Below are 56,979 nucleotides of genomic sequence, written 5' to 3' on the forward strand. Positions count from 1 at the left end.
CGCGCCCTCCGTCTGCGGCCGCGCGAGTTCGGCTTCGACGAAATCGGCAGCATTGGCACGGATCAGCTGCGGCGGTTCTTCGGTCGCGGCGGCGATCGCCGCTTCCATGCGTGCAAAGCGGATATGATGCTCGGGCCAGATATAGGCCTTTAGCCGCAGCGCCTGCGCCGGGTCGGTCAGGTCGACGGGCGCGACGTCGCATCCTTTCAATCCGTCAAAGGCAATATCGTGGATCGGCGGATGGTTGCCGCGCCAATCGGGCGCAAAGGCCATCGCGCCGGGCCGCGGGCCGACCTGCACGCCGCCGAGGTCATAATGATAGCGGTCGATCATCAGGTTGATCCCGGCGCTCGACCCGATTTCGAGGCAGTCGAACAGCGGCGGTAATCCCTGATCCGCGAGCCAGAGCATCGCCGCGATGAAGTTCGACGACCGACCCGCCTCGTTGGTCTGCGGCGGGCCGTCGAGCCAGGGGAGCAGCGCCGCCTCGTGCCGGTGGACGGCGCCCGCGATGATCGCGGCGTCGTTGATATCCTCGGCGTCGGCATAGATCGGCGCGAGTTCGTCGGCGATTCCCGACAGGTGCAGCGCATGGAGACCGCCGGCAGCGCGCAGCGGCAGCGCGTCGGCGAGCGGGGCGCCCTCCCAGCCGGCGATGCGCCGCGCGAATTCGCTTGCCGGATCGTCGAGCAAGGTCGCCAGCGCGGCGACCACGCGGGCGGTGACGCGCGCATCGTTGGCGCGGCAATAGGCAACCTGATTGGCGAAAGCGGTACGCACGGCCCCGGGGCCGGTTTCGGCCATGTCGATCGGCTTGTAACGCTCGCTCATTGCCCTTTTTCCTCTCGCCGCTTATGGGCGCGCAAGCTTATGCCCGAACCGATCATCTTTGCCATCCCGAAAGGGCGCATCCTCGACGAGGCGTTGCCGCTGCTCGCGGCCGTCGGTATCGAGCCCGCGGCGGATTTCTTCGACAAGAAGAGCCGCGCGCTGGTGTTCGGGACCAACCAGCCGCATATCTCGCTGATCCGCGTGCGCGCGTTCGACGTCGCGACCTTCGTGGCGCATGGCGCAGCGCAGCTCGGCATCGTCGGGTCGGACGTCGTCGACGAGTTCGACTACAGCGAACTCTACGCCCCCGTCGACCTCGGCATCGGCCATTGCCGCCTGTCGCTCGCCGGGCCGGAGGGCAGCGCGCCGCCGGGACTTGGTGAAAGCCACATTCGCGTCGCGACCAAATATCCCGGGACGACGCGCCGCTGGTTCGAGGCGCAGGGCATCCAGGCCGAGTGCATCAAGCTCAATGGCGCGATGGAGATTGCGCCGAAGCTCGGACTCGCCTCGCACATCGTCGACCTTGTCTCGACCGGGCGGACGCTCGTCGAGAATGCGCTCGCCGAACAGACCATTATCAGCGAAGTGTCGGCGCGGCTGATCGTCAATCGCGCTGCGTTCAAGCTGCGCTCGGCCGAGGTGCCGGCGCTCGTCGAGAAATTCCGGCAGGCGGTGGGCGATGCGGCGGCTTGACGCCTCCGCGCCCGGCTTTGCGGCCGAGTTCGACGCGCTGGTCAATGATCGGCGCGAGAGCGCGTCTGACGTATCGGTCGACGTCGCGGCGATCATCGCACGGGTGAAGGCCGAGGGCGACGCCGCGCTAGCCGACTATACCACGAAATTTGACCGTTTCGACCTCGACGCCAGCGGCTGGAGCATCTCGAAGGACGCATGCGCTGCGGCTTATGCGGCGCTGGCGCCCGAGCTGCGCGACGCCCTCAACCTCGCCGCGGACCGAATCCGCGCCTATCATGCCGCACAGCTTCCCGAGGACCGCGACTATCGCGACGCAACGGGCGCCCGGCTCGGCGCGCGCTGGCGCGGGGTCGATGCGGCGGGGGTCTATGTCCCGGGCGGGAGGGCGGCCTATCCCTCTTCGGTGCTCATGAACATCATTCCCGCGAAGGTCGCGGGGGTCGAACGCATCGTGATGATGACCCCCACGCCGGGCGGCGAAACCAACCCAGTGGTGATGGCTGCCGCGCATATCGGCGGGGTCGATGAAATCTGGCGCGTCGGCGGCGCGCAGGCGGTCGCTGCGCTCGCCTATGGCACGAGCCGCATCGCGCCGGTCGACGTCGTCACCGGCCCCGGAAATGCGTGGGTCGCCGAGGCGAAGCGCCAGCTTTACGGTGTCGTCGGAATCGACATGGTTGCGGGTCCGAGCGAGATCGTCGTCGTCGCCGATGCGCAGAACGAACCGCATGTCATCGCCGCCGATCTCCTGAGTCAGGCCGAGCACGACCCGACCAGCCAGTCGATCCTCTTCACCGACGACGGCGATTTCGCCGATGCGGTCGCCGCCGCGGTCGCGCATGTCATCCCGACGCTGAGCACCGCACCGACGATGCAGGCGAGCTGGGCCGACAATGGCGCGGTGATCGTCGTACCGGCGCTGGCCGACGCGATCCCCTTGTGCGACCGGCTTGCGCCCGAACATCTCGAACTCGCCGTCGATCCCGCGGAAGCAGATGCGCTGTTCGCCAAGGTGCGCCACGCGGGCTCGGTCTTCCTCGGCCGCCAGACCCCCGAAGCGATTGGCGATTATGTCGCCGGCCCCAACCATGTCCTCCCGACCGGGCGCCGCGCGCGCTTTTCGAGCGGGCTGTCGGTCACCGACTTCATGAAGCGCACGAGCTTCCTCGCGCTCGATGACACGAGCCTTGCCGCCATCGGTCCGGCGGCGGTCGCGCTTGCCGGTGCCGAGGGGCTTCCCGCGCACGCGCTCAGCGTCCAGAACCGCCTAAAGTAGAAAAGCCATGAACAAACGCTCCCAGTCCCGCTCCGCCGCCCGTCTCGCCGCCGTCCAGGCGCTCTATCAGCACGAGATGGAGGCGACGCCCGTCGCCAAGCTGATCCACGAATTCCACCAGCATCGCATCGGCGCGACGATCGAGGATGCGGAATATGCCGACGCCGACACCGCCTTCTTCGACGACATCGTCAAGGGCACGCTCGCGCGGGCGGACGAAATCGATGCGGCGATCGTCGCGCGGCTCGCGAGCGGCTGGTCGATGGACCGGCTCGACCGCACGATGAAGGCGATCCTGCGCGCGGGTTCGTACGAGCTGATGGCGCGCAGCGACGTGCCCGTCGGTGCGGTGGTCAGCGAATATGTCGATGTCGCCAAGGCGTTTTTCGATGCGCGTGAGGCCGGGTTCGCGAATGGCCTGCTCGACGCGATCGGCAAGGATGTACGGAAGTAAGTCCAACCGTTGCGCAAATGCGCTCTGGCCCCCCACCTTCATAGGGGCGCATGGTTCGGTATCTTTTATACCGTAGCGGTATTCGCTACGATTTGCGTATGAGCGAAGCCGATTTCATCGCGCGTCTGCGCAGCATTGCGACCGACCCTGCCGCGCGCGGGCTTGCCGACGACGCGGCGGAGTGGGAGGGGCTGGTCCTCACCCACGACATGATCGTGGAGGGCATTCATTTCCTTCCCGATGACACGCCGCAGGATGTCGCGTGGAAGCTCGTCGCGGTGAATCTGTCCGACCTCGCGGCGAAAGGCGCGGCGCCCGTCGGCGTACTTGTCGGCTACAGCCTCGGCGACGAACAATGGGACGCCGCCTTTGCCGAGGGGCTCGACCTTGTGCTGCGCAGGTTCGGCGTCATCCTGCTTGGCGGCGATACGGTGCGTGCGCCTGCGGGGGCGCCACGCAGCTTCGGGCTGACCGCGATCGGCCGCGCGCCGCCGGGCGGCGCGCCGACGCGCAGCGGCGCGCGGCCGGGCGACCAGCTATGGGTCACGGGCACGATCGGCAATGCCGGCCTCGGCCTCGCGATGCGGCTGGGGCAGGTCGATCCGAACGAGACCTGTCTTTCCGCCTACAAGCGGCCGCAGCCGCAGCTGACCTTTGGCCAGGCCGTTGCACCGCACGTTCACGCGATGATGGACGTGTCCGACGGCCTGTTGATCGACGCGCAGCGCATGGCCGAGGCGAGCGGGTGCGAGCTGGGCATCATGCTGGAGGCGATCCCGCTGTCGGCGGCCCTGCTCGCGGTGCGCCCCGACGTGGTCGACACGCGGCTCGCCGCGGCGACGGCGGGCGACGATTACCAGCTTCTGTTTGCCGCGGATCCGGGCGAAGCCGGGGCGATCCGCGAGATCGCGACGGGGCTGAATGTCGCCGTCACCCCGCTCGGCCATGCCGGGGTCGGCGAGGGAATCATGCTGACCCACCGCGCCCAGCGCATCGCGTTGCCCGACCGCCTCGGTTTCATGCATTAAGGCCAAAGCCGCGAAAACCCGCCAGAATTACCGGGGTTGCCCTTGGCTTTCTTTCTTCCCATAACTCGGCGTCCAAATTTGGGGCGGTCGCATCAGGGGAGAGAGCGAACCGGCATCAATAAGTCGGACGTGCTCGACTGCTATCTTCTGCGTCGCCCTTCTCATGGGGAAGGAAGCAACACGCATGAATCCGGTTTTGATCGCGATAGCGTGCGGCCTGGTGGCCGTACTCTATGGATTTATTACCTCGCGGCAGGTGCTCAGCGCATCGGCGGGTAACGAAAAGATGCAGGAAATTGCCGCCGCCATCCAGGAAGGCGCCAAGGCCTATCTCGGCCGCCAATATCGCACCATCGCCATCGTGGGCGTCGTCGTCGCCATCCTTGTCGGCCTGTTCCTCGGCCCGATCTCGGCGACGGGCTTCGTCATCGGTGCCGTCCTGTCGGGCGTCGCCGGCTTCGTCGGTATGAACATTTCGGTGAAAGCCAACGTTCGCACCGCGGCCGCGGCGCAGACCGGATTGCAGGCGGGCCTGACCATGGCGTTTCGCGCCGGCGCGATCACCGGCATGCTGGTGGCCGGCCTCGCTTTGCTCGCGATCTCGGTCTTCTTCTGGTACCTGGTCGGCCCCGGCGGATTCACCGTCGGCGGTGAGGATCGTACCGTCGTCGATGCGCTTGTCGCGCTCGCCTTCGGTGCCTCGCTGATCTCGATCTTCGCGCGCCTTGGCGGCGGTATCTTCACCAAGGCCGCCGACGTCGGCGCCGATCTTGTCGGCAAGGTCGAGGCCGGAATCCCCGAGGACGATCCGCGCAACCCCGCGGTTATCGCCGATAACGTCGGTGATAATGTTGGCGACTGTGCCGGCATGGCCGCCGACCTGTTCGAGACCTATGTCGTCACCGTCGGTGCGACGATGGTCTTGATCGCACTGCTGCTCAAGGGTGCGGGCGACCAGCTCCTGCCGCTGATGACGCTGCCGCTGTTGATGGGCGGCGTCTGCATCATCACCTCGATCATCGGCACCTATTTCGTGCGTCTCGGTTCGTCGAAGAATGTCATGGGCGCGATGTACAAGGGTTTCCTCGTCACCGCGGTCCTGTCGATCCCGGCGATCTGGTTCTCGACCCAATATGCGCTCGGCGACATGAGCACGAACATCACCGGCACCGAATTCAACGGCGAAGACCTGTTCTTCTGCTCGCTGCTCGGCCTCGTCATCACCGGGCTGATCATCTGGATCACCGAATATTACACCGGTACGAATTATCGCCCGGTGCGCAGCATCGCCAAGGCGTCGGAAACGGGCCATGGCACCAACGTGATCCAGGGTCTCGCCATCAGCCTTGAATCGACCGCGCTGCCGACGCTCGTCATCTGCGTCGGTATCATCGTCGCTTACCAGACTGCGGGTATCATCGGCATCGCCTTCGGCGCTACCGCGATGCTCGCGCTCGCGGGCATGGTCGTCGCGCTCGACGCTTATGGTCCCGTCACCGACAACGCCGGCGGTATCGCCGAAATGGCGGGCCTCGACGATTCGGTTCGGGAAAAGACCGACCTGCTCGACGCGGTAGGCAATACGACCAAGGCCGTGACCAAAGGCTATGCCATCGGTTCGGCGGGTCTCGCGGCGCTGGTGCTGTTCGGTACCTATACTGCCGACATCGCCGAATATTCCGCGAAGCTCGGTATCGACGCGCCGCTGACCTTCTCGCTGTCGTCGCCCTACGTCATCGTCGGGCTGCTGCTCGGCGCGCTCTTGCCGTACCTCTTCGGTGCGATGGGCATGACCGCGGTGGGCCGCGCGGCGGGCGAGGTCGTCAAGGATGTTCGCGACCAGTTCAAGAACAACCCGGGCATCATGACCTATGAATCGAAGCCCGACTATGCGCGCACGGTCGACCTCGTCACCAAGGCGGCGATCAAGGAAATGATCATTCCGTCGCTACTCCCTGTGCTCGCGCCGATCGTCGTCTTCTTCGTGATCCGTGCGGTCGCGGGCCCGGCGGCCGCATTGGAGGCGCTCGGCGCGCTCCTGCTCGGCGTGATCGTCGGCGGGCTGTTCGTCGCCATCTCGATGACCTCGGGCGGCGGTGCGTGGGATAACGCCAAGAAGTACATCGAGGACGGCAACCATGGTGGCAAGGGCAGCGAGGCCCACAAGGCCGCGGTGACCGGCGACACCGTTGGCGATCCGTACAAGGATACCGCGGGTCCAGCGGTCAACCCGATGATCAAGATCACCAATATCGTGGCGATCCTGCTCCTCGCGGCGCTGGCGCACGGCGCGGCGTAAGCTTTGTCGCCCTTGCGGGCAAAGAAAGGCCCCGCCGGAGCGATCCGGCGGGGCTTTTTCTTCTTCTGTTCTCTCGTCGTGAGAGACAAAGGCGACTAAGCTTAGTTTTCCTGACCCGTCTTCATCTGCTGTGCGTAGCCCGCCTGGATCATCGCGTTCATCCGGTCGAACAAGGCGTCGGGGTCACTGCGGCGTAGCCTTGCGATCATCGCTTCGGCGCCCTCGGCAACCACCAGTTCGCGCGTCCCCGTATCGACCGCCGCAAGCATCTGCGCTGCTGCGTCGTCGGGCGACAGCCCATTGTCGATCGCGGCATCGCTTTCACCGCGCACGCTGCCGTCGGCGTTGAGCGCATTGCGGCTGACATTGGTGCGCACCGATCCGGGCGCGACGACGAGCACTTTCAGCCCGAGATGCTCGTTTTCGGCGCGCACCGCGTCATGATAGCCGATGATGCCGTGCTTCGCCGCCGAATAGGCGCTGCGTAGCGGTACCCCGGCAATGCCCGCAACGCTCGATATGGCGATGATCTGGCCGCCGCCCGCGCCGACCATGCGGGGTAGCAAGGCTTGCGTCAGCGCGATCGGGGCGAGCAGGTCGACCGCGATAATCTGCTGATAGACTGCGAAACCGGTTTCGATCGCGAGGCTGCGCTGCGAGATGCCGGCGTTGTTGACGAGCCCGTCGATACGGCCGTTCCATCCCCATGCCCGATCGGCAATCGCGGGGAGGGCATCATAATCGGTCGCCTCGAACGGCAGGATCAAGGTCTCGGTGGCGCAATCGGCGGCGACGGCTTCGAGCGCCGCGACGTTGCGGCCCGAGAGGATCAGCTTTGCCCCGCGTGCGCCCAGCGCCCGCGCCAATGCCGCGCCGATTCCCGACGAAGCCCCAGTAATCCACCAGACTTGATCCTTCATATCGTCATCCCCATCTGTGCTTTTGTCCCAGCGTGAAACGTCGTTTGAAACGCGTCAAGGCGCCTAGCCGCGGATTTCCGCGCAGGGGTGGCAATTTTGTTGCGAATCTGTTATAATAAATATCAACGCGCCGACACTCTGCCTCTTCCCGTCACTGGGCTGGGGCGCTTTCCGGCGTTCCGATGGAGCCATATCCCTTGTCACTCTGACTGGCTAGCGCCGCCCGAATGCAAATCCCCCTCCACGAGAGGGCGGGATGCGCCGGTGTTGTCGCACTTTCAGATCGGGGTCAAGGCACAAGAAAAGGAATTTGCATGTCCGTGAACACGCTCTTGTTCGAAGTCGGTGATTATGTCGTTTATCCCAAACATGGCGTGGGGCGCGTCATCGAGTTGCAGCGGTCGGAGATCGCCGGGATGCAGCTCGAACTTTATGTGCTGCGCTTCGAAAAGGAAAAAATGACGCTTCGCGTGCCGACGAACAAGGCTGAAGGCGTGGGCATGCGCAAGCTGTCGTCGGACAAGACGCTGAAGGAAGCGCTTCAGGTCCTGACCACCAAGCCCAAGGTGAAGCGCACCATGTGGTCGCGCCGCGCGCAGGAATATGAAGCGAAGATCAATTCGGGCGACCTCGTGTCGATCGCCGAAGTGACGCGCGACCTGTTCCGCGCCGACGACCAGCCCGAACAGAGCTATTCGGAGCGCCAGATCTTCGAAGCGGCGTCGAGCCGCCTCGCGCGCGAACTCGGCGCGATGGAAGAAAGCGACGAAAAGACCGCGCAGGCTAAGATCCTCCAGATCCTCAACGAGCATGCGCCGCTGTACTACGCCGAAAAGGTGTAATCGCGTCCACTGCGATGAAGGAAAGGGCGGTCTGGTAGGGCTGCCCTTTTCGATTCAGGGATAGGTCGCGCTCACGAAATAGAGCCCGTCGGGCGGCGCATTCAGCCCCAAGGCGTTCCGATCCGCGGCATCGAGCGCCGCTTTCAGATCGCGCGCCGACCATTTGCCATAGCCGACCAGCGCGAGACAGCCGACCATCGAGCGAACCTGATGGTGCAGGAAGCTGCGCGCTGCGGCCTCGACGATCAGCTCCTCACCGTGGCGACTGACCGACAATTTATCGAGCGTCTTGACCGGGCTTTGCGACTGGCAATGCGCCGAGCGGAAGGTCGTGAAATCGTGGAGGCCGATCAACTGCTGCGCCGCGGCGTGCATCGCATCGGCATCGAGCGGGCGGGCTACCTGCCAGGACAGTCCCTTGTCCCACGTCAACGGCGCACGGCGATTGACGATGCGATATTCGTACGACCGGCCGATGCAGGCAAAGCGCGCGTGCCAGTCGTCGGGGACGATCTCGCACGCCACTACCGCTACCGGGGAGGGACGTAGCTGCGCATTGAGCGCCTCGGTCAGCTTGAACGGGGTCAGCGGCTTTTCGATATCGACATGCGCGCGCATCGCGATGGCATGCACCCCGGCGTCGGTGCGTCCCGCGCTGAACACTTGCACCTCTTCGGCGGTGAAGCGGTGGATCGCTTCCTCGATCGCCTGCTGCACGCTCGGGCCATGCGCCTGCCGCTGCCAGCCCATGAACGGACGGCCGTCATATTCGATGGTGAGCGCGAAGCGGGTCATGCGAGCCGCGTGCCCGCCGGGATCGCGCGCCCGCGCAGCAGCTCGGCAGCGTCCATCGGCGGCTTCCCGGCCCGCTGGACGCGCGTTGCGCGGATCGCACCAGGGTTGCAGGCGATGGTCAGGCACTCGTCGAGGGCCATGCCCGGTGCTGCGCCCGCGACCGTGTCCGACGGATGGACGACGTCGGCGGCGAGGATCTTGTAACGCTCGCCTTCGAGTTCGAAGAAGGCGCCCGGTACCGGGTTGAAGGCGCGGATTTGCCGTTCGACCTGCACCGCGCTGGTCAGGAAATCGAGCCGGGCCTCGCTCTTGTCGATCTTCGCGGCATAGGTGACGCCTTCATCGGGCTGCGGCGTCGGGGGAAAGGCGTGGAGGTCGCTCAGCACGCGCCGCATCATCAGCGCGCCCATTTCGGCGAGTTCGTGGGTTAGCACGCCGGCGCTCTTCCGCCCTGTCGGCGTCGCTTCGATCAGCCGCATCGCACCGGTGTCGAGGCCGATATCCATTTGCATGATCGTCACGCCCGTTTCGGCATCGCCGGAAAGGATCGCGCGCTGCACCGGCGCTGCGCCGCGCCAGCGCGGCAGGATCGAGCCATGGACGTTGAGGCAGCCTTCGCGCGGGGCGTCGAGCACCGCCTGCGGCAGGATCAGGCCATAGGCCGCGACCACCGCGATATCGAGGTCGAGCGCGGCGAATTCGGCCTGCGCCTCCTCATTCTTCAGCCTCTTCGGCGTGCGAACGGGCAGGCCATGTTCTTCGGCCCACACCTGCACCGGGCTCTTCTGCAATTTCTTGCCGCGCTGCGCCGGGCGCGGTGGCTGCGTATAGACGGCCACGATTTCGTGCCCCGCCGCGTGGAGCGCGGCGAGCGTCGGCACCGCAAAGGGCGGCGTTCCCATAAAGGCGATGCGCATTGTCATTTCTCGCGCGCCGCTTAAGACCATCCGTCATGGCATCGCAAGAGATTGAAGCGCTCGTCCAGCAACTCGCCCGCCTGCCGGGCCTCGGCCCGCGCTCGGCGCGGCGCGCCGTGCTGCACCTGATGAAGAAGCGCGAGAGCGCGTTCGCCCCGCTGCTCGCGGCGCTCCAGATGGTGTCCGAACGGCTCGTAACCTGCACCATTTGCGGCAATGTCGACACGCAGGACCCGTGTGCGATCTGCGCCGACCCGCGCCGCGATGCGCGCAGCCTCTGCGTCGTCGAGGAAGTCTCCGACCTGTGGGCGCTCGACAAGTCTCGGCTCTTTCCGGGCAAATATCACGTCCTCGGCGGGCGGTTATCGGCGCTCGAAGGCGTGCGCCCGCAGGATCTCAGCATCGATGCATTGGTGGCGCGCGTCGCCGCGGGCGGTATTGACGAGGTCGTGCTGGCGATGAACGCGACGCTTGAGGGGCAGACGACCGCGCATTATCTCGCCGAGCGGCTGGAAGGTTATCCGGTGCGGCTGACCCAGCTCGCGCACGGTCTGCCGGTGGGCGGCGAACTCGATTATCTCGACGAGGGGACGCTCGCGCAGGCGCTCAGGGCGCGGCGTCCGGTGGGTTGACGTCGGGCATTCGAGTTCATACCTGCACGCCATGGCCTTACTCCCTATCATAGAGACCCCGGATCCCCGGCTGCGTGTCATTTCGAAGCCCGTCGAAAAGTTCGACGCCGAGCTCAAGACGCTGGTCGCCGACATGTTCGAGACGATGTACGACGCCCCCGGCATCGGGCTGGCGGCGATCCAGGTCGGGGTGCCGAAGCGCATCCTCGTCATCGACCTGCAGGAACCCGATCCCGACGACGAAGAGGGCAAGAAGGTGATCCGCGAGCCGCGCGTCTTCATCAATCCCGTCTTTTCGGACGAGAGCGAGGAGCATAGCGTCTATCAGGAGGGCTGCCTGTCGGTCCCTGAACAATATGCCGATGTCACGCGCCCCGCCGAGGTGACCGTCGACTGGCAGGACGAGGACGGCAAGCATCATCAGGAACGCATGACCGGGCTGATGGCGACGTGCATCCAGCACGAGCACGACCATCTCGAAGGCATCCTCTTCATCGACCATCTGTCGCGGCTGAAGCGCGAGATGGTGCTGAAGAAGCTCGCAAAGCTCCGCAAGGCGGCCTGACCGCCGGACAAGCGACAAAAAGAAACCCCGGCTTTCACCGGGGTTTCTTTTTGTCTGCGATATCGCTTCGGCGGTTACCCCGCCTTCGCCACACCCACCATCGCGGGGCGCAGCAGCCGGTCCTTGAGCATATAACCCGCCTGCATTTCCTGCACGATCGTGCCCGGCGTCTTGTCGCTCGGGATTTCGAGCATCGCCTGATGCTGGTTCGGGTCGAGCGGCAGGCCGATCGCCGCGATGCGCGTGATGCCGTTGCGTTCGAACACGCTGAGTAATTCGCGCTCGGTCGCCTCGAGGCCGGTGATCAGCGGCTTGATGCCTTCGTCGGCGCGCTGTTCGTCGCTCAATGCGGCGAGCGCGCGGCCGAGATTGTCGGCAACCGACAATATGTCGCGCGCGAACTTGGTCGCGGCATAGGCGTGCGCGTCGGCGATTTCCTTGTCCTTGCGGCGCGTGACATTCTGCGTCTCGGCACGCGCGTAGAGCAGGTCCTGCTGAAGCGCGGCGACCTGTTCGGCGAGCTGCGCCAGCTCTTCATTCTCGCCCTGCGCGGGATTCGTCGCTTCGGCGGTTTCAGCTTCGGGGCCATCAGTCTCGGGAGCTTGGCCGTCGTTGACCGGCGTGTCGTTTTCAATGTTCGTCATAAACCTATCGTATCAGTCTGGAGAGCGATTGTGCGGTGAAATCCACCATGGGAACGATGCGGGCATAGTTCAAGCGTGTGGGGCCGATAACCCCGACCACGCCAACGACGCGCCCGTCCGATCCGCGATAGGGCGCCGCTATCACGGACGAGCCCGAAAGCGAGAATAATTTATTCTCCGACCCGATGAAAATCCGTGTCGCGGCGCCCTCGCGCGCGCTGTCGAGCAATCCGGCAATTTCCTGCTTGGTTTCGAGCTCGTCGAGCAATTGCCGTACGCGGTCGAGGTCGCCGACCGCGCTCTCGTCGAGCAGGTTCGCCTGCCCGCGCACGATCAGGACCGGACGGTCGGCGCCGTCGGACGACCAGACGGCGAGGCCGCGCGACACCAGATCCTGCGCGGCGCGGTCGATCGCGATCCGCTCGGCCTCGATCTCGCGGCGCACGCGGGCCATCGCTTCGGTCAGCGTCAGGCCGCTGAGCGTCGCGCTGATATAATTGCCCGCCTCGACGAGCGCCGAGGGGTTGAGTCCCGGGGGCAAGTCGATGACGCGATTCTCGACCGCGCCGTCGCCCGCGACGAGCACGACGAGCGACTGGTTCGACGACAGCGGCACGAAGGCGAGCTGTTTGAGCACGCGTTCATGCTTGGGGACGAGGACGAGGCCCGCGCACGCCGACAGCCCCGACAGCGCCGAGGTTGCCTGCGCGAGCGCGCTTTCAATCGGCCCGGCGTCGGCCAGGCTCGCCTCGATCTGCGCACGGTCCTCGGCCGAAGGTTCGGCAACCTGCATCATGCCGTCGACGAAGAGGCGGAGGCCCTGTTCGGTCGGCAGCCGCCCCGCGCTGGTGTGCGGGCTGGCGAGCAGGCCATATTCCTCAAGGTCCTGCATCACGTTGCGGATCGACGCGGGCGACAGGTTGAGCGCCGCGAGCTTCGACAGCGTGCGCGAACCGACGGGCTGTCCGGTCTCGAGATAGGCATCGACGACCAGCCGGAACACGTCGCGCGCGCGCGTGGTGAGTTCGGTGATCGGCGCGGTGGTCATACAGGGGATTTAGGGACGGGGAGGGGACGGGGCAAGTCTGGGAGGTCGGCTGGTGCGGCAGCTAGCCGGCCTGCTTCGCCAGTTTGCCCAATCCCTTCGACAATTGCAGCGCCCCGTTGAGGCGCGCGCCGGTGCTCATCCAGTCGCCGCTGATCGACAGCTTATTGTCCGGGCGAATGCGCGCGCGGCCTTTCAGCCGTTCGACATAGGCAATCAGCCCGGGGACGTTCGCGAACGCGTCGCCGTGGAAGCTCACGAGCGCGCCCTTGGTGCCGACGTCGAGCTTCGCAATGCCCGCGAGCTTGGCATTTGCCTTGATCTCCATCAGCTGGACGAGGTTCGCAGTTTCGGGCGGCAGCGGCCCAAAACGGTCGATCATCTCGGCCGCGAAGGCGTCGAGCGCCGGGCGGTCCTGTGCGTCGTTGAGGCGGCGGTAGAGCGCCATACGCAGCGGCAGATCGGGGACATAATCCTCGGGGATCAGGATCGGCGCGTCGACGGTGATCACCGGCGACAGCGCTTCGCGTGGCGGCAGTTTTCCGGCGCCCTCGGCTTTGGCGACCAAAATCGCCTCTTCGAGCATCGACTGATAAAGTTCGAAACCGACCTCGCGGATATGCCCCGACTGCTCATCGCCGACGAGATTGCCCGCGCCGCGAATATCGAGATCGTGGCTCGCAAGCTGGAACCCCGCGCCGAGTGTATCGAGATCGCCGAGCAGCTTGAGCCGCTTTTCGGCGGTGTCGGTGATCGCACCTCCTTCGAGCGTCGTGAGGTACGCATAAGCACGCGTCTTCGAGCGCCCGACGCGCCCGCGGAGCTGGTAGAGCTGGGCAAGGCCGAAGCGGTCGGCGCGGTGGACGATCAGCGTGTTCGCGCTCGGAATGTCGAGCCCGCTTTCGACGATGGTGGTCGACACGAGCACATCATATTTGCGGTCGTAGAAGGCGCTCATCCGCTCCTCGACCTCGCCCGGCGCCATCTGGCCGTGCGCGACGACATATTTGATCTCGGGCACGCGCGTGCGCAGGAATTCCTCGATGTCGGGAAGGTCCTTGATCCGCGGGGTGACGAAGAAGCTCTGCCCGCCGCGGTCGTGCTCGCGCAGCAGCGCTTCGCGGATCACGACGGGATCCCAAGGCGCGACGTAAGTCCGCACCGCGAGACGGTCGACCGGCGGGGTCTGGATGACGCTGAGTTCGCGGAGGCCCGACATCGCCATCTGCAAGGTGCGCGGGATCGGGGTGGCAGTCAGGGTCAGCACATGGACGTCGGTCTTGAGCTGTTTCAGCCGTTCCTTGTGGACGACGCCGAAACGCTGTTCCTCGTCGACGATGACAAGACCGAGGTTCTTGAATTCGACCGATTTCGCGATGACGGCGTGCGTGCCGACGACGATGTCGATCGTCCCGGCGGACAAGCCATCGCGCGTCTTTTGCGCTTCGCTCGCCGGAACGAGCCGCGAGAGGCGGCCGATATTGATCGGGAAGCCTTTGAAGCGCTCGACAAAATTCGTGTAGTGCTGGCGTGCGAGCAAAGTCGTCGGCACGACCACCGCGACCTGCACGCCCGCCATCGCCGCGACGAAGGCGGCACGCAGAGCGACCTCGGTCTTGCCGAAACCGACGTCGCCGCAGACAAGGCGGTCCATCGGGCGACCCGACGCCATATCGGCAAGGACGTCGCCGATCGCGCGGTCCTGATCGTCGGTTTCCTGATAGGGGAAGCGGTCGGCAAAAGCGGGATAGGCGGCGTCCTGCGCGAGCAATTCGCCCGAGCGCAGCGCGCGCTGCGCCGCGGTTGCGAGCAGCTCGCCCGCGATTTCGCGGATGCGCTCCTTCATCCGCGCCTTGCGGCGCTGCCAGGCTTCGCCGCCGAGCTTGTCGAGGCCGACGCCCTCGCTCTCGCCGCCGTAACGCGAAAGGACGTCGAGATTCTCGACCGGAACGTAGAGCTTGTCGCCGCCCGAATATGTCAGCGCGACGCAATCGTGCGGGCTGCTTCCGACGGGGATCTGGGTCAGCCCCTCGTAGCGGCCGATGCCATGGTCGAGATGGACGACGAGATCGCCGACGCTGAGCGTCGCGAGTTCGGCGAGGAATGCGTCGGCGCTCTTGCGGCGTTTCTGGCGGCGCACGAGGCGCTCGCCGAGGATGTCCTGTTCGGTGAGCAGGCTGATCGCGTCGGAGGCAAAGCCATGATCGAGCGGGAGGACGACCATCGCGGTCGCGCCGCCGCTTTCCGCCGAGGCGGTGCCGAGCGCATCCTGCCAGCTATCGGCGGGGGCGAGCGAGGTAACGCCATGGTCGCGAAGCAGCCCCGACAGGCGGTCGCGCGCGCCGCCCGAATAGCTGGCGATGATCGTGCGCCGTCCCTTGCGCCGCTCATCGCTGAGGTGGTCGGCGACTTTGTCGTAGACGTTGAGGTCGGCAGTGCGTTCGGGGGTGAAATCGCGGGCGGCGAAGGTTTCGAGGTCGACGACGGTCGCAGCCGGGGGAACGTCGAACGGCGTGATGATATGGATCGGGCGATCAGACGAGGCTCCGGCCCATTCGGTCTCGGTCAGATAGAGCGTCTCGGGCGCGAGCGGGCGATAGCTTCCTGGCGACTCGCGTTCAGCCGCGACGCGGTTCGCATGGTAATCGGCAATCGCGGCAAAGCGCGTTTCGGCGGTCGCCTCGGTGCGATGGCCGCGGAGCACCGGGGTTGCGGGATCGATATGGTCGAACAGCGTCGCGAGGCGTTCCTCGAACAACGGCAGCCAATGGTCCATGCCCGCCTGCCGCCGTCCGTCGCTCACCGCCTGATAGAGCGGGTCGCCGGTCGACTGGCCGCCGAACAGGTCGCGATAGGCCGAGCGGAAGCGCTTGATCGTCGCCTCGTCGAGCAAGGTTTCGGACGCCGGGAGCAGCTGCAGCGCCTTGGCTGGGCCAAGGCTGCGCTGGTCGGCGGGGTCGAAACGGCGGATGCTTTCGATCTCGTCGCCGAAAAAATCGACGCGCAGGCCGGTTTCTTCGCCCGCAGGGAACAGGTCGAGGATGCCGCCACGTACCGCGAACTCGCCCTGATCGGCGACGGTGTCGACGCGGCTGAAGCCGTTCGCGACGAGCAGTTCGGCGAGCGCGTCGCGATCGATCCGCTGCCCCGCGGCGAGCGTCGTCGCGAGCTGGCGGATACGGAACGGTGTCAGCGTGCGCTGCGTGATCGCGGCGACGGTGGTCAGAATCAGTTCGCTGCGCTTGGCGGGAAGTTGGAGCGCCGACAGCGTCGCGAGCCGGTCGGCGCTGACGCGCATCGACGGCCCGGCGCGGTCGTAGGAAAGGCAATCCCACGCCGGAAAGCGATGGACGATCAGATCGGGCGCGAAGAAGGGCGCGGCGTCGGCGATCGCCTGCATCGCCGTATCGTCGGTCGCGACATAGAGGACGCGTTTATCACTGGCACGCGCAAGGTCGGCGAGCAGCAGCGGCAGGAAGCCGTCGGCGGCGCGCGCCAGCGTCAGCGGCGCCGACGCCGATCCGATCGCGGCAAAAATGTCGGCGGCGCTTCGGGTCATGGCAGCGGGATATAGTCCAGCCGGCGCATCGCCGCGATCATGTCGGGGCGATCGAGATGCGCGGGCGGCTCGCCGGTGCCGAGTGCCCACGCCATGATATCGACGTCATCCTCTTCGACTACGATCTCGTACCAGGCGATCTCTTCCTCGCTCCAGCCCGCCGAGTAACGGTCGAAAAAGCCGCCGATCATATAGTCGGCCTCGCGCGTGCCGCGGTGCCAGGCACGGAATTTCAGGCGTTTCAGGCGGTCAGTGTGCGGCACGGGAAGAATCCTGATGGCCCATGCGGCTGGGTGTGGCGCACGGGGAACAATCTCTATAGTCAGCCCAGATAGTCATGCGACCCGAGATACTCAATCCGCTCTTTGCTGCGCTCACCGACCTGAAGGGTGTCGGGCCGCAGCTTGCCAAGCCGCTGACGCGGCTGGGGCTGGAGCGCGTGGTCGATGTGCTGTTCCATTTGCCGACGGGCCTCATTTCGCGCTTTCCGGTCGAACGGCTCGATCAGGCGCAGGCCGGGCAAACGATCATCGTCGAGCTGACCGCGCAGGATTATCGGCCGGGCCGCAGTCCTCGCGCGCCCTTCGGGGTCGAGGCGTTCGACGATGCGGGTGATCATGTCCGGCTCGTCTATTTCGGCCGCACATCGGGGCTCGCGCGCAAGCTGTTTCCCCTGGGCGAGAAGCGCCGCGTGTCGGGTCGGCTCGATCTTTATGGCGACATGCGGCAGATCGTGCATCCCGACCATGTTGCCGAGCCGGGCGACGAGAGCGGGATTGCCGAACATGAACCCGTCTATCCGCTCACCGAAGGACTTACCAACGCGCGGCTGTCGCAGTTGGGGCAGGTTGCGCTCGAACGGCGTCCCGAGCTTGCAGAGTGGATCGACGCGCCGCTGCTCGCGAACCGGAATTGGCCCGCCTGGAACGAGGCGATGGCGCGTGCGCACGCGAGCCCGCGCGACGAGCCGGCGCGCGACCGGCTCGCCTATGACGAGATTTTCGCAAGCCAGGTCGCGCTGATGCTCATCCGGCAGGGCCTCAGGACGCGCAAGGGCAGGGCGATCGTCGGCGACAGCCGGTTGACCGACGCGCTGAAGCTGCCCTTCGGACTCACCGGGGCGCAGGAACGTGTCGGCCGCGAGATTGCCGGCGATATGGCGCAGGACACGCCGATGCTGCGGATGCTGCAGGGCGATGTCGGGTCGGGCAAGACGCTCGTCGCGCTGCGCGCGATGCTCGCGGCGGTCGAGGCGGGAACGCAGGCGGCGCTGCTCGCGCCGACCGAGATTCTGGCGCGCCAGCATTATGCGACACTGCAACGCATGCTCGGCGGCTTGCCTGTCAACCTCGCGATCCTCACCGGACGCGACAAGGGTAAGGCCCGCGAATCGACACTGATGGGGCTCGCCGACGGCAGCATCGATATCCTTGTCGGCACCCACGCGATTTTCCAGCAGGCGGTGAAATATAAGGACCTCGTGCTCGTCGTCGTCGACGAGCAGCATCGCTTCGGCGTTGCGCAGCGCTTGATGCTCACTCAAAAGGCGGCGCGTCCGCCGCATTTGCTCGTGATGACCGCGACGCCGATCCCGCGCACCCTGCAACTCGCCAATCACGGCGAGATGGACGTGTCGCAGATCGACGAGATGCCGCCGGGGCGCACCCCGGTCGATACGCGGGTCATCTCGCTCGACCGGCTCGACGATGTCGTGGACTCGCTCGACCGGCACCTTGCGACGGGCGCGCAGGCCTATTGGGTGTGCCCGCTCGTCGCGGAAAGCGAAGGGAGCGAACTCGCCGCCGCCGAAGATCGCGCGGCCTTGCTCCGCGCGCGGCTCGGCGAAAACCGTGTCGGGTTGGTGCACGGGCGGATGAAGGGGCCCGAAAAGGATGGCGTCATGGCGCGCTTCCAGGCGGGCGAGATCGGCGTGCTCGTCGCGACCACGGTGATCGAGGTCGGGGTCGATGTTCCCGCCGCCAGCCTCATGGTCATCGAGCATGCCGAGAATTTCGGGCTTGCCCAGCTTCACCAGCTGCGCGGCCGCGTCGGTCGCGGTGCGGCGAAGTCGGTCTGCCTGCTGCTCCGTTCGCAGAATCTTTCCGAAACCGCGCGCGAGCGGCTCGCGCTGATGCGCGACACGAACGACGGTTTCGTGATCGCCGAGAAGGATCTCGAACTGCGCGGCGGTGGGGAGTTGCTCGGGCTCAAACAGTCGGGTGACGCCGATTACCGGCTCGCGACACCCGAACAGCTCGTGCGCCTGCTTCCGGTGGCGCATGACGACGCGCGGCTGTTCATCGAACGCGATGGCGGGATGGACGGCGCGCGCGCCGAGGCGGTGCGGCTCTGCCTCTACCTGTTCGAACGCGACGCGGCGGTGCCGCTGCTCAGAAGCGGTTAGTTGACGTCGCCGCGCGCACCCATGGCGCGAATCATCGGCAGATAATCTTCGACCGAGATCGATTTTTCGAACTGCAAACCGGTCTTGCCGCCGAGCGACCAGATGACCTTCGCCGAGGTACGGCCGATGATCGGCATGCGGAGGACGACAAGGTCGCCGATTTCCAGTCCGCGCTCGAAGCGCATCAGCATGCCGTCGGCGCTGATGTTGACGCAGGTGCACATTTCCTGCCCCCCGTCGGGCATGACGAAGGGCAGGCGGCAATAGACGTCGCTACGCGGGGCGATCCGCTGGTCGAGGCCGACGTAGTGGGCCTTGCTGGTGTCGATCTTGCGCATTTTCGTGGACCTTGTTGATTTGGCCATGACGATCCACCCGATTGCTGAAGAAGTCGTAAACGCTGGTCTGCGCCCTAGCGGGTCACAAGGCCATGCTTTTTTGACCCGAGGCTCAGCGGAACAGGGTTTTCGCCGGGCTGGATCAGGTGCTGCGGATCGCGAACGACGACGCCGTCGACCTTCACCGCGCCCTCGTCGAGCTTGCGACGTGCTTCCTTGTTCGACGTGGCGAAGCCGAGTTCGCGCAGTGCATCGACAATGCTGATCCCTTCGGCGGGCGCAACCGCCTGCGGAAGGTCGCCGCCAATCTGTCCCTTTTCAAAGGTTTGCGCGGCGGTCTCCGACGCGATGCGCGCGGCATCCGCGCCGCGGCACATCGCGGTCGCTTCGTTCGCGAGGATTTTCTTCGCCTCGTTGATCTCTGCGCCCTCGAGCGCTTCGAGCCGCGCGATCTCGTCCATCGGCAGGTCAGTGAACAGCTTCAGGAATTTGCCGACGTCGCGGTCGTCGCAGTTGCGCCAATATTGCCAATAGTCAAAATGGGACAGTTGTTCGGGATTAAGCCAGACCGCACCGGCGGCGGTTTTACCCATTTTGGCGCCGGCCGCGGTGGTGAGCAGCGGAGTCGTGAGGCCGTAAAGGTCGGCACCGTCCATGCGGCGACCGAGTTCCATGCCATTGACGATATTGCCCCACTGGTCCGATCCACCCATCTGGAGCCGCACGCCGCGCTCTTTCGACAGATGGCGGAAATCATAGCCCTGGAGGATCATGTAGTTGAATTCGAGGAACGTCATCGGCTGTTCGCGTTCCAGCCGCAGTTTGACCGAATCGAACGTCATCATGCGATTGATCGTGAAGTGGGTGCCGACTTCCTGCAGCAGCTCGATATAGCCGAGCTGGCCGAGCCAGTCCTGATTGTCGACCATCACCGCGTCGGTCGGCCCATCGCCGAAAGTGAGGAATTGCTGGAAGATGCTGAAGATCGAGGCGATGTTCGCGGCGATCGTCTCGTCCGACAACATCTTGCGGCTCTCGTCGCGCCCTGTCGGGTCGCCGATCCGCGTCGTTCCGCCGCCCATCAGCACGACAGGCTTGTGCCCCATCTGTTGCAGGCGGCGCAGCATCATGATCTGGACGAGGCTGCCGACGTGCAACGACGGCGCAGTTGCGTCGAAACCGATATATCCGGGGACGACCTGTTTCGCCGCGAGCGCATCGAGCCCTTCCGCGTCGGTCGTCTGGTGGATATAGCCTCGCTCGTCGAGCAGGCGCAGCAGGTCGGATTTGTAACTGGTCATAGCGGGCGGGCGCTTAGCATGGGGTTTGATATTTGGATAGCATGCGCAAGGAACTGATCTGCCACCCTGCTACACCGGGCAAGGCTGTGCGGGCGGTCGCGGTCGAGGTCAGCCTGTCGTTCGAGGACGGTTTTGCGCTGCGCTTCATCGTCGACGGCGCGATCGCGGCGCTGGTGCTGCCCGACGGGCAGGGCGAGCTTGTCATCGCCGACAGCGCGACCGACGGCCTGTGGGAAAGCACCTGCTTCGAGGCTTTCCTGACCGAAGAGGGCCAGCCCGATTACACCGAGTTCAACTATTCGCCCGACGGCCGCTGGGCCTGCTACCAGTTCGACGACTACCGCTCGCTCCTCCGCACCGATGACCTCGCGCCATGGGAAATGGCGGCGGAGAAGGCTGATCAAAGCTATTCGCTGCGCGTCGAGCCCGGGATTTTCCCCGACAATGGTGCCAAGCTCGCACTGTCGGCGGTAATCGAGGAGCTCGACGGCACCAAAAGCTATTGGGCGCTCGCGCATCCGCCGGGCAAGCCGGACTTCCATCATCCCGATTGCTTTGCGCTCACGCTTGGGGCACCCGACGCGGCATGACTGTTCACTTCGGTATCGACCGCCTGCTCGCCGATCCGGCGCTTCGCAAACCGCTCGAAGGAAAGCGCGTCGCGTTGCTCGCGCACCCCGCTTCGGTCACCGCCGACCTGACGCACAGCCTCGATGCGCTCGTCGCTTCCGGGCTGGACATCACCGCGGTGTTCGGGCCGCAGCATGGCGTGCGCGGCGACCTTCAGGACAATATGATGGAGTCGCCGGACTTCACCGATCCGACCTATGGCATGCCGGTGTTCAGCCTTTATGGCGAGGTGCGCCGCCCGTCGGGCCAGTCGATGCACACATTCGACGTGATGCTCGTCGACCTGCAGGACCTTGGCTGCCGCATCTACACCTATGTGACGACGTTGCTCTACATCCTCGAGGCCGCGGCGCAGCATGGCAAGGCGGTGTGGGTGCTCGACCGGCCGAACCCCGCGGGCCGCCCGGTCGAGGGCACGCGGCTTTTGCCCGGCTGGGAAAGCTTCGTCGGTGCGGGACCGATGGTGATGCGCCATGGCCTTACGATGGGCGAGATGGGGCACTGGTTCATCCGTCACTTCGGCCTCGACGTCGATTATCGCGTGATCGAGATGGAGGGCTGGGACCCGAAAGGCCCGGGCTTCGGCTGGCCCACGGATCGCGCGTGGATCAACCCCAGTCCGAACGCGGCGAACGTCAATATGGCGCGGGCCTATGCCGGCACGGTGATGGTCGAAGGCGCCACGCTCAGCGAGGGTCGGGGTACGACGCGCCCGCTCGAACTGTTCGGTGCCCCCGATATCGACGCCAAGGCGGTGATCGCCGAGATGCAGCGTCTCGCGCCGCAATGGCTCGGCGGATGCAAGTTACGCGATATCTGGTTCCAGCCGACCTTTCACAAGCATGTCGGCCAGCTCAACAGCGGCGTCCATATCCATGCCGACGGGCCGTGGTATGACGACGAGGCGTTCCAGCCTTGGCGCGTGCAGGCGCTGGGCTTCAAGGCGATCCGCAGCCTCTATCCGGACTATCCGATCTGGCGCGGCAAGGATTTTAAATATGAGTACACCGACGATGTGCTCGCGATCGACGTGATCAACGGCGGGCCGGGGCTGCGCGAGTGGGTCGACGACGTGGGTGCGACGGCGGGCGATCTCGATGCGCTGGCGCAGCCCGACGAGGCGGGGTGGCGCGAGGAAATCGCGGACCTGCTCATTTACTGACAAAGGGGACGATGATGCACCGGAGGCAATTTCTCGGCACTGCGACTATCGCTGGCCTCGCCGCGGCCTTGCCCGTGCCGGTGCTGGCCGCGGAAACCTCTGGCCTCCCGAACCTCGCCGCCAAAGCCGTCCCGATCGGCAAGGCCGAACGCATGGCACGCATCGCTCAGGCGAAAGAGCTGATGCGCGCGAACGATATCGGTGCACTGCTGATCGAACCGGGATCGAGCCTCATCTATTTCACCGGGGTGCGCTGGTCGCGGAGCGAGCGGCTGACCGCCGCGGTACTGACGCGCGAGGGCGAAGTCGCGATCGTCACGCCGTTCTTCGAGGAACCGTCGGTGCGCGAGAGCCTGGGCGTCGACGCCGAGGTGCTGACGTGGAACGAGGACGAGAACCCGCTCGCAGCCGTCGCGGCGTGGCTCGGCAAGCGCGGACTCTCGAAAGGCAAGATCGGGGTCGAGGAAACGGTGCGCTATTTCGCCGTCGACGGCCTCGAAAAGGCAATGCCGCAGGCGACGGTGGTCAACGGCGCGCCCGTCGTGCGCGGTTGCCGGATGCACAAATCACCCGCCGAAATCGCGTTGATGCAGATCGCCGCCGACATCACGCTCGCCGCCTATCGCCACACCGCACCGCGGGTCGAGGCAGGGATGACACCCGCCGATATTGGTGCGATCATGAAGGCGACGACGACCGCACTCGGCGGGCGCAGCGAGTTCGAACTGATCCTGCTCGGCGAGGCGAGCGCCTATCCGCATGGGTCCGGCAAGCCGCAGGCGGTGAAGGACGGCGAGGTCGTGCTGATGGATTGCGGCGCGACGGTGCATGGCTATCAATCCGACATTTCGCGGACCTTCGTTTACGGCAAGGCGAGCGCGCGCCAGCGGCAGGTCTGGGACCAGATGCGCAAGGGGCAGGACGTCGCCTTCGCCGCAGCCAAGCTTGGCACGCCGGCGGGCAAGGTCGACGACGCGGTGCGCGCCTATTATGAGAGCCTCGGTTGGGGCCCCGGATACAAGCTTCCCGGCACCTCGCACCGGACCGGCCATGGCATTGGGCTCGACGGCCACGAGCCGGTCAACCTCGTCCGCGGCGAAATGACGAAGCTGGCACCCGGGATGTGCTTCTCGAACGAACCCGGCATCTATATTCCCGGCGAATTCGGCATCAGGCTCGAGGATTGTTTCTACATGACCGACAGCGGCCCGAAATGGTTCAGCGAGCCGCCGCCGTCGATCGACCGGCCGTTCGCTTAGGTTTCGCTCGATCCGCTTGTGGCGATGGTCAGACCAGCGACTTCAACCGGTCGATTCCGGTTGCCTGCCGGACGATCCGGGCCGCGAGCGCATTACCGTTCGCGGCATTGGTGAACACGACGATCGCCCGTCCGTGCCGGGCATCGCCCACGCCCAGCGTCTTGAAAATCCCGTAATTGCTGCCGCTGTGCTGGAACAGCGGGCCTGCCGGGGACTGCTCGATTTCCCAGCCCAGCCCCCGCGAGATGTCGCGCCCGCGTATCTCCAGCCGGGGGGTGAGCATTGCCTGCCGGGCCGCATCGCTGATCTCCCAAGCTGCCGGCTCCGGCCGTTCCATCATGAGCGCCATGAACTTCGCATAGTCGGACGCGGTCATCAGCAGCCCTCCTGCCGAATTGACGAGGAGGTCGTGGGTGGATGGGGGCGTCTTCGGATCGGTCTCGCGCATCGCTTCGACCGAATCTTCGTAGGTCCAGGACGCGATCGGTTTGCGTCGCTTCGTAGCGACCCGAAGCAGCCGGTTGCCGAGCTCGCGCGTCGGCTGGGGAGGAAGCTTCTGCTCGCCTTCCGGCGGTTCGGAATGGCCGAAGACCGCCGACCTTGCGATCTCCTCGTCCCAGCCGAAGCTGCTGTGCGTCATTCCGGCGGGGCCGAACAGCTTCGCCTGCATCACGCTGCCGAGGCTCATTCCCATGATTGTCTCGACGACCAGCTGGAGCCAGATGAAGGCTTCGCCGGAATAGCTGTAGACCGACCCGGGCGCGCTGCTCGTGACGAGCGGTCCAGAAGCCCAGTTGGGCAGGCCCGTCGAATGCTCAAGCACATGCCGGGCCGTGATGCGCTCCAGATTCGGGTCGGTGCCCAAATTCGCCGGCCGGCGATACAGGACGAGCGGCCTGTCGAGGTCGAGGCGCTTCTCGTCGACCAGCCGCATCACTACATAGGCGAAGACAGGTTTGGTCATCGAGGCGGCCTCGAACAACGTGTCCTCTCGCACCGGGTCGCGGGTGAGAATGTTTTTCACGCCGAAGCTCCCGCTCCAGGCGAGCTTCCCACGATCCACCACCGCGATGGCGGCGCCGGGCACTCCGGCGATCCGCATCAGGCGCGGAAGATCGCGAACCAGTTCGCCGGACGGAATCCAGGTGGGATTGCCCTCCGAATATCGGGCTTCCGTGCGGGAGCGAGCCGACGCCGGGCCGACAGCGATCAGCGCAGCCGATCCGGCCAGCAAGGTCCGCCGCCCGAATATCGCTCCATTGCTCATCCCCGGTCGCCTTTGACGTGGTGCATCAGGACAGCCACCTGTCCCGTGTATCGCGCGATGCCGGCAGGTTCGGCGAAGAGGCGGGGCAGGGGGCTCATTGGCCTCCATCTCCCATCGGCAATCTCGCCTTCGGCCGCTGGACCAGACTGACCAGCACGAACGAGATGATCATCAGCAGATACCAGCTGCCAAGCTTTTCGAGCCCGACCATGTGCCAGCCGTCGTTCTGGCTCGGATAGGTCCATGCGCGCGCGAAGGTGCCGATATTTTCGGCGAACCAGATGAACAAGGCGACGAGGCCCCAGCCGACGAGCAGCGGCATGCGGCGGTGGATGTGCAGCGGGCGGAACCACACCTGACAGCGCCAGAACAGCAGCGCGGTCGCGGCGAAAAGGACCCAGCGGATGTCGGGAAGCCAGTGGTGAGCGAAGAAATTGACATAGATGGCGGCGGCGAGAACGTAGCTCATCCAGACGGGCGGATAGCCGGTGTAGCGGAAGTCGAAGATGCGCCACACGCGGGCGATATAGCTGCCGACCGCGGCATACATGAAGCCCGAGAAGAGGGGCACGGCGCCGATGTGGAGCAGGCTCGCTTCGGGGTATTGCCACGATCCGGCGGAGGTCTTGAACAGCTCCATCACCGTGCCGACGATGTGGAAGATCAGGATGACGAGCGCTTCTTTCGGCGTCTCGAGGCGGAAAGCGAGCATGCCAAGCTGGATCAGCACCGCGCCGATCGTGATCGCATCATAGCGGTGAAGCGGCGCGTCGTCGGGCCAGAAAAGATGCGTTCCGAGAAGCAGCGCGAGCATCAGGCCGCCGAACAGGCACGCCCAGCCCTGCTTGAAGCCGAAGACGAGAAATTCGAGAAACCAGCCGCGCGGCCCCGGCGTGATCGCCATCGCCTCCAGCCGCGCGCGGACGGCGTGGAAGCGGCTGTGACCGCCGCCGGTCTCAGACATAGACGGCGACGTAAGCGATCAGCGCGGCGGCGGGCAGGAGCAGCGCCTGCGCGAGGACGGTGCCGGCGAGGCGGCTCAGCGAGATGAAGGTGATCGCGCGGCGGAAATCGGCCTCGTCGACTTTGCCCTCGACCGCGTCGTCGGTCATCACCGACAGTTGCGGGTCGATGAAGGCGAAGAGCAGAATCGTCGCAAAACCGTTGATCAGCGCCGAGAGCTGCGACGCGGTGACACGGAATTCGGGGGCAAGATAGCCGGCATAGAGGGAGGCGACGACGCCGACGGCGAGCAGGGATTGCGCAAGACAGTTCGCGATCAACACGCCCCAGCCGATCCCCTTCGGCATCTTCCAGCTTTTTAGATGCGACAGGCTGGGGAAGGTCAGCGAGCGGCCCAATGTCCTGAGGCCGCTTGGGCTTGCGGCCTTGAGCGCGAGCTTCGTCGTCGAGCGGTTGTTCTGGTACCAGCCGATCGCGGCGGCGAACATGCGCTGTCCGGTGGGGACGAGCAGGATGCCGATCAGCGTCGCAACGCTCGCCGCGGCGAGCACGAGCTGCATGTCGATGAACAGCGACGCGCCGCTGCCGTCGTGGATGCGCGTCTCGATCCGCTTGGCGAGGAAGGGGCCGAGGAAACTGTTCGACGTGCGCGAGAAGAGCACGAGGATGTTGAACAGCGCGAACGACATCGCGATGCGCCGCGTCCGTACCCCGGCGATGCGCGCCGCATAGGCGAGCGCGCCGATCAGGTTGATGAAACCGGTGAGCAGCAGGATGGTGACGAGGGGGAGGTCGATCATTTGGGGCCTAATTTCTCGTCATTGCGACCCCGGCGAAAGCCGGGGGAAGCAATCCAGAGCGGTTTGCGCGCGCTCTGGATTGCCACGGGCCTTCGGCCCTCGCAATGACGATTAAATGAAACTGTGGATCAATGCTTGCGCGTCAACTCGCGCATCGCGTCGTCCAGCCCGGCGAGCGTCAGCGGGTACATGCGGTCGTTCATCAGCTGTTTGATCAGCTTAACCGACTGGGTGTAGCCCCAATGCGCCTCGGGCACCGGATTGAGCCACACCGCGGCGGGATAGACATGCGTGATCCGCTGCAGCCAGACCGCGCCCGATTCCTCGTTGAAATGCTCGACGCTGCCGCCCGGATGGGTGATTTCATAGGCGCTCATCGATGCGTCGCCTACGAAGATCACCTTATAATCATGGCCATATTTGTGGAGGATGTCCCACATCTGGTGGCGTTCGGACCAGCGGCGCTTATTGTCCTTCCACACGCCTTCGTACGGGCAATTGTGGAAATAGAAGAATTCGAGATTCTTGAACTCGGTCGTCGCGGCGCTGAAGAGCTCTTCGCACAGCTTGATGAACGGGTCCATCGATCCGCCGACGTCGAGGAACAGGAGCAGCTTCACCGCATTGCGCCGTTCGGGGCGCATCTTGATGTCGAGCCAGCCCTGCCGCGCGGTGCCGTCGATCGTGCCCGGAATGTCGAGCTCGTCCGCCGCGCCCTCGCGCGCGAACTTGCGCAGACGGCGGAGCGCGATCTTGATGTTGCGGGTGCCGAGTTCCTTGGTGTTGTCGAGATTCTGGAACTCGCGCTTTTCCCAGACCTTCAGCGCGCGCTTGTGCTTGCTCTCGCCGCCGATGCGTACGCCTTCGGGGTTATAGCCCGAATTGCCGAAGGGCGAGGTGCCGCCGGTGCCGATCCACTTGTTGCCGCCCTCGTGGCGTTTCTGCTGTTCCTCAAGCCGCTCTTTCAGCGTCTCCATGATCTTGTCCCAGTCGCCGAGCGACTCGATCGCTGCCATTTCGTCGGGCGTCAGGAATTTCTCGGCAACCGCCTTCAACCAGTCGGCGGGGACGTCGACCGGGTTCTGGCCGTAATCCGAAATAATGCCCTTGAAGACCTTGTTGAACACCTGGTCGAAACGGTCGAGCAGGCCCTCATCCTTCACGTAAATCGCGCGGGACAGGTAATAGAATTGCTCGGGGCTGCGGTCGATCACCTCGCGGTCGAGCGCCTCCAGCAGCATCAGATGCTCTTTCAGGCTGGCGGGAATGCCTGCGGCGCGAAGCTCGTCGAGAAAGCCGAAAAACATGGGGCAGGCGTATCGCGTTCGCGCCGCGCGCGCAATCACTTTACGTGAACGTAAAGCTGGCTCCGCCGATGACTATCGACCCCAACGTCAATCGGGTGCGTAAACGGCCGCATCACCCGGTGCGATGAAAGCCGATGTTTCGGGATGCGCGACGAGGCCGTCGACCGTCGCGGCAAAGGCTTCTTCGCTGGGCTTGCCGGCAAAGAAGCGGGTCACACCGCTCTCTTTCTTCGCCGACCAAGACAGGCTGTATAGCGGTGCGTGCGCGGAAATCCGTCCGAAGGCTTCCGCGAACAATGGCGCTATCTTTTCATCGAGCGGGTAGAGCGTCCAGCGTTTGCCGCCCGCTTCGCGTGCATAGACGGGCTGTGCCGCGTCGCCCAAGAGCGCCTTGCCCTGACCGCTCACCACGATCTTCGTCAGGAACATCTCTGCCATATGATTGTTGAACGGCATCGCCCGCTCGCCATCGCACGCCGAACCGCTGCAAGCGCCGTTCGCGGCCAAGATCGACGCCCAGGGGAGCGCGCGGACGAAGGCGTCGATCTGGCCTTCCTCGGCGGGTTCCTTCGAAGCGGGCAGCGTCGCCCTCACTTTCGCGGTCCATGTCCCCAATTCGATGAAATAGAGATATTCGAGCAGGGTGTCGCCGCCGATGCCGACCTTGTAGGTCGCCTTGTAGCCGCGCAGCTTTTGCGGCGCGTCGATGTCGAAGGGACCGTCGGCCCACAGGAAGGTCATCTCCTTGCGGCCAAAGCCCAGCGAGGTGATCGCGCCCTTCAGCCGATGTTCGGCCAGTGCGCCGCGCTGGAACAGGAACGCCGAAATGTCGGTCGAAGCTGCGTCGCGCTTCAGCCGGTAATGCAGCATGACGTCATTGCCATTATCGACGGCCATCAGGCTGGTGCGCTGAAAGCCGTCGATGCTCTCGGGAAAGACCGTGCCGGTGGCGATATGGGTGATCGGCCCCTTCGTTTCGCTCCCCGACCAGATCGCCGGGTCCGCGGTGCGGATGATGCGATGGCCGCCGACCATTTCCTGCGCCCCTGCGGGCAGCGCGAAGATTGCGGTGACCGCCGCCAGAATCGGCCAGAGACGCATGATATTTCCCCCTCACATCGATCGTCTGTTCGAAGGCGTAACGCGTTGGCGGCGGGCGTGCAATGCGCCTCCGATCCCCGCGACCGGCCCGCGGAATTGACGCGCCGTTAACCAATGTCCGGCATATCTCCTCGATCATTCAGGGACGCGGGCAAATCAATGAAATATGATCCGATCAATCCGGCGGCACCGATCCTCGACCAGTCGGTCGCGAGCGACTGCGGCGAGCTGGCCGTTGGGTGCAGCGATGCCGCGGGGCGGATCAAGCGCGCGACCGATCAGATGGACCGCCAGATCGGCGAACTTGGCCGGCTCGAAGAATATGTCGTGAGCCTCGAGGCCGACCAGCGCCAGATCGCCGATTCGACCGACGAGGCAAAATTGCTCTCGGCGCGCGCGTGCGAACAGCTCGATAGCGGTGCCGAACGCGTCAACGCCGCGGTCAGCGAGTTCCGTTCGGTGATCGACCTGATCGCGCGGCTCGGCACGCACGTTACCAATTTCGCTGCGGTGATGGAGCAGGTGCAGCAGGTCAGCCAGTTGATCGAGTCGATCGCCAAGACGACGAACATGCTAGCGCTCAATGCCGCGATCGAGGCCGAGCGCGCGGGCGACGCCGGTCGCACCTTTGCCGTCGTCGCCGCCGAAGTGAAGAAGCTCGCGCAGAACACCCGCGGTGCGACCGACGAGATCCGCCGCAGCATCGGCAGCCTTGCGACCGAGGCTAGCGGGCTGGTCGCCGAGATTCAGTCGGGGGTCGAACAGTCGAGCCGCGCCGAGGCGCAGTTCGAAACGATTACCGACGCGCTCCACGACGCGACGCATCTCGTCGCCCTGCTCGACGATCAGAGCGACCGCATCGCGCAATCGAGCGCGATGGTCCATGCGAACGGCGCCAAAGTGCGCGAGGCGCTCGACAGCGTGGTGACCTCGGTGCGCGACAATAGTTCGACGCTCGTCGGCACACGCGATTCGATCCTGTCGATGGAGCATGTGTCGAACCGCATGTTCAACGCGGTCATTTCGGCGGGCGTCAGTCCGCAGGATTCTGCGATCGTCGAACTGGCCGCGCGCGTGCGCGACGAATTTGTCGGGCTGGCCGAACGCGCCGTTGCGCACGGCGAGTTGTCGATGGAACAGATTTTCGACACCGATTATATCCGCGTGCCGGGTTCGAACCCCGAACGCTTCCGCACCACATTATGCGACTGGGCCGACACGCACTGGCGTCCGCTGTTCGATCGCATCGTCGCCCAGCATCCGGAGATCAAGATGTCCTCGGCGGGCGACATGAACGGCTTCCTCCCGACGCATATCACCGATTGCTCGCGTGCGCCGACCGGCGACCTCGAACATGACACCGCGCACTGCCGCAACGGCCGCATCCTCTATGACGCGACCGACGCTGCGGCAAAGCGCAGCACCGCGCCCTTTTTCATGACGGTCTATCGTCAGGAAGGCGACGGCATCAATTACGTGACCGTGCGCAACGTTTATATGCCAGCGATTATCAACGGCCGCCGCTGGGGCGATGTCGAGGTTGCCTATCAGCTCTGAGGCGGAATGGGCGGCTGTGCCGGGAAGGTCTCGATCGCGGGGTCGATAATCGCCCAATCGGGCGCCTCACTTGCCCAGATTGCCATCGTTGGTTTCAGCCCGTGGGGGTCGTCGAGTATGCCGAGACGGACGACGCGCATCTGCGGTCGGGCCGATGAGCCGCCGAGGATCGGGGTGCCGCATGCCGGGCAATGCGACCGGGTCAGGGTATTGCCGCTGTCGGCGACATAGCTGTCCGAGGCGGTGACGCCATCGATCCAAATGTCGGCGGTCAGGAAAATGGCGTTGTGCGTCGGCCCGCCTGCTGCGATTTTCCGACAGCGTCGGCACCAGCATTGGCGCACCCCGAGCGCTTCACCATCGATGCGTACCTCGACCGCACCGCATGCACATCGACCGGCGTATCCCATCAGCTACCTTGGCGCCGCGCCATGAAGGCAAGCTTTTCGAACAGCATCACATCCTGCTCATTCTTGAGCAGCGCGCCGTGGAGCGGCGGGATCGCCTTGCCGACGTCGCGGTTCTGCAGGACTTCGAGCGGCATGTCCTCGTTGAGGAGCAGCTTCAGCCAGTCGATGAGTTCGCTCGTCGACGGCTTCTTCTTGAGCCCCGGAACGTCGCGAACCTCGTAGAAGATGTCCATCGCGCGGCTGACCAGCGTCTTCTGGATACCCGGGAAGTGGACCTCGACGATCTCGGCCATCGTGTCGCGATCGGGAAATTTGATATAGTGGAAGAAACAGCGGCGCAGGAAGGCGTCGGGCAGTTCCTTTTCATTGTTCGAGGTGATGACGACGATCGGGCGTTCCTTCGCGGTCACCGTCTCGTCGGTCTCGTAGACATGGAAGGCCATGCGATCGAGTTCCTGGAGCAGGTCGTTCGGGAATTCGATATCGGCCTTGTCGATCTCGTCGATCAGCAGCACGGGCAGCTTGGGCGAGGTGAAGGCCTCCCACAATTTGCCCTTGCGGATATAGTTGCGGATGTCGTGGACGCGCTCTTCGCCAAGCTGGCCATCGCGCAGGCGCGCGACCGCGTCATATTCGTAAAGGCCCTGTTGCGCCTTCGTCGTCGACTTGATGTTCCAGGTGATCAGCGGCGCGTCGAACGCTTTCGCGATTTCCTCGGCCAGGACGGTCTTGCCGGTGCCCGGTTCGCCCTTCACGAGCAAAGGGCGGCGCAGCAGCGTTGCGGCGTTGACCGCGACCTTCAGGTCGTCGGTGGCGATATAGGCGCTGGTGCCTTCGAAACGCATCGGCTCTTTCCCTTAACGTGAACGTCAAGCGGGCATAGCGATAGCGGCGGGAGGGTGCAAGCCGAAGGGAGAGATGTCCCTCCCGCCGGCGGGAAGATCACGGGTGCGCGCGGCTGGCGGCGCGCGCCGCCATCAGGTCCCACAAGCCGCTGTGCTGCATGATCAGCTGCTGGGCACCGAATATCATCGCGCGTTCGACCGCGGGTGTATCCGCGACGGTCGCGGCCAGCCGGGCCGTTTCACGCAGGTCGGGCAGGGTGCAGGTCGGTGGCGTCAGGTCGAGCCGTTGGGCGCTGATGTCGAGCAGCACGCGGATCGTCCGCCAGTCGAGCGTCAGCGCGATCGCGGCGCCCACGGCGCAGCCGTGGCGGTCCGATTCCGCGAGCATGTCGATCGCCTTGCGCTGTGCGGCGACCGCAGCCTCGCATTGCGCCTGGCCCTGCGTGCTCGGGACCGGGCCGACTGCCGAAGCGATCTTCGACAGGAAGGCGCGTTCCTCGGCGAAGGCGTCGGCGGCTTCGGCCATCCACTGGCGCGAAGCGGGGTCGACCGCCTTTCGCGCGGCGTTGTCGATCACGCCCGGATAGCGGCCGTGGAGCAGGCAAAGGAAATGGACGGCGTCGGCAAGGTTGCGCATCGCCTCCGGCCCGCTCGACAGCGCGCCCGAACGGACGTGCGGGTGCGCGCCGGTGCCGTCGTTGGCAACCAGCGAGTCGAGCAGTTCGGCGGCGCCGCGCGTCTGCGTCTTGGGCTGGGTCGATGGGCTCAACGCTTGATCCTCGCTGCGGCGGGCCGTGCGCGACCCAAGCCGATGGAATTGCAGCGATCAGTCATAGGACAACGTCGTAAACGTCGCGTTTATAAGCGGCGGCTGATTTGCCCGGCAAGCTGTTCCAGTAAGGGACAATGGAGCGGAAAGGACGGGGACGGGAAAGATAAGGGGCCGGCAAGCACCGGGGAGAGCTTGCCGGCCCCTTCCTTGGCGCCGGGGCGCCAAAAGGGGGTGCAGGACTTTGGGGAGAGGGTGTCCTGCTGGTTTCGCTTATGCTGCGAGTGCGAGGTCCTCGACCTTGTCGGCCTGCGGCGCGGAACCTTCGGTCACGCTGAGTACGGGCTGGGCGGCTGCGGCGCTCTTTGCCGGGAAGATCAGGCGCGACGCGAGCACCACGATCCCGAGGCCGAAATAGCCGGCGAAGGTCTGGACCGGGAAGAAGAAGAGCGGGGCGATGAATGCCAGGCGGAGATAGAGCGGGTTGAAGCCGAAATCCTGGCCCACGGCCTCGCAGATACCGAAAAAGGTGTCGCGGCGGCGGAAGAGGTTGGTGGTTTCATTGTCCATTTTTTTGTCTTTCCCTTGGGCTGCGAGCACTGCCCCGCGCCGATGCCGAATGCATCGCAAAGGCCGTGCCATTTTTCGCAATCCTTCAATTTCCGGGCTTTTTCTTTTTGACCGCGCTTTGCAGTCTGCCCGTGATCCTGAATTCGTTCCCATCGAGTGGGAATATTTGCCATCTGGCGGGTGGCGTCTGAACCGGTCATGAAGTCTTCCGCCGCGATGGCGAGGGCTATCTGGGACAGGGATGTGAAGATTTAAAGAAGTCCGGGAAAAAAATTGTGCGGTGCAGCATTGGGGCAACACTTTGATCCAAAGCGCAAAACAAAACACCCCGCCGGTAAGGGCGGGGTGTCTGATGTCCGAAAGACCCGAAGGACTTACTGGTCGAGGAAGCTGCGCATCTTGCGGCTGCGGCTCGGGTGTTTCAGCTTGCGGAGCGCCTTCGCCTCGATCTGGCGAATACGTTCGCGCGTCACGCTGAACTGCTGGCCCACCTCTTCGAGGGTATGGTCGGTGTTCATGCCGATGCCAAAGCGCATGCGCAGCACGCGCTCCTCGCGCGGGGTAAGCGATGCAAGGACCCGCGTGACCGTTTCCTTGAGGTTCGACTGCACCGCGGCATCGACCGGGATGACGGCATTCTTGTCTTCGATGAAATCGCCGAGGTGGCTGTCTTCCTCGTCGCCGATCGGCGTTTCAAGGCTGATCGGCTCCTTGGCGATCTTCATCACCTTGCGAACCTTTTCGAGCGGCATCGACAGACGCTCGGCCATTTCCTCGGGTGTCGGCTCGCGGCCGCTTTCGTGAAGGAACTGACGGCTGCAGCGCACGAGCTTGTTGATCGTCTCGATCATATGGACCGGGATGCGGATCGTGCGCGCCTGGTCAGCGATCGAACGGGTGATCGCCTGCCGGATCCACCAGGTCGCATAGGTCGAGAACTTGTAGCCGCGGCGATATTCGAATTTGTCGACCGCCTTCATCAGGCCGATATTGCCTTCCTGGATCAGGTCGAGGAACTGCAGGCCGCGGTTGGTGTATTTCTTGGCGATCGAGATCACGAGGCGCAGGTTCGCCTCGACCATTTCCTTCTTGGCGATGCGCGCTTCGCGCTCACCCTTCTGGACCATGTTCACGACGCGGCGGAATTCGACGAGGCTCATGCCCGCCGCCTGCGCGATTTCGCTGATCTCGATGCGGATGCGGTCGACCGCGCCGGCTTCATTCTCGGCGAAGGCGGCCCATTTCTTGTCGAGCCCCGAAACTTCGTCGAGCCAATTCTCTTCGAGCTCGCGCCCGACATAATTGTCGAGGAACGACTTGCGCGGCACCTTGTGGCGCTCGGCAAGGCGCAGCATCTGGCCACCGAGCGCCGTCAGGCGGCGGTTATAGCTGTAGAGCTGGTCGACAAGATATTCGATCTTGGTGCCGTGAAACTGCACGCTTTCGACCTGCGCGGTGAGTTCCTCGCGCAGCTTGTGATACTTCTTTTCCGAGGCCGCGGGGAATTCCTCGCCGCCCGAGAGCGATTCGAGGCGCGCTTCCTGCAGCTTCGAGAAAGCCTTGAAGCTCTTGGTGATGTTCGCGAACTTCTCGAGCGCGTCGGGCTTCAGCAGCTCTTCCATCGCCGCGAGGCTGAGGGTGTTGTCTTCCTCGTCTTCCTCGAAATTCTCGCGCTTGCCCGACGATCCTTCGCCGTCCTCGTCGTCGCCGTCAGCCGAAGGTTCTTCCTCGACCTCGTCTTCGTCCTTGAAAGAGACGCCAGCGGTTTTTTCGCTGATCTCGCCGTCGTCCTCGGCGCCTTCCTCGTCGAGGTTTTCGGGCGCCGGGTCCTTCGACAGCATCGCTTCGAGGTCGACGATCTCGCGCAGCTGCATGTCGCCATTGTTGAGTGCGGTCGACCAGTCGATGATCGCGTTGAAGGTCAGCGGGCTTTCGCACAGCCCGAGGATCATCGTGTCGCGGCCCGCCTCGATGCGCTTCGCGATCGCGATTTCGCCCTCGCGGCTGAGCAGCTCGACCGCGCCCATTTCGCGCAGGTACATGCGAACGGGATCGTCGGTGCGATCGACCGTTTCCTTCTTCTTTTCGATCGCGGGGTTCGACACCGAACCCGTGCCGGCGCTGACGTCGACATCGTCGTCGGTTTCCTGGTCGGCCTCTTCCTGCACATCCTCGTCGCTTTCGACGATGTTGATGCCCATGTCGGAAATCGCCGACATGATATCCTCGATCTGCTCCGACGACATCTCGTCCTGCGGCAGCGCCGCATTCAGCTCGTCATAGGTCAGGTAACCGCGCTTCTTGCCGCGCGCGATCAGCTTTTTGACGTCAGCCTCGTTAAGGTCGATCAGCGGAGCGTCGGTATCGGTATCGGCGGCGGTGCTTTTGGTGGCCATATTTGTTCCTGCCTAGGGGCAATAAGTTGTCTTCACTGGCTGCTGCTCTCGGACAGCGCGGCCAGTCGGCGGGTCAGTTCCTCGTCCATCGCACGCAGCTTTTGCTGACGCGCCAGGCCTTCGTCATCCATCGTGCGCTGAAAATCCGCGGTGGCTTCGGCAAGCCGGGTGCGGATTTCGGGCTGGGTGACCAGCACGCCGATATATTCGTCAAGGTCGCGCAGAGCGGTTTCCCGTGCTGCATCGACCTCTTCGCCTTCAAGCCTGCGATTGAACGAGAAGTGCATTCCGTCGGCTCTGAGCAATGTCGTCGCCCTATTATACACTTTCATTGGCTCCAATATGGCAAGCAACCCCTCGCAATCAAGCCCTTCCTGACGCATCGCGCTGTCAAGCATTACGCCGAGGAGTTCGGCGTCGCTTGAATCGCTCACCGGCAGCCGCGTCAGCGCCTCCTCGTTGCGCCGGAGCGCTTCGGGAAAACGCAGCAATCCGCCGATCAGCGCCGCGACATAGGGCGCCGAAATCCCGGCCTGCCCGATGGAACGCGTTTCATCGGCCGGAGGTTGCAACCGCGGGTCGGGGCCGAAGCGGCGATTGCCGCCTCCCCGCGGCGGGTTCGGCGTCCACGGCTGGCGCTGCGCGCGCTCGGGCTGCTTGCGCGCGAACAGCGCGTCGAGCCGCTCGCGAAACGCCTCGCGATAATGGTGGCGGACGTCGGCATCCTCGATCGCGTCGGCGTGCGCGAGCAGGCGCGTCTTCAATGCGGCGCGCTCTTCGGGGGTCGCGAGCGGCCCCGCCGCGACCTCGTGCGCCCAGAGGCGTTCAACCAGCGGCTGCGTGTCTTCGACGATTTCGGCGAAGCCCGCCGCCCCTCGCGCCCGCACGATATCGTCGGGATCCTGTCCCGCGGGTAGCGTTGCGAAAGCGAGGCTGAAGCCAGGGCGGAGCAGGGGAAGCGCGCGCATCGCGGCGCGCATCGCGGCTTTCTGTCCCGCGGCATCGCCGTCGAAGCAGAGCACCGGCACGGGAACCATCCGCCAGATCAGCCCGAGCTGCGCCTCGGTCAGCGCGGTGCCGAGCGGCGCGACCGCATCGGCGATCCCCGCTTCGGCGAGCGCGATGACGTCCATATAGCCTTCGACGACGATGATCCGGTTCGTCTGCCGCGACGCCGGGCTTGCCTTGTCGAGATTGTAGAGGACGCGGCCCTTGTCGAAGAGCGGCGTGTCGGGTGAGTTCAGATATTTGGGCTCGCCGTCGCCGAGGATGCGCCCGCCGAACGCGATCACCCGCCCGCGCGCATCGCGGATCGGGATCATCAGCCGGCCGCGGAACCGGTCGTAGGGTTCCTTGTCTTCGACTGCGATCAGCATGCCCGATTCGACGAGCATCGCGGTCGGGAATTTCTTGAGCGCTTCTTTCAGTGCACTCCGGCTCTCGGGGGCGAGGCCGAAGCCGAAGGCCTTGCAGGTCGCCTCCGAAATGCCGCGCTTCGCCAGATATTCGCGTGCCGGCGCACCATTGCTGCTGCCAAGCTGCTGTGTGAACCAGTCGGCCGCGCCCTGCACGACATCGCGCAGGCTCGCCTGCTCTTCGGCCTTTTTCGCGGCGCGCGGGTCGGCGGCAGGAACCTCCATCCCGGCCTCGGCGGCGAGTTCCTTCACCGCATCCATGAACGACAGCCCGCGCTGGTCGGTCATCCAGCGGATCGCATCGCCGTGCGCCGAGCAACCGAAGCAGTGGTAGAAGCCCTTTTCGTCGTTGATCGTGAAGCTGGGCGTCTTTTCGTTATGGAAGGGGCAGCAGGCCTTGTATTCGCGGCCCGCACGCGTGACCTTCACCGTCCGCCCGATGAGGGTCGACAGCGTGACGCGCGATCGCAATTCGTCCAGCCATTGCGGGGTGAGGGTCATATCTTCGATATGCCTCTGCCAGCACCCGCCCGCAAGCAGGCGGGGAGGGCGTGTCTCAGGAGAGCGCCGCCTTAACCCACCCGCTCGCCTTGCTCATATCGAGCTGCGAGCCGAGCCGGTCTTTCACCGCGGCCATCACCTTGCCCATGTCCTTCAGGCTCTCGGCCCCAAGCTCGACCACGATGGCCTTGATCGCTGCGGCCGCTTCGTCGTCGGAGAGCTGCGCGGGCAGGAAATCCTCGATCACGACGACCTCGGCCGCCTCGATATCGGCAAGCTCCTGGCGGCCGCCCTGTTCGTACATGGTGATCGATTCGCGGCGCTGCTTGACCATTTTCTGCAGCACGTCGGTGACGAGCACATCGTCGTCGGCCGGCGCGGTGCCGGTGCGGAGCTCGATGTCCTTGTCCTTGATCTTGGCCAGCATCAGCCGGATGGTGCCGAGCCGCGCCTTGTCGCCGCTTTTCATCGCGGCCACCTGCGCAGCCTTGATGTCGTCACGAATCATACGTGTCCCCATGCGCTGCAAATTTCGGAAAGGCCCTCTCTAGCGGCAAGATTCCAAATCCGATAGCTTGTGAATCACTTTTTTGGCGCCTACTTGGTCGGCCGTTTAGCCCCCCGTCCGGAGCATGTTGAATGGCACCTGCCAACCCCTCTGCCGCGCCTGCGGCCCAGCCTTCGGGCGCCACCGGCGTCCTTGTCCTTGCCGATGGCACGATCCTGTGGGGCGTGGGTTACGGCGCGAGCGGCGCTGCGGTAGGCGAGATTTGTTTCAATACGTCGATGACGGGCTATCAGGAAATCCTGACCGACCCCAGCTATGCGGGGCAGGTCGTCACCTTCACCTTCCCGCACATCGGTAATGTCGGCGCGAACCCGGAAGATATGGAACGTGGCGTGCACGGCGCCCTCGGCGCGATCACGCGCGAGCTGCCGACGCAGCCCAGCAACTTCCGCAGCGTGCAGACGCTGGCCGAATGGATGATCGAACAGGGCGTGATCGGGCTCGCCGGGATCGACACACGCGCGCTCACGCGCCGTATCCGCGATGCGGGCGCGCCGAACGGGGTGATCGCGCACAGTCCCGACGGCCAGTTCGATATCGACGAGCTGCTCGCCAAGGCGCGCGGCTGGGCGGGGCTCGAGGGAATGGACCTTGCGAAGGCGGTCAGCCGTACCGACACCGGCGACTGGACCGGCGGCGCGTGGACGCTGGGGCATGGCTATGCGACCGAAGCGGGCGGCGAGCGGCCGCATGTCGTCGCGATCGACTATGGTGCGAAGGACAATATCTTCCGCAACCTCGTCAAAGCCGGCGCGCGCGTCACCGTGGTGCCCGCGACCGCGAGCCTCGACGAGGTGCTGGGGCATAATCCCGCGGGCGTGTTCCTCTCGAACGGTCCCGGCGACCCCGCGGCGACGGGCGATTATGCGGTGCCGGTGATCCAGGGGCTGCTCGAACGCGACGTGCCGATCTTCGGCATCTGCCTTGGCCACCAGATGCTGGGCATCGCAGCGGGCGCGAAGACGGTGAAAATGCATCAGGGCCACCGCGGCGCGAACCATCCGGTGCAGCGTGCCGAGGACGGCGTGGTCGAGATCACGAGCATGAACCACGGCTTCGCGGTCGACGCCTCGACCTTGCCCGCAGGCGTAGTCGAGACGCACAAGAGCCTGTTCGACGGATCGAACTGCGGCATCGCGATCACGGGGAAGAACGCATTCAGCGTGCAATATCACCCCGAGGCGAGCCCCGGGCCGCAGGATAGCTTCTATCTGTTCGAGAAGTTCGTTGGTGGATTGAAGTGAGGAAGCGCTTGCTCAGTGCCCTCTTAATATTGCCTCTCTCATCTTGTTTTGTGGGTGATGAAGACAATTGGGCCAGTCGAGAACAGATCGTTGAAGCCGCGGCGCGTTGCGGGATCGATGGATTTGAACCGACGGAGGCTGGGAGCGCGTGGGCCGCATATGTGAAGCCGTCCGTGCCGGGCGCTAAGCAAAAAGAAGATTGTATCTACGACGACCTGAACGCTCAAAATTTACTGGTGACCCGATAAATGCCCAAAAGAACCGACATCCAATCCATCCTCGTCATCGGCGCCGGCCCGATCGTTATCGGTCAGGCGTGCGAGTTCGACTATTCGGGGACACAGGCGATCAAGGCGCTGAAGGAGGAGGGCTATCGCATCGTCCTCGTCAACTCCAACCCGGCGACGATCATGACCGATCCCGACCTCGCCGACGCGACCTATGTCGAGCCGATCACCCCCGAGATCGTCGCGAAGATCATCGCGAAGGAGCGCCCCGACGCGGTGCTGCCGACGATGGGCGGGCAGACCGCGCTCAACACCGCGCTGGCGCTGTTCAACGACGGGACGCTAGAGAAATATGGCGTCGAGATGATCGGCGCCGATGCCGAGGCGATCGACAAGGCCGAGGACCGCATCAAGTTCCGCGACGCGATGGACAAGATCGGGCTGGAAAGCGCGCGCTCGGGTATCGCGCACACGCTCGACGAGGCGTTTGCGGTGCTCGAACGCACCGGCCTGCCGTCGATCATCCGCCCCAGCTTTACCATGGGCGGCACCGGCGGCGGCATCGCGTATAACCGCGAGGAATTCGAGCATATCGTCCGCGGCGGCCTGATCGCCTCGCCGACCACCGAGGTCCTGATCGAGGAATCGCTCCTCGGCTGGAAAGAATATGAGATGGAGGTGGTGCGCGACCGCAAGGACAATTGCATCATCATCTGTTCGATCGAGAATGTCGATCCGATGGGCGTGCACACGGGCGACAGCATCACCGTCGCCCCCGCGCTGACGCTGACCGACAAGGAATATCAGATCATGCGCAACGCGAGCATCGCGGTGCTGCGCGAGATCGGGGTCGAGACGGGCGGGTCGAACGTCCAGTTCGCGGTGAATCCCAAGGACGGCCGCCTGATCGTCATCGAGATGAACCCGCGCGTGTCGCGCTCGTCGGCGCTCGCGTCGAAGGCGACGGGATTCCCGATCGCCAAGGTCGCGGCGAAGCTCGCGGTCGGTTACACGCTCGACGAGATCATGAACGACATCACCGGGGTGACCCCGGCGTCGTTCGAGCCGACGATCGATTATGTAGTCACCAAGATCCCGCGCTTCGCCTTTGAAAAGTTCAAGGGCGCCGAGGCGACGCTGTCGACCGCGATGAAGTCGGTGGGCGAGGTGATGGCGATCGGCCGCACGATCCATGAAAGCCTCCAAAAGGCGCTGCGCGGGTTGGAGACGGGGCTTTCGGGCTTCAACTTCGTCGACCGCCTCAAGGGCGCGACGCACGACCAGCTGCGCAACGAACTGGCGCAGCGCACCCCCGACCGGCTGCTCAACGCCGCGCAGGCGATCCGCGAAGGCTTGCCGCTCGCCGAGATCAACCGCGTTGCGGGTTACGACATGTGGTTCCTCGAACGCATCGCCGAGATCGTCGCAGCCGAGGAAGAAGTCTGCGCCAACGGCCTGCCGCGAGATGCTGAAGGGCTGCGCAAGCTGAAAGCCATGGGCTTTTCGGACAAGCGTCTTGCCTATCTCGCGCTCCAGTCGGCGAACCTCCGCCCCGGATCGAAGCAGGCGACTGCGCGCGGCAGCGGGCTGATTCACGAAGCGGTGAAGGCGATGACCGGCGGCGTGACCGAAGCCGAAGTGCGCGCGCTGCGCCATAAACTCGGCGTGCGGCCGGTGTTCAAGACGATCGACACCTGCGCCGCGGAGTTTCAGGCGCAGACACCCTATCTCTATTCGACCTACGAAGCGCCGACCTTCGGCGAGCCCGAGAATGAGGCGAACCCGAGCGACCGCAAGAAAGTCGTTATCCTTGGCGGCGGTCCGAACCGGATCGGGCAGGGGATCGAGTTCGACTATTGCTGCTGCCACGCCTGCTTCGCGCTCGAAGAGGCGGGCTATGAAACGATCATGATCAACTGCAACCCGGAGACGGTGTCGACCGATTATGACACGTCGGACCGTCTCTATTTCGAACCGCTCACGGCAGAAGATGTGCTCGAAATCCTGCACGTCGAAATGTCGAAGGGCGAGCTTGTGGGCGTGATCGTCCAGTTCGGCGGCCAGACCCCGCTGAAGCTCGCGCAAGCCTTGGCGGAAGCCGGCATCCCGATCCTCGGCACCTCGCCCGACGCGATCGACCTTGCCGAAGACCGCGAGCGTTTCGCGGCGCTCGTCAACAAGCTCGGCCTCAAGCAGCCCGAGAACGGTATCGCGCGCAGCCGCGAGGAAGCCGTCGCGGTCGCGGCGCGCATCGGTTACCCGGTGCTCACGCGTCCCTCCTATGTGCTTGGCGGCCGCGCGATGGAGATCGTCGACGACCAGGCGCAGCTCGAAAATTACATCGAGACCGCGGTGCAGGTGTCGGGGGACAGCCCGGTGCTGATCGACCGCTACCTGCGCGATGCGATCGAGGTCGATGTGGACGCCTTGTGCGACGGGACCGATGTCGTCGTTGCGGGCGTGCTCCAGCATATCGAGGAAGCGGGGGTCCATTCGGGCGACAGCGCCTGCTCGATCCCGCCGTACAGCCTGTCGGCCGACATCGTCGCCGAAATCGAGCGCCAGACCGAGGCGCTCGCCCGCGCGCTCGAGGTTCGCGGCCTCATGAACATCCAGTTCGCGGTCAAGGATGGCGAGGTTTACCTGATCGAGGTCAACCCGCGCGCCAGCCGCACCGTGCCCTTCGTGGCGAAGGCGGTGGGTTCACCGATCGCCAAGATCGCTGCGCGCGTGATGGCGGGCGAGAAGCTCGCCGACCTGCCGAAGATCAATCGCGACATCGCGCATGTTGCGGTCAAGGAAGCGGTTTTCCCCTTCGCGCGCTTCCCCGGCACCGATCCGGTGCTGTCGCCGGAGATGAAGTCCACGGGCGAGGTGATGGGAATCGACCGCAACTTCAACCTCGCCTTTGCCAAGGCCCAGCTCGGCGCAGGTGACCGCCTGCCCACCGACGGCCGAGTCTTCGTGTCGGTCAAGGACAGCGACAAACCGCGCATCCTCGACGCGGTGCGCCAGCTCACGGCATGGGGCTGGAAGGTGATCGCGACCGGCGGCACCGCCGACTATCTGGGGGGGCAGGGGATCGAGGTCGAACGCGTCAACAAGGTCGCCGAAGGCCGCCCGCATATCGTCGACCGGATCAAGGACGGCGATGTCCAGCTGATCTTCAACACGACCGAGGGATGGCAGTCGTTGCAGGACTCGCAGTCGATCCGCGCGTCGGCGCTGGCGGCCGATATCGCCTATTATACGACCGCTGCGGCAAGCGAGGCGGCGACGCAGGCGATCGGCGCGCTTCGTGCGCACTCTCTTGAAGTGAAGCCGCTTCAGGACTATTATTGAAGGACCGCTCCACCCCCCGACATTGACGGAAACAGCGGCGCAGCCGCCCGGCGAAGTTTCGCCGGCGCTGGATTATTGACGAAGGACAACAGGATAATGGCAAGCGTTGAAAAGGTGCCGATGCTGGCAGAAGGCTATGAGAAGCTGAACGCACAGCTCGCGACCCTCAAAGCCGAGCGGCCGCTGATCGTCGATGCGATCGAGGAAGCGCGCGCGCATGGCGACCTTTCGGAAAATGCCGAATATCACGCTGCGAAAGAGCGCCAGGGCCAGGTCGAAGCGACGATCGGCGACCTTGAAGACAAGCTTTCGCGCGCACAGGTCATCGACCCGACGACGCTGTCGGGCGACCGCATCGTGTTCGGCGCGACGGTCACGCTCGCCGACGAAGACGACAAGCCGGTGCGCTACCAGATCGTCGGTCAGGCCGAAGCCGATGCCAAGGACGGCAAGATCAGCTACAATTCGCCGCTCGGCCGCGCGCTGATCGGTCGCCGCGTCGACGACGAGATCGAAGTCACCGTGCCCGCGGGCGACAAATATTATCTGGTGACGAAAATCGAATTCATCTGATGGGTAAACGGCGATGAAGCCGATCGATGCACCGGTGACGATCGGCTTCGCGCTGACGTGCGTCATCTTGTTCGTCTTCCTGTCGGTGACGGGACTTTTCGAGCCGGTGGCCGAGGCTGCCGGGATGATGTCTGCGCGGTTCGGTGCCGATCCCTTCGCGCTCGGCGGTACGGCGGTCCCGGCGATACTGACGCCGTTGACGTCGGCCTTCCTGCACCTTGATACGTTGCACCTGCTTTTTAACATGATGTTCCTAGTCTTCATCGGGCGACAGGTCGAATTGCCGCTGGGGCCGAAGGCCACGATCGCTTTGATGGTCGGAGGCGCCTATGCGGCGGCGGCGGTTTCGTGGATCGCTAATCCTGACTCGACCGCGGTGGGCATCGGCGCCAGCGGTGTCGTTTCGGCGCTGATCGCGTGCTACGCGCTGATTTTCAATCAGCAGCAGGTGCGCGCGATCGGGCCGATCCCCGGCGTCTGGGTGCGGGCGCTATGGCTCGCGGCCGCCTGGATCGGATTGCAATTGCTGATCGGCTTTGCGAGTAACGTGGCGCCCTCCAACCCCCACGTCAGCCCGGGTATCTGGGCGCATATAGGCGGCTTCCTCGGCGGCTTGCTCCTGACGCGTCCCTTGCTTCGCTGGCGCTTCGGCGCGCGGTAGGTCAGCTCCCGGCGAGCAATCCGCCCGCCAGCAGCATCGCGACGCGAACGTCGATCCCGCAGCCTTCGGTGCGTTTTTCTGCGACGAAATCGGCGATGCGGTCCAGTGGTACGCGGTGGACGATGATATCCTCGCCATCGACCCCGCCGCCGTCGCCGACCTTCGTCAATCCGGTCGCCACCAGCAGCGTAAAGCTCTCGCTCACCATCCCCGGCGAACTGTAGAATTCGCCGACCGTGCGCCAATGGTCGGCGCGATAGCCCGTTTCCTCTTCGAGTTCGCGCGCCGCCGCGATCTCGGACGCTTCGCCCGCGGTATCGTCGCCGACGAGTCCCGCAGGCAGTTCGAGGCACCGGACCTTCAGCGGCACGCGATATTGTTCGACAAGGATGACGTGGCGGCCATCGGTGGCCTCGTCGATCGCCAGGACCACCGCGGCGTGGATGCCGCGCGATCGCGAGACATATTCCCAATTGCCCTGCTGCCTGACCGTGATGAAGCGGCCTTCCCACCGCGTCTCGATGGGGGTGTCGGGGCCGGGACGGCTCATGGTTTGTCCTTCTAAAGCTCGATCAGGCGGTCGGGGAGTTCGTTCGGATTTTCGCTGCCGCGCGGGAAATGTTCGGCGAGTACGAGGCCCATCTGGCGCACCGCCTCGGCCATGCCTTCGCCGGGCTGTCCGGCGCGGACGCGTTCGATGAGCGCCGCCATCGCATCGCCCCACACCTCGGGCGTGACCTTCGCGGCGATCGCTTCGTCGGCGACGATGTCGGCGCGATGCTCCTTGAGGCTGAGGTACAGCAACACGCCGGTGCGGCCCGTGGTCTTCCCCTCGGTTCCGACCTTGAAAAGGTCGACGGCGCGCGCGCGGACGCGCTGCGCCTTGATCGCGCGCGGGGTGAGCGCCATCCGCAGCGGGCGCCACAGCAGGATCAGCCACATGCCGATCCACTTGAGCACGCCGACCGCAATCACCGTTCCAAGCCATTGATTGGCGGTCAGCTCGTGCCCCCAGCCGCCGGTCAGCCGGTCGTAAAGCCCGCGGTAAAATTCGGGGAACAGCGCGATCACCGACATGGCGAGGAAGGCGATGATGCTGGCCCAGACGAGCGCGACATCGTCATAGTCGTTCGACTTCGCCGCGACGACGGTGACGATCTCGCCGCTGGTATGCGCCTCGGCAGCGGCGATCGCTGCGGTAACGATATCATGGTCGGCGTCGCTGACGTGACTGACTTTCATGGCCGCATCCCCCTACCAGCCGCCCGAGGCGCCACCGCCTCCGAAGGAACCGCCGCCGCCCGAAAAGCCGCCGCCGCCTCCGCCCCAGCTCGATCCGCCACCGCCCCATGACGATCCGCCGCTGCCGCCGCCCCAGTCGTCGTCGCCCCAGATAATGATCGGGGCGCCCCACGGGCTATGCTTGCGCCGTGTCTTGCCGCGCCGCCCGAGGCTGGTGAGCATTGGCAGGATGAAGAAGAAAAAGACGATGAAGCCGATGAAGAACAGCCCGCCCCAGTCGCCGTCGTCGGCGCGGTCGCGTTCGGCCTTGTCGGCAGCGGCGGCGCGCGCGGCGGCCTCTTCGGGCGTGAGCTGGATCTGCTCGGCGATCGCGTTGACGCCGTCCTGGATTCCGCCGGGCATGTCGCCCGCCTTGAACTTCGGCGTCACGACGTCACGTATGATGCGGCCCGACAGGGCGTCGGTCAGCACAGGTTCGAGACCATAGCCAACCGAGATGTTCATCCGCCGCTCGTTCGGCGCGATCAGGAAGACGACGCCGTCGTCCCTTTCCTTGTCTCCGATCTGCCACTCGCGGCCGAGGCGGTAGCCATAGTCGGCAATGTCGTTGCCTTCGAGGTCGTTCACCGTCGCGACGACAAGCTGGTGCCCGGTCTTTTGCTGGAGTTCGAGCAATTGCGTGTTGAGCGCGGCTTCTTCGGCCGCGGGGATGATATCGGCCTGGTCGACGACGGGATTGCCCGCGAGCTTCGGGAAGGACTGCGCCGCGGCCGGGGACGCAACAAGCGCGAACCCAAGCGCCCATCCTAGCACAAGCGACTTCATCGGGAATCTCCGGTTTGCGCGGCGATGGCATCGACGGCGACTGACAGGCCGCCGGCGAAATCGTTCGATCTGAAATGCGGTGTCATCAGGTCGATCGCAGCCTTTGCTTCCTCGTCGGTGAGCATGGTTTCCAGTCCGGTCCCGGTCGAAATGCGCGCTCGCCGCTCGTTGGGTGCGACGAGGATCAGGACGCCATCGTTGCGATCCTTGTCACCGATGCCCCAACGATTGCCGAGACAGTCGCCGACCGCCGCTACATCAAGGCCGTTCAGGCTTGACGCCGTCACGACGACCATCTGATGCCCCGTCCGCCCCTCATATTGTGCAAGCCGGTCGGACAGGCGGCCTTCGGCAGCATCGGGCAGAATATCGGCCGCATCGGTGACGCGTCCCTGCAATGCGATGTCGGGGGCGCCTGCGCAGCTCGCGATCGCTTGGGTCGGCGCCGACGACGGGGGTGCTCCTTTGCAACCGCTCGCGATCAACAGGATCGCAAACGGCGCGGCAAGGACGGTGCAGCGCACTCTTATTGCCCGAAGTCGACCTTCGGCGCCTGATTGGCGTTGGGAGTCACGGCGCGATACGGCGTCATCGGCTTGGCGCCATGCACGATCTTCGCGCCGATGATGTCGGGGAAGGTGCGGATCGTAGTATTATAGTCCTGCACCGCAGCGTTATAGTCCTGCACCGTCACGTTGATGCGGTTCTCGGTGCCTTCGAGCTGGGTCATCAGGTCGGCGAAGCGTGCCTGGCTCTTGAGGTCGGGATATTGTTCGACGGTGACGAGCAGGCGGCCGAGCGCGCTCGACACATTGCCCTGCGCCTGCTGGAACGCCTGCACCTTGGTCGGATCGTTGAGGTCGTCGGTGCTGAGCTTGACCTGCGTCGCCGAGGCGCGCGCCTGGATGACGCCTTCGAGCGTCGACTGCTCGATCTTCGACGCGCCCTTAGCGGTTTCGACAAGGTTCGGGATCAGGTCGGCGCGCCGCTGGTACGCGGCTTCGACATTCGCCCATTTGGCCTTCGCGGCCTCTTCCTTGGTGGGGACGCTGTTGATGCCGCAGGCGGACAGGCTCATCGCGGCGACGGGTACGATCAACCAACGGGCGGAACGCATGGTCATGGTCTTCGAACTCCCTCCGCGCGGCCCGGTGCCGCGCCAACTGACTTAATATAGTAAGACGCCCCGTCCGCCGCAATCATTGACGCCGATAATCGCGTAAGGCACGTTGGGACGGCAGGCGCAGTGACCAAAGGGGTTGGTACATGTTCAAAGATTTCAAGGCATTCCTGAACCAGGGCAATGTGATGGGGCTCGCCGTCGGTGTCATCATCGGTGCGGCTTTCGGAACGATCGTCAAATCGCTCACCGACGATGTGCTGATGCCCTTCATCGGCTTCGTTACCGGCGGCGGGGTCGATTTCACCAACCAGTATCTGGTGCTGTCGGGCGGCGACAAGGTGACCGCGGGCATGACGCTGGCGGCGGCAAAGGCGACTGGCGCGAACCTCATGGCGCTGGGCAGCTTCGTCACCGCGGTGATCAACTTCGTCCTGCTCGCGTTCGTCGTGTTCCTGCTGGTGCGGCAGGCGAGCAAGTTCATCAAACCCGCCGAAGCGGGGCCGACCGAGATCGATATCCTCACCGAAATCCGTGACGAGCTGAAAAAAAGGCCGTGATCTATCCGCGATGAAATGCACGCCCGCCCTTTTCATCGGCGGGCGCCGCCCCTATATCGGTCATGCCGGTTTCGGCCGGCTATGAGGATAAATGGTGTCGTGGAATAGACACAGCGGACCCGGGGGCAGTACCCGGCGGCTCCACCACAAACCCGCGTTTCTTCGATGGGCGCGCGGGTTTCTGACGGGGCCGAACCAGGATCGACGTGTGTTCAAAGGCGATATTTTCTTTCGGGCTGAGTAACCCGTTCAAGGCTCAAAACTATAAGTGCTAACGATAACGAAGCACTCGCTCTGGCTGCGTAACCGATAAGCCTCACGGCCTAAGGTTATTCAAATAGAACGCGGTTCGGACCGAACCGGGCAACAGAATCGGATACCAGCGGCTGGGGACGAGCCGGGCAACAGAATCGTCCCACCTTATTTCCCGAGATCCGGAACCAGGCTATTTGCGCGCAAGCGGGGCCACAGGCGCGGTGCCCGACGGCATGGGCGAGCATCAGAATTTCTTGCGGAGCGTCAGCCGGACCTTGCGTCCGAGCGGGTCGATTTCGTCGCGGGTATATCCCGCGGGCACCGTCCCGTCCTCGCGCGTCACGCGGCGATAGCCGTCGAGGATATCGTCGATATCCACCGACAGTTTGAGGTCGTTCAACAGACCCTTTTTACCCGGGATTTCGAACAGGCGGCCGAGCTCGACAAAGGCGGAAGCGCTAAGCGCCACCGGGGGCTTGAAGATGAAGATTTCGTCTTGTCCCCGCAGTCGACCCGGGCTGCTCCAGCTACCCCCCAGCGTCGCCCCGAACCCCCTCTTGCCCACCGACGCCTGAAACGACAGGCTGTGGCGCGATTGTCCGCCAGCGCGAAGCTGGTCGATCGCGGGCAAGCCAGGGCGCGTCAGCAGCTCGTTTTTCAGGCGCATGTTGTGATTGAGCGAAACCGAATATTGTAGCGGGTCGGCGGTCATCGGCGCGCCGCCCGGACGTCTCCGGGGAAGGCGAAGCGCGATGCCGGTCGACAGCGTGCTGTCGGTTTCGCGCGCGAGGTTGATCGCGCGGGCGTCGACCGCGACCAGCCGCCCGCCCGGATCGCGCGTGACCCGTTCGGGAAAGGCCGCCTCGATGGCCGGTGTCAGTTCGGGAAATCCGGTCACGCCGCCCTTCGCGACCGACTGGCGATAGCCGAGATTGATCGTCAGCACCTGGTCACCCAGTGGCCGAAGCGTTGCGGAGAGTGTCAGGCTTTGGCGGCGGCCGCGTTCGAGGTCGGGATTGCCGCCGGTGGTCCAGATCGGCTCGGCTATCTCCTGGCGCAGATAGTCGAAGACGCGGTTCACCGTGGTGACGATCGGTGCATCGAGCTGGTCGAACGAAGGGGCGTTTTCGGCAAAGTCGATCGCCCCGCGAAGCTGGACGAGCGGCCATGGCGACCAGTTGACGCTGCCTGCGAACCCCTTTTGCAGCCGGCTGTTCGTCATCGTCTGCGCACTGGCGGAAAGGTCGACGTTCAGGTCGCCCAGCCAGCCGAAACTGGCCGCGCCGACGCGCGAGATTGGCACGCTGACCGACATCTGGCCGCTCGACTGGCTGCGCATCCGGCTGTCGTCCGCGATCCAATTCCCCGATGCGTCGCGCTGCCGGCTTTGCGTGCTGTTGCGGCCCGTGTTGGCAGTCAGGTTCCAGACGAGCGGTCCGGCGGGCAGGTCGACGACGGTCTTTCGCACATTGAGCCGGGCGCTGAGATTGTCGTTCCTCGCCCGGTTGCGCGTCGCGATCAACAGGCCTTCGTCCCATACCCCATAGGGGTTGAAGCCGGGGTCGAAGTCGTCGATCAACCGTTGGACGCGCACAATGTCGATGCCACTTTCGAGGAAATTCTCCGCCCAATTGCGCGAGTAACTCGCCGCCACGCTGGTCTGCCAGCCGCCGATATTGCCATTGAGGGTCATCGACGCGCCAAGCGATGTCGAGTCATTGTGCGTGCGTAGCGCGCGTTCACCCGCGAAAGGCCGCGTCAGCATGACATCGTTCGCAAAGGGCGACCGGGGATGGCCGGCGGGAAGGAGGAGGGACGCCATCGGCAAGCCGCGCTCGCCTTCGCTGCTGTTCCGGTTCACGCTGAGGCTCAGCGCGACGGAAAAATTGCCCAGCGGGCGCGTCACCCCAATCCCCAGCCCGCCGGTGCGCCGCGACGATTGCAGCGTTTCGAAGCGGTTGGGATCGACCGGATGGAGTGTACCCGCGGTCGCGGCGAAATCGTCGAGGCCGGGCACGCCGGCCAGCGCGCCGGCCGGGATGGCGGCCACCGTCACCGGTCGACCCGCGGCGACGCTGAGCGCGGGATCTATTTCGCCGCCGTCGATGCCGGAGACGAAGCCGACGCGGTCGAACACGCCGTCCTGCGGCGGGATATCGCGCGCGGTCTTGCGAAAGGCGCTGTCGGCCCCGACTCGCGCCTGCACGTTCCAGCGCGTGTCGCCGCTGATCGCGGTTCGCCGGGCCGACAGCGTGCCGCCATATTGGCCGCCGCGGGTCGCGAAATCGAAGCCGGCGTCGGCGTTGAGCATCGAAAAATTCTTCTTGAGCACCAGGTTGACCACGCGCTTTCCCGCCGGCTCGCCATAATGCGCCGCCGCCTCGGGCTTGAGCACCGTGAGCCGGTCGAGCGCTTCGGGGGGGTAGGAAAGGATCGAGCGGTCGAACCCCGCGGGCTTGCCGTTAATCAGGATGACAGGTTCTTCGCCGCTGCCGTCGATGAAGGGCGCGAAGCGCGTGAGCAGGTCCTGGATGCTGTCGGCGCCCTGCGCCGTGATCTCGTCCTCGCCGAATTCGCTTTCGGCCGGGACCTTGGCCTCGCCGCGGCGGTCGGCGGTGACGACGATCTCGTCGGGATCGTCGCGGGGAATGCTAACGCCCGGCGGAGCGGCTTCTCGCGAAGCCGACTCCGCCGCGACGTCCCCCTTGTCCGTTTCGGCACGAGCTTCCGAGCTATAGATCGAGCATAGCGGCAACAGCGCCAAAAGCCGTCCATGTCTCGTTATCAGGCTCATCTGTTCAAAAATTCATATCGCTTTCCGACCAAAGTCGAAATGCCACATCCGCTCGTTTCTCGCACCCGCAAGACATTCGCCTTCGCCGGCCGGGATCGCGCATAGTTAGATATCGATTTCGACCTCCGAAGGTGATGTCGGAGTAGCCGGGCCGTCGTACCGAGGCGATGCACCATATGTACCGAGCGCATCGTTCGGAACGGACAATTCCATCATTACACTAGAGGGGAAGCCGGGAGGTACACCGTTGCGCACCGTCATCATATCCCGGAACGTCGAGGCTCCGGGAGGGGCCAGGATTGGGGCGTTCGCTGGACCTGCGATGATCGGAGCGGCGATTCCCGTGATGACTCCACGAATTCTGGCCATTCACCTCTCCTGTAACAGGTGGGCGCATCCGCTGGATGCGCCCATATATTTGCATCTCCACAGAACCCATGGAGATGTCCTGCTCAGGGGTGCGGCGGCTTGTAGAGGGTACCCGACACAAAGCAGGGCAACGTGCCCGTTTCCGGCGGGATCTCGGCATCGACGGCCAGATTCTTGCTGCCATCGGGGTTCGTCGTGACGGTCCCGGCCAGATCGCCATAGCAGTTACCGAGGGTGATGGTTTCCACTCTCAGGCCCTGAATCGTAAGCACGCCTCCGACGAGCGTATAGTCATGCGGATTGCTGGTAATATCCAGCGCCGCACAATTCGGCTCGGGCGGTCCGATATTGACCACGGCCTTACCTGGGTACGCCGGATCATACAGATCAACCGAAGCCGTGCAGTTCAAGGCGATGCCTTTGAAAACATCGACCGTGCCGGTGTACGTTCCTGCCTGCGCCGGCGCGGCGCCGACGGCAAGAGCAGAGCTCATCATTGCCAGAGCGGCAAAAGCAGATGTAAATTTCCTCATATTAATATCCTTTCCCATTAAATTGATATTTATTTGAGAGAGTTAATTATTAAGTATTACATTCCACTTTATATCATCAAGTCTCCTCGTTTCCTCTCCTTGTTGTTGAGTAAAATTAAAATCTAACTGAGCCGCTGAATCCAATGATTCTCGGGTCAGGAGTGAAAACATTTGTTGTAAGCCCATTGTCGTCGCTATTTACGAAGAAGCCAGTAATCGGTGTTTTCTTGAATAGATTTTTGACATAGAGCTGAAAGGCAAGATCGGACTCGGAGCGAGCCAAGGTGATCGCCACGTTGACATTGTCCCACGCGCGAAGCCTGTCGAACGCCGTGTTGTAGACCCGGCCATAGCTTTTCGACTGACGGTAATAGTCGCCACGGAATGTCAGTTCCCAATCACCGCCTTCAAGAAAGAAAGTATATTGGGCGCCGATATTGGCGGTAAGGCGCGGGGCATTGGGGAGCTCGTTGCCGGTCAGGTCGGCGTAGAAACCCCGGCCGCCATTCGGGGCGCCACTCGTCGCGCCCTGCCAGGCATTGGGGTTGGCCGGATCATATGGGGCGATTACCCCGACCTTTGTTGGGTCATAAGGCGCCAGCGGATTATAGGTGAGGCCATATAGCCTCCAGAAATCGGGTCCATTGGCCCGCCTGTCCGGCTCATAGCTGCCAAGGCGATCGGCTCCGGGGCATAGCGCCGAAAGCGCGACTGCTCCTCCACCCCTCGACAAGATCTGTTCAACCACGGCGACCGGCGCAATGCAGTTCGACGGAACCTGCAACCAGGGACGCAATACAACCCAGTCAGGGTCCCCCTGCGTCCGGTTCATCACATCGATCGACTGCGACCCCTTGCCCAGCCGGGTCCTGAGATAGCCCAGATTGCCATCGACGCGGAAGGCGCGGGAGGGGCGCCAGGCCGCCTCGAACTCAAGTCCCCAGCTCGTCGCGTTGAAATTTTCATTATAGGCAATACGGTCTACGATCTGCGAGACCTGATAATCCTTATAGTCGTAAAAGAATCCTGTCGCATTCAATGTAAAGCGGCCAGCATCGAAGCTATTTTTCATTCCTATTTCGAAGGCGTTAACATATTCCGGCCTGAACGTCTGCGGAAGGAATTGAAATTGCACCACGTTGGGATTGAAGTCGATGCGCGGTGGATTTGTTCCACCGCCCTTGTATCCGCGCGAAATTGACGCGTAGATTAGGCTGTCGTCGGTGAAGCTCAAATCCGGCTTCCAGTCGAGAACCGCTCGTCCCGTGAAGCGCCCCCATGACTGCACGATGTCATCCATGGCCGGATAGCCGCTATTGACCTTTCCGCCCGTGATGTCGCCGACAAAATTGGGTCCCGAAGGATTGTTGATCCCGCCGCCCAGCAACAATTGGCTGGGAATCTGGTCTGCGCGCTTTCGGTCCTTCGTATAGCGGGCGCCAAGCGTCAGCTTGAGATCGTCGCTTATATCCCAATATACCTCACCGAAACTTGCCCACGACTTAATGCGAACACCATTCTGGCTCAGAAAATAATTGTGCCCAAGATTGTTGAGGCTTCCGATCCCATTGGGGTCGACATATGGGCATTCCCTGTCTTCATTCCCCAGAACGCAAGGAAGGAGATCAATACCGGGAACGCTTCCTGGCCCAATTGGTGGCCTTCTATTATATTGCAATTGAGCAATAAGGGTGAACATGTTGTTGAATACATAATAGTCGTCTTGAGATTTGAAGTCCAGATAGTTGGCACCCGCGAGAAAGTTCACCGGTCCATCAAAACTGGATTGAAGGCGGAATTCCTGGGACCATTGCCGGTTTCTGGATCGGCTCAGATCGGCCGAGATCATTCGATCCGAACACCCGAGCTGCGGATCGCAAAATACCCCACCGGGCGTCGGCCCGGGGTATAGCGCGTTATCGATCAACCTGTTGCCAAGGTAGAGATTTGGCCGCGACGAATCCTCGAACAACGGCTCGGTAAGAAATCGATTATAGTCTTGTGAAGAATAGAAACGATCGCGCGAATAAGCTGTTTGAGAAATGAACTGCAGCGCATCCGACGGATCGAATTCCAGATTCAATTGAACAACATCGTTCTTCGCGCGAAAAATCGGATCATAGTTTGATGAAATCTCTCGCAAATTTTTCGACTGGGTGACCCCGGCCAGTGGATCGAGAAGCTTCACCACGTTCAGGACCCGATTGGGCCTCCCCGGCTCCCTGAGCGTGCCGACATTCATGCCCGTACTGGGATGATAAAGATAAACGAGCGCGGGGCCGTTCGGTGTGCCGAACGCCGCATCGTCATAGAGCGATCCCGGAAGGCAGCCCTGACCTATGCGTGCGCGAAGGGCAGGGTCGGCGATGGTGACATTGCCGATCCTTTCGGGCCCCGGATCGGTCGTACATAATTGCTTGCTCGATCGTGCCCGATTGTCGTCTTCCTCGAAATGCTGCCAAATCACATTGGCGCGAAAACGGTCGCTGGGTTCCCATGCAAGCGTGGCGCGCGTCGACCACAGATCGCGGCCATTTATGCGGGTTTGGAAAAAACGGTTATAATCATACCCGTCGCGCTTGGTCATGATGCCGGCGACACGAACCCCCAGCGTATCGCCCAAGGGAATGTTGAGCATACCGCTCAGGCGTCGTGTCGAATAGTTTCCGACCTCACCTTTGATTTCGCCGCCAAAATCAGGTTCGGGCATCGCGGGGATCATATTCACTACGCCCGCTGTCGCGTTTCGACCGTAAAGCGTGCCCTGAGGGCCGCGCAGCACTTCGACGCGCTGCAAATCGAAAAATTCGGCTTCGAACAGGCGGTTGCGGACGAGGGGGGTCGAGTTGAAGCTCACCGCGACGGCCGGATCGCTCGAGGCCGAAATCGACTGCGTCCCGACCCCGCGGATCGAGAAATTATACATGCTGAAATTGGTCTTGGAGAAGCTGACGTTGGGAACTGCGCGGAGCAGTTCCGATCCGCCCTCGATCTTTCGATCATCCAGTGCATCGCCCGACAGCGCGGTCATCGCGATCGGCACGTCGGTGATCTTTTCTTCCTTCCTCTGCGCCGTGACGATGATTTCGCTGCCGTCGCTGATCTCCTGGGCCGGCGCTGCGGACGCCGCTGCGATCGGCGCGGCGCTCACGGTTTCAGCCGGAAGCTGCGCGACCTTCCGCGCCGGACTGACGACAAAAATCTTGCCGTTGCGGTGGTATGTCAGCCCCGTCCCGCGGAGCAGTTCGCGAAGCGCCTCCTCGGCGCCGGCGCGAGACCGCAACGCCTCGCTGCGCTTGCCGCGCACCGCCTTGCCGTCGAAAATCACCTGCACCCCCGACACACGCGCGAACGCGCGCAGCGCGCCGCCCAGATCCTGGGCCGGAATATCGAACTGCTGGACCTGGCGTGCTTCGGCCTGAGCCGGCGCCGACATGGCAACCAGCGCGCCGAGCGCAAGACTCGACAACAAATAACGACGTTTGGACATACCCTCTCCCTCTATGCGAGGGGTCGATATTATTGCCCCTCTGTCATAAAGACGAACCAACCGCCGATTTACGCCCCTGATTTTATCTAGGGCCGATCTTTTTCTTCGGCGATGCCGGAATTTACAGTTTTGATAGTGATTTGGCCGCCCTCTTCAAGCGCGGCCAGCGGATAGAGCGACGTCACGCCCTTGACGAAGCTGTCGGTGTCGCCGGCGTCGAACACGCCGTTGACGAGATGACGGCCCGCCGCCGCGTCGCCGATAACGATCGGCGACGCGGCATAACGATTGATCCGCTCGACCGCGTCGGCGAGCGGCATGTCGATGAAATCGACCCGGCCGCCTTCCCATGCCAGCGAGCGCTCGGTCTCGACGGGCAGGACTTCTGCCGCGCCCGATGAAAGATCGGCCACCAGCTCCTGTCCGGGCAACAGCTGCTTCGTATGCGTAATCGGCCGTCCGGCCTTGATCGCGCCGGCGGCCGCGGCGCGCGGAACGACCGCGACCTGTCCCTCGAACAACAATACCCTCAGCTGGTCCTTCAACAGTTCGACGCTGAAACTCGTACCGACCGCCACCACCGCCTGCGAACCGGCGGTCACGGTAAACGGCCGCAACGGATCTTTCGCGACGTCGAACTTGGCCCGGCCGCGTTCCAGGGTGACCGAACGCCGTTCGTCGGTGAAGGACACCAGCATCCGGCTGGCGGCATCGAGCGAGACGCTGGACCCGTCGTCGAGCCGGACGATCCGCCGTTCCCCGACGGCGGTATCATAAACGTCGGGGCTTTCGGCCCAATACCAGGCGCCGGCCCCCGCGGTCAGCGCAAACGCGGTCAGCGCTCCTAAAGCATGGCGGCGGGTCAGGCTTCGCGACGATCGTTCATTGTGGCTCCGGGCGTTTTCCATCGTCGTCAGCGCCTTGGCGCGGAGCGACAGGAAGCCCGGCAGTTCCGCGATCGCATCGGTGCACTGCCATGCCGCCACCATCTGTTCGAAATATTGGGCATGACGCTCGTCGGCGGCGAGCCATGTATCGAAATCGGCCTGCTCGGCGGTGGTCAGCGCACGCTCCGCAATCCGCAGGCACCAGGCGGCGGCCCGTTCCTCCTGATCGGCGAAGCCATCGTTGTCGTTCTGCGGGATCATGCCTGCTGCCTCATCCGACGAGCGAGGAAAACCAGTGCGCGCGAGATATGCTTGTCGACCGTTCGCAGGTGAAACCCGAAATTGTCGGCGATCGTCTGTTTCGGAATATTCTCGACGCGGTACAAAATGAATATCTGTTGTGTTGGCTCGGGCAGCGCCTGGATCGCGGCCCAGAGGACCGAAATACTCTCGCGCGCCGATGCGATCCGGAAGGGATCGAGGGGGTCGATCCCGGCGTTGCCGTCGCTGCGCACGGCGTCGGCGAAATGCCGGCGCACGAGGTCGTGGCGCGCCCGGTCGGTGACGAGGTTCGCGGCGATCCGGAAAATATAGGCGGCACTCGTCTCTTCGATATTCGCTTGCGTTCGCATCAGCCGTACGAAAACCTCCTGGGTCATGTCCTCAGCCTCGGCGAGACCGGCGACCCGACGCGAAAAAAAGGCGATCAGCGGCGGCCGGAATTTCCGGGTAAGCCGTTCCAGTTCGGAGACAGATTCTGCTGCCACCCCGCTCCTCCTGATCCGTTT

At 64.1% G+C, this 56,979-nt stretch carries 50 protein-coding genes and 1 other RNA gene (1 of these 51 cut by a window edge); 19 read left to right on the top strand and 32 right to left on the bottom strand.

Going from position 1 to position 56,979, the window contains the following annotated elements; all coding sequences use genetic code 11:
• Positions 1-831 carry the 5' portion of a DUF2332 domain-containing protein gene (locus tag ACIPPQ_RS04350; protein WP_446542959.1) on the bottom strand. The gene continues 258 nt to the left of window position 1, outside the view, so 831 of the gene's 1,089 nt are visible here — the first part of the coding sequence; it begins with the start codon at positions 829-831; its stop codon lies off the left edge, out of view.
• Between the two features lie 39 nt (positions 832-870).
• On the opposite strand from ACIPPQ_RS04350, the gene hisG reads away from it, so the two are divergent.
• From hisG to ACIPPQ_RS04375, 5 genes are all read left to right on the top strand, one after another.
• On the top strand, positions 871-1,527 hold the full coding sequence (gene hisG / locus ACIPPQ_RS04355; RefSeq protein ID WP_446542960.1) for an ATP phosphoribosyltransferase: 657 nt from the start codon (positions 871-873) through the stop codon (positions 1,525-1,527).
• Positions 1,514-2,806 (top strand): histidinol dehydrogenase, encoded by a 1,293-nt coding sequence (gene hisD, locus ACIPPQ_RS04360; protein WP_446542961.1) that lies wholly within the window; start codon positions 1,514-1,516, stop codon positions 2,804-2,806. Before hisG ends, hisD begins: the two co-directional genes overlap by 14 nt.
• A 7-nt stretch (positions 2,807-2,813) precedes the next feature.
• Positions 2,814-3,260, top strand: coding sequence for a transcription antitermination factor NusB (gene nusB / locus ACIPPQ_RS04365; protein WP_446542962.1), 447 nt, complete (start codon positions 2,814-2,816; stop codon positions 3,258-3,260).
• Positions 3,261-3,358: 98 nt separating this feature from the next.
• Positions 3,359-4,288 carry a thiamine-phosphate kinase gene (thiL, locus tag ACIPPQ_RS04370; RefSeq protein WP_446542963.1) on the top strand — a complete coding sequence of 310 codons (930 nt, stop codon included), beginning with the start codon at positions 3,359-3,361 and terminating at the stop codon, positions 4,286-4,288.
• Between the two features lie 184 nt (positions 4,289-4,472).
• Entirely contained in the window at positions 4,473-6,587 is a 2,115-nt protein-coding gene (locus ACIPPQ_RS04375) for a sodium-translocating pyrophosphatase (protein ID WP_446542964.1), read from the top strand.
• Positions 6,588-6,688: 101 nt separating this feature from the next.
• Here ACIPPQ_RS04375 and ACIPPQ_RS04380 read toward each other — a convergent pair whose 3' ends face one another.
• Positions 6,689-7,507 (bottom strand): SDR family NAD(P)-dependent oxidoreductase, encoded by an 819-nt coding sequence (locus tag ACIPPQ_RS04380; protein WP_446542965.1) that lies wholly within the window; start codon positions 7,505-7,507, stop codon positions 6,689-6,691.
• Between the two features lie 314 nt (positions 7,508-7,821).
• Here ACIPPQ_RS04380 and ACIPPQ_RS04385 point away from each other — a divergent pair, with 314 nt between their 5' ends.
• A complete protein-coding gene (locus tag ACIPPQ_RS04385; protein ID WP_037511307.1) occupies positions 7,822-8,349 on the top strand; it encodes a CarD family transcriptional regulator in 528 nt (175 codons plus the stop codon).
• Positions 8,350-8,403: 54 nt separating this feature from the next.
• On the opposite strand, the gene truA is transcribed toward ACIPPQ_RS04385, so the two are convergent.
• Positions 8,404-9,144, bottom strand: a complete 741-nt coding sequence (gene truA, locus ACIPPQ_RS04390; RefSeq protein WP_446542966.1) for a tRNA pseudouridine(38-40) synthase TruA — start codon at positions 9,142-9,144, stop codon at positions 8,404-8,406.
• On the bottom strand, positions 9,141-10,061 hold the full coding sequence (gene fmt / locus ACIPPQ_RS04395) for a methionyl-tRNA formyltransferase (protein ID WP_446542967.1): 921 nt from the start codon (positions 10,059-10,061) through the stop codon (positions 9,141-9,143). Before fmt ends, truA begins: the two co-directional genes overlap by 4 nt.
• Before the next feature lie 35 nt (positions 10,062-10,096).
• Here fmt and recR point away from each other — a divergent pair, with 35 nt between their 5' ends.
• Together recR and def are read left to right on the top strand one after the other, a co-directional pair.
• A complete protein-coding gene (recR, locus tag ACIPPQ_RS04400) occupies positions 10,097-10,693 on the top strand; it encodes a recombination mediator RecR (protein WP_446542968.1) in 597 nt (198 codons plus the stop codon).
• Positions 10,694-10,724: 31 nt separating this feature from the next.
• Entirely contained in the window at positions 10,725-11,258 is a 534-nt protein-coding gene (def, locus tag ACIPPQ_RS04405; protein WP_327455365.1) for a peptide deformylase, read from the top strand.
• Between the two features lie 74 nt (positions 11,259-11,332).
• Here the strand turns inward: def and grpE are convergent, their stop codons facing one another.
• The 4 genes from grpE to ACIPPQ_RS04425 all read right to left on the bottom strand — a co-directional run bounded on the left by grpE (position 11,333) and on the right by ACIPPQ_RS04425 (position 16,769).
• The gene (gene grpE / locus ACIPPQ_RS04410; RefSeq protein ID WP_446542969.1) at positions 11,333-11,902 is read right to left on the bottom strand and encodes a nucleotide exchange factor GrpE; all 570 of its coding nucleotides are present in this window, start codon (positions 11,900-11,902) and stop codon (positions 11,333-11,335) included.
• A 4-nt stretch (positions 11,903-11,906) separates the two neighbouring features.
• Positions 11,907-12,950 carry a heat-inducible transcriptional repressor HrcA gene (gene hrcA / locus ACIPPQ_RS04415; protein WP_446542970.1) on the bottom strand — a complete coding sequence of 348 codons (1,044 nt, stop codon included), beginning with the start codon at positions 12,948-12,950 and terminating at the stop codon, positions 11,907-11,909.
• Positions 12,951-13,011: 61 nt separating this feature from the next.
• Positions 13,012-16,506 (bottom strand): transcription-repair coupling factor, encoded by a 3,495-nt coding sequence (gene mfd / locus ACIPPQ_RS04420; protein ID WP_446542971.1) that lies wholly within the window; start codon positions 16,504-16,506, stop codon positions 13,012-13,014.
• Positions 16,503-16,769 (bottom strand): FAD assembly factor SdhE, encoded by a 267-nt coding sequence (locus ACIPPQ_RS04425; RefSeq protein ID WP_446542972.1) that lies wholly within the window; start codon positions 16,767-16,769, stop codon positions 16,503-16,505. Before ACIPPQ_RS04425 ends, mfd begins: the two co-directional genes overlap by 4 nt.
• 74 nt (positions 16,770-16,843) lie before the next feature.
• Here ACIPPQ_RS04425 and recG point away from each other — a divergent pair, with 74 nt between their 5' ends.
• Complete coding sequence (gene recG, locus ACIPPQ_RS04430; RefSeq protein WP_446542973.1) at positions 16,844-18,910, top strand: ATP-dependent DNA helicase RecG; 2,067 nt, start codon at positions 16,844-16,846, stop codon at positions 18,908-18,910.
• On the opposite strand, the gene ACIPPQ_RS04435 is transcribed toward recG, so the two are convergent.
• Together ACIPPQ_RS04435 and tyrS are read right to left on the bottom strand one after the other, a co-directional pair.
• Positions 18,907-19,248: a PilZ domain-containing protein gene (locus ACIPPQ_RS04435; RefSeq protein ID WP_446542974.1), complete on the bottom strand. Its 342-nt coding sequence runs from the start codon at positions 19,246-19,248 to the stop codon at positions 18,907-18,909. The genes recG and ACIPPQ_RS04435 overlap by 4 nt on opposite strands.
• Before the next feature lie 74 nt (positions 19,249-19,322).
• Positions 19,323-20,549 carry a tyrosine--tRNA ligase gene (gene tyrS / locus ACIPPQ_RS04440; RefSeq protein WP_446542975.1) on the bottom strand — a complete coding sequence of 409 codons (1,227 nt, stop codon included), beginning with the start codon at positions 20,547-20,549 and terminating at the stop codon, positions 19,323-19,325.
• A gap of 41 nt (positions 20,550-20,590) precedes the next feature.
• Between tyrS and ACIPPQ_RS04445 the strand changes: the two genes are divergently transcribed.
• Genes ACIPPQ_RS04445 through ACIPPQ_RS04455 form a run of 3 tightly spaced genes read left to right on the top strand, consistent with a single transcriptional unit; the run spans position 20,591 to position 23,600 of the window.
• The gene (locus tag ACIPPQ_RS04445) at positions 20,591-21,139 is read left to right on the top strand and encodes a DOMON-like domain-containing protein (protein ID WP_446543111.1); all 549 of its coding nucleotides are present in this window, start codon (positions 20,591-20,593) and stop codon (positions 21,137-21,139) included.
• Positions 21,136-22,341, top strand: coding sequence for an exo-beta-N-acetylmuramidase NamZ family protein (locus ACIPPQ_RS04450; RefSeq protein WP_446542976.1), 1,206 nt, complete (start codon positions 21,136-21,138; stop codon positions 22,339-22,341). The genes ACIPPQ_RS04445 and ACIPPQ_RS04450 overlap by 4 nt, the downstream gene beginning before the upstream one ends.
• A 14-nt stretch (positions 22,342-22,355) precedes the next feature.
• Entirely contained in the window at positions 22,356-23,600 is a 1,245-nt protein-coding gene (locus tag ACIPPQ_RS04455) for a M24 family metallopeptidase (protein ID WP_446543112.1), read from the top strand.
• A 28-nt stretch (positions 23,601-23,628) separates the two neighbouring features.
• On the opposite strand, the gene ACIPPQ_RS04460 is transcribed toward ACIPPQ_RS04455, so the two are convergent.
• The 5 genes from ACIPPQ_RS04460 to ACIPPQ_RS04480 all read right to left on the bottom strand — a co-directional run bounded on the left by ACIPPQ_RS04460 (position 23,629) and on the right by ACIPPQ_RS04480 (position 29,038).
• Positions 23,629-24,867 (bottom strand): serine hydrolase domain-containing protein, encoded by a 1,239-nt coding sequence (locus tag ACIPPQ_RS04460; RefSeq protein WP_446542977.1) that lies wholly within the window; start codon positions 24,865-24,867, stop codon positions 23,629-23,631.
• A 94-nt stretch (positions 24,868-24,961) separates the two neighbouring features.
• Complete coding sequence (locus tag ACIPPQ_RS04465) at positions 24,962-25,831, bottom strand: DUF817 domain-containing protein (RefSeq protein ID WP_446542978.1); 870 nt, start codon at positions 25,829-25,831, stop codon at positions 24,962-24,964.
• On the bottom strand, positions 25,824-26,630 hold the full coding sequence (locus ACIPPQ_RS04470; RefSeq protein WP_446542979.1) for a lipid II flippase Amj family protein: 807 nt from the start codon (positions 26,628-26,630) through the stop codon (positions 25,824-25,826). The genes ACIPPQ_RS04465 and ACIPPQ_RS04470 overlap by 8 nt, the downstream gene beginning before the upstream one ends.
• A 128-nt stretch (positions 26,631-26,758) precedes the next feature.
• A complete protein-coding gene (locus tag ACIPPQ_RS04475) occupies positions 26,759-27,937 on the bottom strand; it encodes a vWA domain-containing protein (RefSeq protein ID WP_446542980.1) in 1,179 nt (392 codons plus the stop codon).
• An 87-nt stretch (positions 27,938-28,024) separates the two neighbouring features.
• Positions 28,025-29,038: a hypothetical protein gene (locus tag ACIPPQ_RS04480; RefSeq protein ID WP_446542981.1), complete on the bottom strand. Its 1,014-nt coding sequence runs from the start codon at positions 29,036-29,038 to the stop codon at positions 28,025-28,027.
• Positions 29,039-29,197: 159 nt separating this feature from the next.
• Between ACIPPQ_RS04480 and ACIPPQ_RS04485 the strand changes: the two genes are divergently transcribed.
• Positions 29,198-30,595 (top strand): methyl-accepting chemotaxis protein, encoded by a 1,398-nt coding sequence (locus ACIPPQ_RS04485; protein ID WP_446542982.1) that lies wholly within the window; start codon positions 29,198-29,200, stop codon positions 30,593-30,595.
• On the opposite strand, the gene ACIPPQ_RS04490 is transcribed toward ACIPPQ_RS04485, so the two are convergent.
• From ACIPPQ_RS04490 to ACIPPQ_RS04520, 7 genes are all read right to left on the bottom strand, one after another.
• Positions 30,586-31,005, bottom strand: coding sequence for a GFA family protein (locus tag ACIPPQ_RS04490; RefSeq protein WP_446542983.1), 420 nt, complete (start codon positions 31,003-31,005; stop codon positions 30,586-30,588). The genes ACIPPQ_RS04485 and ACIPPQ_RS04490 overlap by 10 nt on opposite strands.
• Positions 31,005-31,850: an AAA family ATPase gene (locus ACIPPQ_RS04495; RefSeq protein WP_037516322.1), complete on the bottom strand. Its 846-nt coding sequence runs from the start codon at positions 31,848-31,850 to the stop codon at positions 31,005-31,007. Before ACIPPQ_RS04495 ends, ACIPPQ_RS04490 begins: the two co-directional genes overlap by 1 nt.
• A gap of 97 nt (positions 31,851-31,947) precedes the next feature.
• Positions 31,948-32,619, bottom strand: a complete 672-nt coding sequence (locus ACIPPQ_RS04500; protein WP_446542984.1) for a DUF6975 family protein — start codon at positions 32,617-32,619, stop codon at positions 31,948-31,950.
• Positions 32,620-32,892: 273 nt separating this feature from the next.
• Entirely contained in the window at positions 32,893-33,189 is a 297-nt protein-coding gene (locus tag ACIPPQ_RS04505; RefSeq protein WP_446542985.1) for a PspC domain-containing protein, read from the bottom strand.
• A 374-nt stretch (positions 33,190-33,563) separates the two neighbouring features.
• The gene (gene rpoD / locus ACIPPQ_RS04510; protein WP_446542986.1) at positions 33,564-35,585 is read right to left on the bottom strand and encodes an RNA polymerase sigma factor RpoD; all 2,022 of its coding nucleotides are present in this window, start codon (positions 35,583-35,585) and stop codon (positions 33,564-33,566) included.
• 32 nt (positions 35,586-35,617) lie between these two features.
• Entirely contained in the window at positions 35,618-37,501 is a 1,884-nt protein-coding gene (dnaG, locus tag ACIPPQ_RS04515) for a DNA primase (RefSeq protein WP_446542987.1), read from the bottom strand.
• A gap of 55 nt (positions 37,502-37,556) precedes the next feature.
• The gene (locus ACIPPQ_RS04520) at positions 37,557-38,009 is read right to left on the bottom strand and encodes a GatB/YqeY domain-containing protein (RefSeq protein ID WP_446542988.1); all 453 of its coding nucleotides are present in this window, start codon (positions 38,007-38,009) and stop codon (positions 37,557-37,559) included.
• Positions 38,010-38,140: 131 nt separating this feature from the next.
• Here ACIPPQ_RS04520 and carA point away from each other — a divergent pair, with 131 nt between their 5' ends.
• From carA to ACIPPQ_RS04540, 4 genes are all read left to right on the top strand, one after another.
• Entirely contained in the window at positions 38,141-39,313 is a 1,173-nt protein-coding gene (gene carA / locus ACIPPQ_RS04525) for a glutamine-hydrolyzing carbamoyl-phosphate synthase small subunit (RefSeq protein ID WP_446542989.1), read from the top strand.
• A 248-nt stretch (positions 39,314-39,561) separates the two neighbouring features.
• Complete coding sequence (gene carB / locus ACIPPQ_RS04530; protein ID WP_446542990.1) at positions 39,562-42,882, top strand: carbamoyl-phosphate synthase large subunit; 3,321 nt, start codon at positions 39,562-39,564, stop codon at positions 42,880-42,882.
• A gap of 96 nt (positions 42,883-42,978) precedes the next feature.
• Positions 42,979-43,455: a transcription elongation factor GreA gene (greA, locus tag ACIPPQ_RS04535; RefSeq protein WP_446542991.1), complete on the top strand. Its 477-nt coding sequence runs from the start codon at positions 42,979-42,981 to the stop codon at positions 43,453-43,455.
• Positions 43,456-43,468: 13 nt separating this feature from the next.
• The gene (locus tag ACIPPQ_RS04540; RefSeq protein WP_446542992.1) at positions 43,469-44,116 is read left to right on the top strand and encodes a rhomboid family intramembrane serine protease; all 648 of its coding nucleotides are present in this window, start codon (positions 43,469-43,471) and stop codon (positions 44,114-44,116) included.
• 1 nt (position 44,117) lies between these two features.
• Here ACIPPQ_RS04540 and ACIPPQ_RS04545 read toward each other — a convergent pair whose 3' ends face one another.
• From ACIPPQ_RS04545 to ACIPPQ_RS04565, 5 genes are read right to left on the bottom strand one after another with little or no spacing between them, the layout of a single operon-like run.
• Positions 44,118-44,666, bottom strand: a complete 549-nt coding sequence (locus ACIPPQ_RS04545) for an NUDIX hydrolase (protein WP_446542993.1) — start codon at positions 44,664-44,666, stop codon at positions 44,118-44,120.
• Positions 44,667-44,677: 11 nt separating this feature from the next.
• Positions 44,678-45,358, bottom strand: a complete 681-nt coding sequence (locus tag ACIPPQ_RS04550; protein WP_446542994.1) for a TPM domain-containing protein — start codon at positions 45,356-45,358, stop codon at positions 44,678-44,680.
• Between the two features lie 12 nt (positions 45,359-45,370).
• Positions 45,371-46,183, bottom strand: a complete 813-nt coding sequence (locus tag ACIPPQ_RS04555; RefSeq protein WP_446542995.1) for a TPM domain-containing protein — start codon at positions 46,181-46,183, stop codon at positions 45,371-45,373.
• Entirely contained in the window at positions 46,180-46,707 is a 528-nt protein-coding gene (locus ACIPPQ_RS04560; RefSeq protein ID WP_446542996.1) for a TPM domain-containing protein, read from the bottom strand. Before ACIPPQ_RS04560 ends, ACIPPQ_RS04555 begins: the two co-directional genes overlap by 4 nt.
• A 2-nt stretch (positions 46,708-46,709) precedes the next feature.
• Entirely contained in the window at positions 46,710-47,306 is a 597-nt protein-coding gene (locus ACIPPQ_RS04565; protein ID WP_446542997.1) for a LemA family protein, read from the bottom strand.
• Between the two features lie 143 nt (positions 47,307-47,449).
• Between ACIPPQ_RS04565 and mscL the strand changes: the two genes are divergently transcribed.
• A complete protein-coding gene (mscL, locus tag ACIPPQ_RS04570) occupies positions 47,450-47,863 on the top strand; it encodes a large conductance mechanosensitive channel protein MscL (RefSeq protein ID WP_446542998.1) in 414 nt (137 codons plus the stop codon).
• Between the two features lie 25 nt (positions 47,864-47,888).
• Positions 47,889-48,244: a transfer-messenger RNA gene (gene ssrA / locus ACIPPQ_RS04575) on the top strand.
• 118 nt (positions 48,245-48,362) lie between these two features.
• Here ssrA and ACIPPQ_RS04580 read toward each other — a convergent pair.
• From ACIPPQ_RS04580 to ACIPPQ_RS04600, 5 genes are all read right to left on the bottom strand, one after another.
• Positions 48,363-50,882, bottom strand: a complete 2,520-nt coding sequence (locus ACIPPQ_RS04580) for a hypothetical protein (protein WP_446542999.1) — start codon at positions 50,880-50,882, stop codon at positions 48,363-48,365.
• Positions 50,883-51,364: 482 nt separating this feature from the next.
• Positions 51,365-51,814, bottom strand: coding sequence for a hypothetical protein (locus tag ACIPPQ_RS04585; RefSeq protein WP_446543000.1), 450 nt, complete (start codon positions 51,812-51,814; stop codon positions 51,365-51,367).
• A 115-nt stretch (positions 51,815-51,929) separates the two neighbouring features.
• Entirely contained in the window at positions 51,930-55,304 is a 3,375-nt protein-coding gene (locus ACIPPQ_RS04590; RefSeq protein ID WP_446543001.1) for a TonB-dependent receptor domain-containing protein, read from the bottom strand.
• Between the two features lie 86 nt (positions 55,305-55,390).
• A complete protein-coding gene (locus ACIPPQ_RS04595; RefSeq protein ID WP_446543002.1) occupies positions 55,391-56,452 on the bottom strand; it encodes a FecR family protein in 1,062 nt (353 codons plus the stop codon).
• A complete protein-coding gene (locus ACIPPQ_RS04600; RefSeq protein ID WP_446543003.1) occupies positions 56,449-56,958 on the bottom strand; it encodes an RNA polymerase sigma factor in 510 nt (169 codons plus the stop codon). The genes ACIPPQ_RS04595 and ACIPPQ_RS04600 overlap by 4 nt, the downstream gene beginning before the upstream one ends.
• Positions 56,959-56,979 lie beyond the last annotated feature (21 nt).

It is taken from the genome of Sphingopyxis sp. LARHCG72 (genome assembly GCF_052871675.1).

Bases quoted from the DNA above. Each gene is read 5' to 3' on its own strand.
- hisG (WP_446542960.1), top strand. From the start codon at position 871: ATGCCCGAACCGATCATCTTTGCCATCCCGAAAGGGCGCATCCTCGAC.
- hisD (WP_446542961.1), top strand. From the start codon at position 1,514: ATGCGGCGGCTTGACGCCTCCGCGCCCGGCTTTGCGGCCGAGTTCGAC.
- nusB (WP_446542962.1), top strand. From the start codon at position 2,814: ATGAACAAACGCTCCCAGTCCCGCTCCGCCGCCCGTCTCGCCGCCGTC.
- thiL (WP_446542963.1), top strand. From the start codon at position 3,359: ATGAGCGAAGCCGATTTCATCGCGCGTCTGCGCAGCATTGCGACCGAC.
- ACIPPQ_RS04375 (WP_446542964.1), top strand. From the start codon at position 4,473: ATGAATCCGGTTTTGATCGCGATAGCGTGCGGCCTGGTGGCCGTACTC.
- ACIPPQ_RS04380 (WP_446542965.1), bottom strand. From the start codon at position 7,507: ATGAAGGATCAAGTCTGGTGGATTACTGGGGCTTCGTCGGGAATCGGC.
- ACIPPQ_RS04385 (WP_037511307.1), top strand. From the start codon at position 7,822: ATGTCCGTGAACACGCTCTTGTTCGAAGTCGGTGATTATGTCGTTTAT.
- truA (WP_446542966.1), bottom strand. From the start codon at position 9,144: ATGACCCGCTTCGCGCTCACCATCGAATATGACGGCCGTCCGTTCATG.
- fmt (WP_446542967.1), bottom strand. From the start codon at position 10,061: ATGCGCATCGCCTTTATGGGAACGCCGCCCTTTGCGGTGCCGACGCTC.
- recR (WP_446542968.1), top strand. From the start codon at position 10,097: ATGGCATCGCAAGAGATTGAAGCGCTCGTCCAGCAACTCGCCCGCCTG.
- def (WP_327455365.1), top strand. From the start codon at position 10,725: ATGGCCTTACTCCCTATCATAGAGACCCCGGATCCCCGGCTGCGTGTC.
- grpE (WP_446542969.1), bottom strand. From the start codon at position 11,902: ATGACGAACATTGAAAACGACACGCCGGTCAACGACGGCCAAGCTCCC.
- hrcA (WP_446542970.1), bottom strand. From the start codon at position 12,950: ATGACCACCGCGCCGATCACCGAACTCACCACGCGCGCGCGCGACGTG.
- mfd (WP_446542971.1), bottom strand. From the start codon at position 16,506: ATGACCCGAAGCGCCGCCGACATTTTTGCCGCGATCGGATCGGCGTCG.
- recG (WP_446542973.1), top strand. From the start codon at position 16,844: ATGCGACCCGAGATACTCAATCCGCTCTTTGCTGCGCTCACCGACCTG.
- ACIPPQ_RS04435 (WP_446542974.1), bottom strand. From the start codon at position 19,248: ATGCGCAAGATCGACACCAGCAAGGCCCACTACGTCGGCCTCGACCAG.
- tyrS (WP_446542975.1), bottom strand. From the start codon at position 20,549: ATGACCAGTTACAAATCCGACCTGCTGCGCCTGCTCGACGAGCGAGGC.
- ACIPPQ_RS04445 (WP_446543111.1), top strand. From the start codon at position 20,591: ATGCGCAAGGAACTGATCTGCCACCCTGCTACACCGGGCAAGGCTGTG.
- ACIPPQ_RS04450 (WP_446542976.1), top strand. From the start codon at position 21,136: ATGACTGTTCACTTCGGTATCGACCGCCTGCTCGCCGATCCGGCGCTT.
- ACIPPQ_RS04455 (WP_446543112.1), top strand. From the start codon at position 22,356: ATGCACCGGAGGCAATTTCTCGGCACTGCGACTATCGCTGGCCTCGCC.
- ACIPPQ_RS04460 (WP_446542977.1), bottom strand. From the start codon at position 24,867: ATGAGCAATGGAGCGATATTCGGGCGGCGGACCTTGCTGGCCGGATCG.
- ACIPPQ_RS04465 (WP_446542978.1), bottom strand. From the start codon at position 25,831: ATGTCTGAGACCGGCGGCGGTCACAGCCGCTTCCACGCCGTCCGCGCG.
- ACIPPQ_RS04470 (WP_446542979.1), bottom strand. From the start codon at position 26,630: ATGATCGACCTCCCCCTCGTCACCATCCTGCTGCTCACCGGTTTCATC.
- ACIPPQ_RS04475 (WP_446542980.1), bottom strand. From the start codon at position 27,937: ATGTTTTTCGGCTTTCTCGACGAGCTTCGCGCCGCAGGCATTCCCGCC.
- ACIPPQ_RS04480 (WP_446542981.1), bottom strand. From the start codon at position 29,038: ATGCGTCTCTGGCCGATTCTGGCGGCGGTCACCGCAATCTTCGCGCTG.
- ACIPPQ_RS04485 (WP_446542982.1), top strand. From the start codon at position 29,198: ATGAAATATGATCCGATCAATCCGGCGGCACCGATCCTCGACCAGTCG.
- ACIPPQ_RS04490 (WP_446542983.1), bottom strand. From the start codon at position 31,005: ATGGGATACGCCGGTCGATGTGCATGCGGTGCGGTCGAGGTACGCATC.
- ACIPPQ_RS04495 (WP_037516322.1), bottom strand. From the start codon at position 31,850: ATGCGTTTCGAAGGCACCAGCGCCTATATCGCCACCGACGACCTGAAG.
- ACIPPQ_RS04505 (WP_446542985.1), bottom strand. From the start codon at position 33,189: ATGGACAATGAAACCACCAACCTCTTCCGCCGCCGCGACACCTTTTTC.
- rpoD (WP_446542986.1), bottom strand. From the start codon at position 35,585: ATGGCCACCAAAAGCACCGCCGCCGATACCGATACCGACGCTCCGCTG.
- dnaG (WP_446542987.1), bottom strand. From the start codon at position 37,501: ATGACCCTCACCCCGCAATGGCTGGACGAATTGCGATCGCGCGTCACG.
- ACIPPQ_RS04520 (WP_446542988.1), bottom strand. From the start codon at position 38,009: ATGATTCGTGACGACATCAAGGCTGCGCAGGTGGCCGCGATGAAAAGC.
- carA (WP_446542989.1), top strand. From the start codon at position 38,141: ATGGCACCTGCCAACCCCTCTGCCGCGCCTGCGGCCCAGCCTTCGGGC.
- carB (WP_446542990.1), top strand. From the start codon at position 39,562: ATGCCCAAAAGAACCGACATCCAATCCATCCTCGTCATCGGCGCCGGC.
- greA (WP_446542991.1), top strand. From the start codon at position 42,979: ATGGCAAGCGTTGAAAAGGTGCCGATGCTGGCAGAAGGCTATGAGAAG.
- ACIPPQ_RS04540 (WP_446542992.1), top strand. From the start codon at position 43,469: ATGAAGCCGATCGATGCACCGGTGACGATCGGCTTCGCGCTGACGTGC.
- ACIPPQ_RS04545 (WP_446542993.1), bottom strand. From the start codon at position 44,666: ATGAGCCGTCCCGGCCCCGACACCCCCATCGAGACGCGGTGGGAAGGC.
- ACIPPQ_RS04550 (WP_446542994.1), bottom strand. From the start codon at position 45,358: ATGAAAGTCAGTCACGTCAGCGACGCCGACCATGATATCGTTACCGCA.
- ACIPPQ_RS04555 (WP_446542995.1), bottom strand. From the start codon at position 46,183: ATGAAGTCGCTTGTGCTAGGATGGGCGCTTGGGTTCGCGCTTGTTGCG.
- ACIPPQ_RS04565 (WP_446542997.1), bottom strand. From the start codon at position 47,306: ATGACCATGCGTTCCGCCCGTTGGTTGATCGTACCCGTCGCCGCGATG.
- mscL (WP_446542998.1), top strand. From the start codon at position 47,450: ATGTTCAAAGATTTCAAGGCATTCCTGAACCAGGGCAATGTGATGGGG.
- ACIPPQ_RS04585 (WP_446543000.1), bottom strand. From the start codon at position 51,814: ATGAGGAAATTTACATCTGCTTTTGCCGCTCTGGCAATGATGAGCTCT.
- ACIPPQ_RS04590 (WP_446543001.1), bottom strand. From the start codon at position 55,304: ATGTCCAAACGTCGTTATTTGTTGTCGAGTCTTGCGCTCGGCGCGCTG.
- ACIPPQ_RS04595 (WP_446543002.1), bottom strand. From the start codon at position 56,452: ATGATCCCGCAGAACGACAACGATGGCTTCGCCGATCAGGAGGAACGG.